Consider the following 57,671-nt stretch of genomic DNA (forward strand, 5'->3'; position numbering starts at 1 on the left):
CCAGGAGGTCACCGTCGAGGTGCTCGACGTCGACTTCGACCGCGAGCGTGTCTCCCTGTCGCTGAAGGCGACGCAGGAGGACCCGTGGCAGACCTTCGCCCGTACGCACGCCATCGGTCAGGTCGTGCCGGGTAAGGTCACCAAGCTGGTTCCGTTCGGCGCGTTCGTCCGCGTCGAGGACGGCATCGAGGGCCTGGTCCACATCTCGGAGCTGGCCGTGCGCCACGTCGAGCTGCCGGAGCAGGTCGTCACCGTCGGTGCCGAGGTGTTCGTCAAGGTCATCGACATCGACCTGGAGCGCCGCCGCATCTCGCTGTCGCTCAAGCAGGCCAACGAGGGCGTGGACCCGGAGTCCGAGGACTTCGACCCCGCGCTGTACGGCATGGCCGCCGAGTACGACGAGGCCGGGAACTACAAGTACCCGGAGGGCTTCGACCCGGAGACCAACGAGTGGCTCGAGGGCTTCGAGACCCAGCGCGAGTCGTGGGAGGCGGAGTACGCCAAGGCGCACGAGCGCTGGACCGCGCACCGCAAGCAGGTCGCCGAGGCGCTCACCGCGGACACCGAGGCGTCGTCCGAGGCCCCGGCCGCTCCGGCCGGTGGCGGCAGCACCAGCTACTCCTCGGCCCCGGCCGAGGAGGCCGGTGGCACGCTGGCTTCGGACGAGGCGCTCGCCGCGCTTCGCGAGAAGCTCACGGGCAACTGACCTGAGCTGAACGCCGACGGCCCGTCGCCCCTTCGGGGGCGGCGGGCCGTCGGCGTTCTCAGTCCCTGCTGTTTTCGGGATGCGGTGACCGCGGCGGCTCTTTCTCCGCCGAAATGGGCTCTGACCTGGGAAGTCGCCGGCCGCGGCGGTACGGCGGGTATCACAGCGCGCGCTGGTCAGGAGCGCGGCGGTGCTGTTGGATGACTGCCCATGAGCCGACCGGGACCCGACGACGCGCGGAGCCCGGGGCCACGGGACGCCGGGCCGGCCGCCCTGCTGGCGCCCGAGCGGGAGGTCGTGCCGTTCACCGGCCGCGGGCGCGAGCTCGCGGACCTGCGCTCGTGGGTGCGCTCCCGCGAGCCCGTCGCGCTCCGGCTGATGTGCGGGCGGGGCGGAGTCGGCAAGACGCGCCTGGCGCTCGAGCTCGGCCGCAGGCTGCGCCGCACCGGCTGGACCGTGGTGCACGTGCCGCCCGGCGAGGAGGTCGCCGCGGTCCGCGACGTCGCCGCCGTGCGGCGGGTCCTGCTCGTCGTGGACGACGCCGGGCACCGCCCGGGCCTGCCCGAGATGCTCGACGCCGTCGCGGCCACGCGGACCCGGGGCCGGCTGCGCGTCCTGTGCACCGCGCGCACGGGCGGCCAGTGGTGGCACCGTCAGCGGTGGACCAGCACGCTGTGGGCCGGGCATGCGCCGGCGGTCACCCAGATGGCGCTCGAGCCCGCCCTGGACCGGACGCCGGAGGTGGCCCCCGAGCCCGCGCTCGGGCTGGAGGTGGACCGGTCGGGCGACGACCGCGCCCTCGTGGACGCGGCGGCGGCCCGGTTCGCGCGCGTGCTGCGCCGGCCCGTCCCCGAGGTCACGTTCGAGCCCTCGCCGGACGACCGGCCCCGCGTGCTCGACCTCCAGGCCGCAGCCCTCGCGGCGGTCCTGCGCGGCGACGACGAGCGGCCGGCGGCCGACCCGGCCCGGGCGCTGGAGAGAGTGCTGGACCACGAGCGGGCGTCGTGGGCGGCTTCGGCCGCCGCGGCCGGGCTCGTGCCGGGCCCCGGCGGGTCGGCCGAGGCGGCCCTGGCCACGACGACGCTGGTGGGAGACACCTCCGAGGCCGGCGTGCGGGCCGCCCTGCGCCGCGCGGGCGTGCGGCCCGCCGACGGCCGGACGGCGGACGCCGTCGCCTGGGTCCGGGCCCACCTGCTGGGGGTGCCGCGCCTGGCAGAGCTGCTCGTGTCCCGGGTGCTCGCGGAGCAGGACGGGCTGATGGAGGCGTGCACACGCGACCTGGGTCCGGACGAGGCGTTCGGCGTGCTCGCCTTCGCCACGGGGATGGGGCTGGACCGCTCGGCGCCGACCGGGCCGGGTCCCGCCGAGCTGAACAGCCCGGCCGGCCTGGACACCGAGCAGGACGCCGGCGCGCCGGCCGTCGAGCGTGACGTCGCCGGGGAGCTCATCGCGGCCGCGGCGTCCGCCCTGCCGGACGAGGGGCCGGCGGACCTGGCCGGCTTGATGCGGGTGACGCGCCGCCTGCCGCGCTCGTCGGGCCCCCTCGCGGTGCCCGTGCTGGACCGGCTCACGCACCGCGTCGCGGAGCTCACCCGCGCGGTGGGCGACGAGGCCACGCGGGCCGAGGCGCTGAGCGACGTCGGCCTCGTGCTGGTCGCGGAGGGCGAACCCGACGCCGCCGTGTCCGTGCTGCAGGAGGCCGTGGGCCTGTGGCGCGGCCTCGCCTGGGCCGACGAGGACCGGTACCGGCCCCCGCTGTGCACGGCCCTGAACAACCTCGGCACGGGGTACTGGGCGGTCGGGCGGCACGCCGACGCCCTCGCCGTGCAGGAGGAGGTCATCGCCCTGTGCGGGCAGTTCCGGCCCGGCGACGCGCCGTGGGCCGACGCCGAGCACGCCCAGGCACTCCAGAACGCCGGGGTGTCCTACACGGAGCTGGGCCGCGTGGGGGAGATCGAGGCCGCGCAGCGTGCGGCGCTCGAGCTCTACCGCCGGCTCGCCGAGGGCGACCCCGTGCAGTACGAGCCGCGGGTCGCCGCGGTGCTCGGCAACTTCGAGGCCCTCACCGAGAACGGCCGCCCCGAGGACGCCCTGCCCGCGAACGCGGAGGCCGTGGCGATCCGCCGCCGCCTGGCCGCGCAGCGGCCGGAGCACCTGGGCGAGCTGGCCTGGTCCCTCGGCCAGCTCGGCACCACGCTGGAGGCCCTCGGGCGGTACGAGGAGGCCGACTCGGTGCTGGTCGAGGCGCTGCGGATCCAGCGGCGCCTCGCGGACCAGAACGCGCGCGGCACCCGGGCGGACCTCGCCGCCGCCCTGTCCGCGCTGGGCGCCCTGTACTCCACCACGGGCCGCGCCGACGAGGCCCTGCGGCTGGAGCGGGAGGCGCTGGAGATCCGGCGCGACCTGGCCCGCGAGCACCCGGAGCGGTACCTGCACTACCTCGCGCACTCGCTGTCCAACCTCGGCGTCACCTACGCCCGGCGCGGCCGGTTCGACGAGGCCGTGCTGCTCGAGGAGGAGGCGGTCGGCATCCGCCGGGGCCTGGCGCGCCGCAACGCCCGCTCGCTGAAGTACCTCGCGCAGTCGCTGTCCAACCTCGGCGTGCGGTACGCGGACCTCGGGCGCTTCGAGGAGGCGCTGCCGCCCACGCAGGAGGCCGTCGACATGCTGCGGCGGCTGGTCCGGGACCAGCCGGAGAAGTACCGCACCGGGCTCGCGGAGGCGCTCGCGAACCTGGGCGCGACGCTCCTCGACCTGGACAAGGCCACCGAGGCGCTGCTGCCCATGCGGGAGGCGGTCGCGCTGCGCCGCCAGCTCGCCGTGGAGAACCCGGACAAGCACCGCCCCGACCTGGCGCTCACGGTCTCCAACCTGGCCAGCGCGCTGAGCGCCGCGGGCGACAACGTCGCGGCCCTCTCCCTGGCCCGGGAGGCGGTGGAGATGCGCCGGCGGCTCGCCGCCGACCTGCCGGAGCGCTACCGTGCCGAGCTGGAACGGTCCCGCGCGGTGCTGGCGCGGATCGAGGCCGCGATCCGCAACCCGACCACCGTCCGGTAGCCCTGCGCCGCGGACGGCGGAGGGGCATCGCTCAGGCGTGCTGCGGGTGCTCGTGCGCCACGTGCGTGTGCGGCTCGACCTGGAACGTCGAGTGCTCCACCGCGATGTCGAAGTGCTTGGCCACGCACTCCTGGAGCTGGTCCAGGATGCGGGCCGCGTGCCCGTCGGTGAAGCAGTCGGTGCGCACCACGACGTGCGCGCTCAGCACGGGCAGGCCCGTGGCGATCAGGGACGCGTGCATGTCGTGCACGTCCTCCACGTGGTCCAGCTCCAGCAGGTGGGCGCGGACCTCGTCGAGGTCCAGCCCGGGCGGGGACGACTCCAGGAGCACCGAGACGGTCTCACGCAGCAGCCGGAGCGCCCGCGGGAGGATCAGCGCGCCGATCAGGAGCCCCGCCACGACGTCGGCCCGCTGCCAGCCCGTGAACGTGATGACCAGGGCCGCGACCACCACGGCGAGCGAGCCCAGGGCGTCGTTGACGACCTCCAGGAAGGCGGCGCGCAGGTTCAGGTTCGCCGTGCGGCGCCCGGCCAGCACCGCCAGCGCGGCGACGTTCCCGGCCAGGCCGACCACGCCGAAGAGGACGAGCTCGGGCCCGGGCACCTCGGGCGGCGCCACGAGCCGCAGCACGCCCTCCGCCAGCACGTACACGCCCACGACCAGGAGCACGCCGGCCTGGGCGAGCGCCACGATCACCTCGGCCCGGCGGTAGCCCCAGGTCCGGCGGGGCGACGGCGGCCGCAGGGCCAGGCGGGCGGCGAACAGCGCCATCGCGAGCCCCGCGGCGTCCGTGAGCAGGTGCACCGTGTCGACGATCAGCGCGAGGCTGCCCGTCACGACCGCGCCGACGACCTGCGCGACCAGCACCGCCGCCGTGATCGAGAAGGCGGCGGTCAGGCGGCCGCGGCCGCCGTCGGGCAGGTGCTGGTGGTCGTGGGGGTCCACGCCCTCCATCCTCCCAGCCCGGCCCCGTACGGACCCGTCAGGAGGCCTCGGCGAACTGCGTCCGGTACAGGTCGGCGTACAGGCCGCCCGCGGCGAGGAGCTCGGCGTGCGTCCCGGACTGGGCCACCCGCCCGTCGTCGAGCACCACGATGCGGTCGGCCGCGCGCACCGTGGACAGCCGGTGCGCGATGACCAGCGACGTCCGCCCGGCCAGCGCCTGGTCGAGCGCGACCTGCACGGCCGCCTCGGACTCCGAGTCGAGGTGCGCGGTGGCCTCGTCGAGCACCACGATGTCCGGCGCCCGCAGCAGCAGCCGCGCGATCGCCAGGCGCTGCCGCTCGCCGCCCGAGAGCCGGTAGCCGCGGTCGCCCACCACCGTCTCCAGTCCGTCCGGCAGCCGGTCGACGAGGTCCCAGATGCGCGCCTGGCGCAGTACCCGCTCCAGGTCGGCGTCGGTCGCCTCCGCGCGGACGAACCGCAGGTTCGCCGCGACCGTGTCGTGGAAGAGGTGCGCGTCCTGCGAGACGACGCCGACCGTGGACCGCAGCGATGCGAACGTCACGTCCCGCAGGTCCTGCCCGGCGATCCGCACCACGCCGGACGTCGGGTCGTACATGCGGCTGACGAGCTGCGAGACCGTCGTCTTGCCCGCCCCCGACGGGCCGACGAGCGCCACCATGGACCCCGCGGGCACCTCGAAGCTCACGTCGTGCAGCGTGTCCGTCGTCGGGTCCTTGCGCTGCGCGGCAACCGACTCCAGGGACGCGAGCGACACGTCCTCAGCCCGCGGGTAGCGGAACGTGACGCCGCTCAGCGAGATCGAGGCCCCCTCGGCGGCCACGGCCGCCCGCAGGTCGACGGCGTCCGGCCGCTCGGCCACCGACGGCTCCAGGTCCAGCACCTCCAGCACCCGCTCGAACGAGACCAGCGCCGTCATCACGTCCACCTGCACGTTCGCCATCGCCGTCAGCGGCCCGTACAGGCGCGTCAGGTACGTGGCCAGGGCCACGACCGTGCCGACGGTGAGCTCGCCCGCGATGGCCTGCAGGCCGCCGAACCCGTAGACGCCCGCCACGGCCAGCGACGCGATCGTGGCCAGCCCCACCCGGAACCACGTGCCGAACAGCGCGGTCCGCACCCCGATGTCGCGGCGCTCGCGGGCGGGGCCGGCGAACCGCTCGGACTCGGCGTCGGGGTCGCCGAACACCTTGACGAGGTGCGCCCCGGCCACGTTGAACCGCTCGTTCATCACCTGGCCCAGGTCGGCGTCGACCTCCATGCCCCGGCGGGTCAGCCCGGCCAGGCGGCGGCCGAACCAGCGCGCCGGGAGGACGAACAGCGGGACCAGCACCAGGGCGCCCAGCGTGAGCTCCCACGACATCGTGAACATCGCCCCGAGCGTGAACGCGATGGTCAGCGTGTTGGACACGACCGTCTGGAGGGTCGAGGTGAAGGCACGCTGCGCCCCGAGCACGTCGCCGTTGAGGCGCTGCACGAGCGCCCCGGTGCGTGCGCGGGAGAAGAACGCGAGCGGCATGCGCTGGACGTGGTCGAACACGGCGACCCGCAGATCGAGGATGAGCCCCTCGCCGACCTGGGACGACACGAGCCGGTCCGCCACGGACAGCCCCGCGGACACGATCGCGAGCACGGCGGCGGCGCCGGCCAGGAGCACCACCAGGCGGGTGTCACCCGCCGTGATGCCGTGGTCGATGAGCCGCTGGAACAGCAGCGGCGTGGCCGCGCCCGCGGCGGCCTCCAGGGCGAGGATCAGTACGAAGAGGGTGAGCCGGCCCCGGTAGGGGCGGGCGAAGGAGACGATCCGGCGCAGGGTGGGCCAGCCGAGGCGTTGCCGGGTGACGGACTCGTCCTGCGTGAACGACCGCAACGTGCGGCCGCCGCCCATGCTCCCACCGCCTCCGTGCATGCTCACCGTGGAATCGTCCCACGCGGCCGGGCCACCGGCGGCCACGGCCTCGTGCACGCGGACGGCGACGACCGTATCGGGGCCGGAGGGTGATCTGGACCACAGGTGTGTTACGCGTTCGGACTGGGTCGTGATAGAAACCCTCGATCGGGCGTCTATGCAGGTCGCCCCACGAATCGATGGATGAGTCCATGAATATCGACGGGTGGAGTGTCATGTCTGACCTGGAGCCGCAGCGTAGCGGGGAACGGCTGGCGCTGGTCGAGCTGACCGGTGCCGAGGACATGACCGCAGAGCTGCGCAAGCTGCAGGAGAAGTGGGGCCCGGTGGCCCCCGTGGACCTGGAGCCGGGCGTCCCCGGCTGGCTCGTGCTCGGGCACGCCGAGGTGATGGAGGTGATGCGCACCGAGAGCGTCTTCGCCCGGGACCCCCGGCACTGGAGCGAGCGGCTGCCCCAGAGCTCGTCGCTGAACGCGATCCTCTCCCCGGCCGGGCGGCGCGCCCTGTACTACGCCGACGGCGCCGAGCACCGGCGGCTGCGGCTCCCGGTGGACGAGGCCTTCGCCGGGATCGACGAGGCGCTGACGGCGGCCATGGTGCGCGGCGTCTGCAGCGGGCTCATCGACTCGTTCGCGGAGCGCGGCAACGCGGACCTGATCGGCGAGTACGCGGCCGCCGTGTCGTTCCTGGCCGTGTCGGGCATGTTCGGGTTCGACGAGCAGCAGGGCATCGCCCTCCTGCGTTGCGCGCACGGCGTGTTCGGGCACGGCGGCGACTCGGTCTCCGCGCTGGTCACCATGGACCAGATCGTGCTGGACCACGTGGTGGCGACCCGCGCGAACCCGGGGCCGAACCTGACCGCCAAGTTCGTGGCCCACCCCAACTTCGACGACGACACGGAGATCGTGCACTCGATGGTGGTGGCGATCTGCGCCGCCAACGAGATGCTCGTGACCTGGATCGCGGCCACGCTGCGCCGGATGCTCACCGACCCGCGGTACACGGGTCGCGTCACGGGCGTGCGGCGCGGGCTGGACGACGCGATGGACGAGACGCTGTGGGGCGAGCCGCCCGTCGCCAACCTGCCCGCGCGGTACGCCGTCACCGACTGCACGCTGGGCAACGCGCAGATCCGGGCCGGCGACGCGATCGTGATGGGTCTCGCCGCGGCGAACAACGATCCGCGGGTGCGCACGGAGGACGACCTGTTCGAGGCGGGCAACCGGTCGCACCTCTCGTTCGGCGTCGGGCCGCACGCGTGCCCCGCCCGCCGTCCGGGGCGGCTCGTGGTGAAGATCGCCGTCGAGAGCCTCATGGAACGCCTGGACCTGCGCCTGACCGACCCCGACGTCACGTGGGCGCCGTCGCCGTGGTCGCGCTACCCGGCCGTGCTGCCGGTGGCTTTCACCCCGGAGCGCAAGCCCGCGCGGATGCCCGCCCGGGTCTGAGCCGGCGCTCGCACGACGACGGGCGCGGCTACCCGGCGAGCGAGTCCACGAACTGCGTGCTCACGGACGAGATCTCGGCCCGGGCCTCGTCGTGGGTGGTCGTCGGGGTCCCGTCCCCGGGCTGTGGGCCGTAGTCGCCGAAGAACGCGTGGACAGCGCCCTCCACCACGGTGAACGTCGCGTCGGCGGGCAGGACGGCACGCGAGGCCTCGATCTCGGCCGGGGTGGCGAGCCCGTCCTGCGAGGCGGAGACCGACTCGACCGCGACCGTGAGCCCGCTGAGGTCCTCGGCCGGGTAGGAGGCGTACAGGAGCAGGCCGACGGCGGGCGCCATGTCGGACGCCTCCGCGCCTGCGGCGTCCGAGGACGCGACGACGCCGCCCAGCGAGTGCCCGCCCACGACCCAGCGGTCGGCCTGCGGGACCCGCTCGCGGGCGGCGTCGAACGCCCCGCCGGCGAGGAACGCGACGGCGAGCGGCTGCTTGGGGATCACCACGGTGTGCCCCGCCTCGGCGACCGGGCGCAGCACGGCGGCGTACGCCCGGGCCTCGACCTTGGCGCCGGGCCGGAAGAAGACGGCGGTCCCGTCGGCCCCGCGGGCGGGGGCGAGGGTGACGGCCGTGGTGGACTCGGTGACGGTCACGGAGTCGTCCGAGACCATCGCGTCCAGCGCCGGCTCGACGGCCGTGAACGGGCGCAGCCACGCCATCGCGGCGGCCCACACGATGCCGGCCACGACCAGTGCCAGGTCACCGGCCAGCCGCCACCCGCGGCGGGTCGGCCGGGGCCGCAGGCTCCGCCACAGCACCAGCACGGAGCCCAGGACGGTCAGGCCGAGCAGCACCGCGTACAGGGGGTGGCCGTGCACCACGGCGCCCCACGCCGTCAGACAGGCCCACGCCACGACGCCGATCCCGGCGGCCCCGACCACACGGACGGACCAGGTGAGCCACGCGGGCCGGCCGGCCTCGGTGCCCGTCGCTTCCTGCGGCCCGGGCGTCCCGCGGCTCACCGTGCCACCGCTGTCTCCGGCCTTGCCCACGTCCGTACCTCCTGGTCGCTGTGCTGCGGTGGTCCCGCAGGCTCATGCTCGCACCGCGCGCCCGCCTTCTCAGCGCGGAAGCTCGGGCCCCGACGCATGTCACACCTCCGGGGTGGTCCGGTATCCGGTCCGGGCGACCGGCCCGGTCCGGAGGTAGCCTGGGCGAACCCACCCGAAATCGGCTTTGAGGACCACATGTTCCGCATCGGACTCACCGGAGGGATCGCGGCCGGCAAGTCGGTCGCGGCGGCACGACTGGCCGAGCTCGGCGCCGTCGTCGTCGACCACGACGTGCTCGCGCGGGAGGCGGTTGCGCCCGGCTCCGTCGGCCTGGCAGAGATCGTCGAGGCGTTCGGCGAGGGCATCCTGGCGCCGGACGGCAGCCTCGGCCGCCCGGCCCTGGGCGCCCTGGTCTTCGCCGACGCCGCCGCCCGCGCCCGGCTCAACGAGATCGTGCACCCCGAGGTGCGCCGTCTCTCCGCCGAGCGCGAGGCCATGGCAGGCGCCGCGGACGCCGGGGCCGTCGTCGTGCACGACATCCCCCTGCTCGTGGAGACCGGGCAGGAGAGCCACTTCCACCTGCTCGTGGTGGTGCACACGCCCGCCGAGCAGCGGGTCGGCCGGCTCGTGGCGCGTCGGGGCCTCACGGAGGACGCGGCGCGCGCCCGCGTCGCGGCACAGGCCACCGACGAGGAGCGGCTCGCGGCGGCGGACGTGACCCTCGACGGTTCCGGCGACGAGGACGAACTACGCGCTCAGGTGGATATCCTGTGGCAGCGCGTGGCCGGAGAGGTCGCGCAGGAGGCGGAGGCAGACTCCGCGTGAACCGGCCCGGCCCGGGGGAGGAGCACCATGAAGGTCCTGGTCACGGGGTTCGAGCCGTTCGGCGGTGACGCCGTCAACGCGTCCGCGGAGGCCGTCACGGCGCTCGCGGGGCGCTGGGCGGGTCCGGAGGAGCTGGTCACCGCGATCCTGCCGGTCGAGTTCGGCGCGGTGCGGCGCGGGGACGGCCCGCTGCTGCGGCTGCTGGACGAGCACGCGCCCGACGTCGTCGTCGCGGTCGGCCTGGCCGGCGGGGTCAGCGAGGTGCGGGTCGAGCGCGTGGCGATCAACCTGATGGACGCGCGCATCCCCGACAACGGCGGCGCCCAGCCGGTCGACGCCCCCGTGGTCGACGGCGGCCCTGCCGCCCGGTTCACCACGCTGCCCGCCAAGGCGGCCGTCGCCGCCGTCCGCGAGGCGGGCATCCCGGCCGGGGTCACCTACAGCGCCGGGACGTACGTCTGCAACGCCACCTTCTACGCCCTGCAGCACGCGCTCGCCGAGCGCCCCGACGTGCTCTCGGGCTTCGTCCACGTGCCGCGCACCACGGAGGAGCTGGCGGCACGGGACTCCGAGTCCGCCCCGACCGACGGCGGCGAACCGCACCTCCCGGTCGACGCCCTGGCCAGAGCCCTGGAGATCGTCGTGCGCACGGCCCTGGGAGCGGCCCGCGGCGAGGTGAGCGAGCCGGCGGTGGCGGCGGGCACGCTGCACTGACGGGGGCTCGATCACCGGAGTGTCAGTGGTCCGCCGTACGGTAGTGGCATGCGACCCGTGACCGACCTGCAGCGCACGGTGGCCCCGTTCGAGGTCATCTCCGAGTACCAGCCCGCCGGCGACCAGCCGACGGCCATCGCCGAGCTCACCGAACGCGTCCAGGCGGGCGAGAAGGACGTGGTGCTGCTCGGCGCCACGGGTACGGGCAAGTCCGCGACCACGGCCTGGCTCGTCGAGAAGCTCCAGCGCCCGACCCTGGTGATGGCGCCGAACAAGACGCTCGCCGCGCAGCTCGCCACGGAGTTCCGTGAGCTGCTGCCCAACAACGCGGTCGAGTACTTCGTCTCGTACTACGACTACTACCAGCCCGAGGCGTACATCGCGCAGACGGACACCTACATCGAGAAGGACTCCTCGATCAACGACGAGGTGGAGCGGCTGCGCCACTCCGCGACCTCGTCGCTGCTGACGCGGCGCGACGTCGTCGTGGTCGCCTCGGTGTCCTGCATCTACGGCCTCGGCACGCCGCAGGAGTACGTGGACCGCATGGTCCGGCTCGACGTCGGCGACGTGGTCGACCGGGACCAGCTGCTGCGCCAGTTCGTGACGATGCAGTACACGCGCAACGACATGTCGTTCACGCGCGGCACGTTCCGGGTGCGCGGCGACACGGTCGAGATCATCCCCGTGTACGAGGAGCTGGCGATCCGGATCGAGATGTTCGGCGACGAGATCGAGTCGATCCAGACCCTGCACCCGCTCACGGGCGACGTCGTCCGCGACGAGAAGTCGATCTACGTGTTCCCGGCCACGCACTACGTCGCCGGCCCGGAGCGCATGGAGCGTGCCATCGGCGGCATCGAGAAGGAGCTGGAGGAGCGGCTGGCCGAGCTGGAGAAGCAGGGCAAGCTGCTGGAGGCGCAGCGGCTGCGCATGCGCACCACCTACGACATCGAGATGATGCGCTCGATCGGCACCTGCGCCGGCATCGAGAACTACTCGATGCACATCGACGGCCGCGAGCCGGGCACCGCGCCCAACACGCTGCTCGACTACTTCCCCGAGGACTTCCTGCTCGTCATCGACGAGTCGCACCAGACAGTGCCGCAGATCGGGGCCATGTTCGAGGGCGACGCCTCGCGCAAGCGCGCACTGGTGGACCACGGGTTCCGCCTGCCCAGCGCCATGGACAACCGCCCCCTGAAGTGGGAGGAGTTCACCGAGCGGATCGGCCAGACGGTATACCTGTCGGCCACGCCCGGCGACTACGAGCGCTCGCTGTCCGACGGCGTCGTGGAGCAGGTCATCCGCCCCACCGGCCTGGTGGATCCCGAGGTGGTCATCAAGCCGACGACGGGGCAGATCGACGACCTGCTCGGCGAGATCCGCGACCGGGTGGACCGCGACGAGCGCGTGCTGGTGACCACGCTGACCAAGAAGATGGCCGAGGACCTCACGGACTACTTCCTGGAGCGCAACGTCCGGGTGCGCTACCTGCACTCCGACGTGGACACGCTCCGCCGCGTGGAGCTGCTGCGCGAGCTGCGGCTCGGCGAGTACGACGTGCTGGTGGGCATCAACCTGCTGCGTGAGGGCCTCGACCTGCCCGAGGTGTCGCTGGTCGCGATCCTCGACGCCGACAAGGAGGGCTTCCTGCGGTCCGGGCGCTCGCTGATCCAGACGATCGGCCGTGCCGCCCGTAACGTCTCGGGCCAGGTGCACATGTACGCCGACAAGATCACGCCGGCCATGCAGATGGCACTGGACGAGACCAACCGGCGCCGCGAGAAGCAGATCGCGTACAACACCGAGCGCGGGCTGGACCCCCAGCCGCTGCGCAAGAAGATCGCCGACGTCACCGACATGCTCGCCCGCGAGGACCTCGACACCGCCGAGCTGCTGGCCGGTGGGTACCGCAACAGCCGCAAGGCGAAGGGCGAGGGCCGGGCGCCCGTGCCCGGTTCGCCCAAGGAGGCCGCGTCGAGCGGCAACCGGCTGGCCGGTGCCGCCGCGAGCGAGCTGGCGGAGCTCATCCAGGAGCTCGCCGACCAGATGCACGCCGCGGCCGCGGAGCTGCAGTTCGAGGTGGCGGCGCGCCTGCGCGACGAGATCTCGGGCCTCAAGAAGGAGCTGCGGCAGATGCAGGCCGCGACCGCCTGAGCGCGGCCCGGGGCAGCGGCCACTGACACCTACCACCGACACGAGGAGCCCCACGATGGCGCTGACGTTCCAGGTGACCTTCGACGCGGCAGACCCCCGCGCGCTCGGTGACTTCTGGTGCCGGGTGCTGGGCTACGTGCGGGAGGAGCCGCCCGGGGGCTTCGTCACGTGGGAGGAGGCGCTGACGGCCTGGGGCCTGCCCGAGGAGCGCTGGAACGACAAGAACGCCGTACGCGACCCTGACGGCGCCGGCCCGCGCATCTTCATCCAGAAGGTGCCCGAGCCCAAGGCCGCGAAGAACCGCATGCACCTCGACGTCAACGTGAGCGACGGCCTGAGCGGCGCCGAGCGCATCGCGCAGGTCCGGGCCGAGGCGGAGCGTGTCGTCGCCCTCGGGGCGAGCGTCGTCGGCGAGATGACCGAGCTCGGCGAGTTCTGGATCGTGCTGCGCGACCCGGAGGGCAACGAGTTCTGCCTGCAGTGACGGCCCGAGTTCATCCTTGACCCGTTTGCCCGGCCCGGTGGACCCTGATCGCGCAGGGGGCAGCGCACGTCCGGGCGAGCGGGGCCAGGAGGCCGAATGCGGGCACTGACGCAGGACAGGTACGGCTGGGAACACCTCAGGGTCGGCGAGGTGCCCGACCCGGAGCCCGGCCAGGGGCAGGTGCTGGTCAAGGTCCGCGCGGCCGGCGTCAACCCCTACGACTGGCACTACGCCACCGGGCAGCCGCTCGTCGCGCGCGCGATGATGGGCACCTTCACCGGCCCCCGCCCGCTGGTCCGCGGCGCCGACCTGTCGGGCGTCGTGGTGGCCGCCGGTCCCGGGGTCACGCAGTACGCGCCAGGCGACGAGGTGTTCGGTTTCGGCACCGGCGGAACGTTCGCGGAGCTGGCGCTCGCGGAGGTGGGCAGCATCGCCCGCCGGCCGGTCGACCTGACGCACGTCGAGGCCGCCGCGATGCCGATGGCCGCCGTCACGGCGCTCCAGTACCTGCGGGCCGCCGAGCTGCGGGCCGGGCAGCACATCGCCATCACCGGCGCGGGCGGCGGGATCGGGCACTTCGCGGTGCAGATCGCCGCGGCCTGGGGCGCCGAGGTGACGGGGGTGTGCGGCCCGCGCAACGCCGCGATGGTCCGGGAGCTCGGGGCGTCCGAGGTGATCGACTACACGAAGGACGACGTCACCGCGGGGGAGCGGCGCTTCGACGTCGTCTTCACCAACGCGGGCCGGTACTCCCTGCGGGCGCTCGGCCGCGTCGTCGTGCCCGGCGGGCTGGTGCTGGCCAACGACGGCAGCCGGGAGGGCCTGCTCGGCCCCATGCCGGAGCTGATGACGGCACCCCTGGTCTCGCGGATGCGCCCGTACCGGATCCTGAACGTCTCGGCGACCACCAGCGGCGAGGACCTCGGCGTCCTGGAGGGCCTCGTGGCCGACGGCGTGCTGCTGCCCATCGTCAGCGCGACGTACCCGCTGGAGCGGGCCGTGGATGCGATCCGGCAGGTCGCCGGGCACGGGCACGCGCGCGGCAAGCTGGTCGTCACGATCAGCTGATCCTCCGCCGACCGGCCGCCCGGACGGGCCCGCGCAGCACCCGGAGAGTGCCCAAGATCACGTTCGGGAACAAACCTGGCGTCCCGTATGCTTTCCCTCCGTTGGAGGGGAGTACCTCGTAACGGTCAGGTCGTCATCACAGCTGCCAGTGACGCCAGCTCGGCCCGGCCGGCCCGTGGTGCATCGTCGCCTGGTTTCGTCCAGGCTGGTGCACGGGCGGGCGAGGAAGACCTCCGGTGCCCTGCTGTGCTCACCGGAGGCTAGATGCGATCACGCGTTCCTCCCTTTCCCGGAAGGAAGCAATGGTCCACGAACTGCCCGTGACCTTCGAACTGATCTCCCTCGGTGCGATGGTCCTGCTGCTCGTCGCCGATCTCCTCATCGTCGGACGGCGCCCCCATGTCCCGACCATGAAGGAGAGCGCCATCTGGGTGAGCTTCTACGTGGGCCTCGCCGTCGTCTACGGTCTCGTCGTCTGGGCCGTCGGCGGGCTCACCCCGGCGGCGGAGTTCTACGCCGGGTGGCTCATGGAGTACTCCCTGAGCGTCGACAACCTCTTCGTCTTCGTCATCATCATGGCGCGGTTCGCCGTGCCGCGGGACCAGCAGCAGCAGGTGCTCATGGTGGGCATCATCATGGCGCTGATCTTCCGGGCCGCGTTCATCCTCGCGGGTGCCGCCCTGCTCGAGCAGTTCACCTGGCTCTTCTACATCTTCGGCGCGTTCCTCCTCTACACGGCCGTGCAGCAGGCGATCCCGGAGAAGGAGGAGGAGCAGGACGACTTCAAGGAGAACGCCCTCATCCGGGTCATGCGGCGCGTGCTGCCGCTGCACCACCAGTACAACGGCTCCAGCCTCCGGACCACGGTCGACGGCCGCCGGCTCTTCACGCCGCTGATCATCGTGTTCCTGGCGATCGGCTCGACCGACGTGCTGTTCGCGCTCGACTCGATCCCGGCGATCTTCGGCATCACGCGGGACCCGTTCATCGTGTTCGCCACCAACCTGTTCGCGCTGATGGGTCTGCGCCAGCTCTACTTCCTGCTGGGCGGCCTGCTCGACCGGCTGGTGTACCTGCCCTACGCGCTCTCGGCGATCCTCGGCTTCATCGGGATCAAGCTGGTCCTCGAGGCCCTGCACACCAACTCGATCTCGTGGATCAACGGCGGCGAGGGCTTCCACTGGGCGCCCGAGATCCCGATCTGGCTGTCGCTCACGGTGATCGTGGCGTCCCTGGCGGTCGGAACGGTGGCCAGTCTCGCCAAGTCGGCGTACGACGCGCGGGTCGAGGCCGCCCGGCCCGCCCCCGAGCCGGCGTCGGAGGACGTCTCCCAGTGACGCGCTGACGGCCCCCGGCTGCGCAGCAGCACAGGGCCGGAGCGGCACATCCGTACCGCAGCAGGCCGGAGGCCGCGTCCCCGAACAGGGGGCGCGGCCTCCGGCCGTGCGCGATCGGCGCGCGCTCAGACCACCGTGTAGTCCACGTCGATCGAGAAGATCTCGCGGTCCCCGGACCGGATGGTCCCGGTGAACGCCTGGGGGTGCGCGTCGGGCTCGGCCGGCGCCGAGGGCTCGACGTCCACCGTGCAGGTCTCCCCGGCCGTGGCCAGGTTGTCCGCCCGGAGCCGGAACATCCCCGGCTGCCAGCGGGCGCCGGGGCCCGCCGCCTTCTCCAGCACGTGGTCGAAGAGCGCGAACGCCGCGTACCCGGCCACGGACACCGGCAGCGCCGGGAAGCCGTCGAAGTGCCCGCGGCACATCGCCGCCTCCACGGCGAGCTTCGCCGTGGCGCTGTGCGCGTCGGCGGCGACATCGACGAGCGGGGCCGGTGCGGCGTACGGGTTGGCCGGCTCCGTCGCGTCGGGGGCCCGGGCCGGGCCCATCATCCGCCGGAACACCGGCACCGACATGACCAGGTACTCCACGTCCATCTGTGCCACGAGGTTGCCCTGGGGGTCCCGGAGCTCGGTCTGGGCCTCCGCCCGGTTACGGCCGGTCATCTGGGCGCTCGCCGTCCCGATGAGCCTGGTCGCTGGGTCCACGCGCGGGAACATGCGGCCGACACCGCGGTGCGCGAGGTAGTAGTGCCGCTTGGTGCTGGGGTTGGTCGTGGCCGCGGCGCACAGGCCGAGGATGGCGAGATGCCGGCCCGCCTCCGCGATCCCGACGACGGGGGCCTGTCGTCCCGTGGGGGACTGGACAGGGACCGTGGCGCTCGTCAGCCCTGGTTCCGGGCTGAGCAGGTCGCCAAGTGCGTAGTAGGGCGGCGTCACGCAGATGCGCGGGCCGATCTCACCGTAGCCAACCGTGCTGTCGACAGAGGTCATGCGGTGCCTCCCCGAACGTAACCAGCAGAGTCCGAACAGGCATCATGTGCACCAACGAGCGCGCCACGCCATGGTTCGAACGTGACTATTAGGTAAAAACCTCTGCATGAATTGTAATGGGGTGAAGTTTCACGACTTGTCTAGTCCGCGAAACCGCCGATCACGACGTTCCACAGCTGCACGCCACGCTCACCGATGACGCCCGCGTGCGCGAACGGGTCCGCGTCCAGGGCGGCCAGCGCGGCCTCGGCGGAGTCCGCCTCCACGACCAGCAGGGCCCGGGACCCGTCGTCGAGGGGGCCCGAGGCGCGAACGACGCCGTCCGCGTTCAGCCGCCGCAGGAAGTCCCGGTGACTGGGCCGGACCTCGTCCCGGGTCGCCACGTCGTCGGTGTAGGTGTAGCTCACGGCGTAGGTGCTCATGGGCGCAGCCTGCCATCCGGTTCGGCGAGCCGGTTAATTCTTGATGAAGACGCTCGTCACGGACCCGCCCGCCCCCCACACTCTGAGCATGGACGCACGTGAGAACCACTTCGACCTCGTCGTGATCGGCTCCGGCCCCGGCGGCCAGAAGGCCGCGATCGGTGCCGCCAAGCTCGGCAGGCGCGTGGCGGTGGTGGAACGGCGGGACCAGGTCGGCGGGGTGAGCCTGCACACCGGGACCATCCCGTCCAAGACGCTGCGCGAGGCCGTGCTGTACCTGACGGGCCTGCAGATGCGCGACGTCTACGGCTCCAGCTACCGGCTCAAGGAGCACATCACGGTGCCTGACCTCCTGGCCCGGCTGCAGCACGTCATCGGGCGCGAGATCGAGGTGGTGCGCAACCAGCTCGCCCGCAACCACGTCGAGACCGTCGTGGGCACCGCCCGGTTCACCGGACCGCACGACATCGAGGTGGCCGACGCCGAGGGTGACGTCGTGCGACGGCTGACCGCGGACAAGGTCGTCGTCGCGGTCGGCACCGCCCCCGCGCGCCCCGCGAACATCGCGTTCGACAGCGTCCGCGTGGTCGACTCCGACGGCATCCTCGACGTCAGCGAGGTGCCCCGGACCATGGTCGTGGTCGGCGCCGGCGTGATCGGCATCGAGTACGCCTCCCTCTTCGCCGCGCTCGGCACCCGGGTCACCGTGGTCGAGGCACGCGACAAGATCCTCGACTTCTGCGACTCGGAGGTCGTCGAGGCGCTCAAGTTCCAGCTGCGCGACCTGTCCGTCACGTTCCGGCTGGGGGAGAAGGTCGAGTCGGTCACCGCGGGCGAGAACGGCACCGTCACCACGCTCGCGTCCGGCAAGCGGGTCCCCGCCGACTGCGTGCTCTACTCCGCCGGCAGGCAGGGGTGCACCGACGGCCTCGACCTCGCTGCCGCCGGGCTGGAGGCCGACCACCGCGGCCGGCTCCAGGTGGACAAGCAGTTCCGGACCGACGTCGAGCACATCTACGCCGTCGGCGACGTCATCGGGTTCCCGGCGCTCGCGGCGACGTCGCAGGAGCAGGGGCGCCTCGCGGCGTACCACGCGTTCGGCGAGCCCGTCTCCTCCGTGCTGGAGCTGCAGCCCATCGGCATCTACACGATCCCGGAGATCTCCTACTGCGGGGACACCGAGGACCAGCTCACCACCGCGGGCGTGCCGTACGAGGTGGGGGTGGCGCGCTACCGCGAGCTGGCACGCGGGCAGATCGTGGGCGACTCCTACGGGATGCTCAAGCTGCTGGTCTCGACCGAGGACCGCCGCGTGCTGGGCGTGCACGTGTTCGGGACCGGCGCCACGGAGATCATCCACATCGGGCAGGCGATCATGACCACGGGCGGCACCGTGGACCACCTGGTCGACACGGTCTTCAACTACCCGACGCTGGCAGAGGCGTACAAGGTCGCGGCGCTGGACGCGACGAACAAGATGCGCGACGTGGAGCGGTTCGGGCTCTGACCCGGCCGCCGGCGCGGGTTCCGGCCCGACGCACGAGGGCGCCCGCCCACCGCGCGGTGGACGGGCGCCCTCGTGCGTGACCTGCGCGGCGGGTGCTACTTGTCGCCGGCGATGGCGGGCACCTCGGCGTCCGCGAGGGTCACGAGCGCCTGGGCGTGCACGGCGTGCTGCCAGTTGCCCAGGTCCGCGACCGTCTTGATCTTCAGCTCGGCGAGCATCTCGTCGTGCTTCGGCGTGAGGCCGAGCAGCGCCGACGGCGGCGCCGCGAGGATCGCGGCGATGCTCTGGTCCTTGTAGGCCTTGTCGACGAGCTTGTTCAGGTTCAGGCTCACGTGCCTGCCTTTCGTCCGTGCGGTCGTGGAACGGCCGGGTTCTCACCCGGCCGAGGGAAGGATGTCGCGATCGAGGGCGGTATGCAACTTTTGCCCGCATTGTCGGACTGGCTCCGATCTGTCCTCACGCGCTTCGTGACCGGGGCGGCCGAGTCTGCTCCCACCTCTTGCAGACCTGGACGTTCGTCCGGTTGACTTGCTCATCGTGGTGGTCTCGGACGTCTCGACCAGGCTGGCTGCCGCGGTCCGAGCCGCCCGATCGGCGGTGGGCCGTGGCTCGCTCCCGGCTGCGGTCCAGACCGTCCCGGGCGACGGCGCCCGGTGGCCGGCCGTGCTGCTCGACCCGGCCCGCGCGGTCGTCCCGTTCATGGGCCGCGAGCAGGAGCTCGACGAACTCGGCCGGTGGGCCGACACCGACGCACCGGTCAGGCTGCGCCTCGTCGTCGCCCCCGCCGGTTTCGGCAAGACGCGGCTCGCGAGCGAGTTCGGCGACCGGCTCGCCGACGGCGGCTGGACCGTCGTCCCGGTGCCGATCGGCCGCGAGGTCGCCACGGTCCGCGCGCGCCCGCAGGGCGACGTCCTGTTCGTGATCGACGACGCCGCCACGCGACTCGGCCTGGGCGCGACGCTCGACGTCCTGGCCCGTCCGGCCCGTGGCCGCACCCGAGTGCTCCTGCTCGCCCGCGTCGCCGGGGAGTGGCTGCGCCGGCTGCGCTGGGGCTCCACGCTGTGGGCGCAGCTCGAACCCGGCGACGCCACCCAGACGGCGCTGGACCTGCCGCTGTCCCACGACCTGCCGGACGCCGCCGTGCTGGAGGCCGCGCTCGCCGCGTTCGCCGGGCACCTCGGCGTCCAGGACCCGGGCCCCGGCGTCGTGCCCGCCCAGGAACCGGACCGCGGCAACCGCGTGGTCGACCTGCATGCTGCCGCGGCGCTCGCCGCGCTCGCGGCGACGGGCGTGCCGGTCCCGGCGGACGAGCCGAGCCCGGTGCGCGGGCTCCTGACGGCGGCCGCTGACTCGTGGGTCAGGTCGGCCCGGGAGGCGGGCCTGGAGCTGAGCCGGGACGAGGTGCAGGACGTCGTCGCGGCGGCCTGCCTGCTGGGGGTGGACGACGCCGCGGGCGCGCGGGACGTGCTGCGCCGGGTGGTGCCCGGCGTGCCCGCCCGCGTGGGCGCGCGCTGGCTGCTCGGCCTGCCCGCCGTCGTGGCCGAGCTCGGGCCGAGCCCCGCCGGACCGGACCGGCTCGGCGACCTGCTCCTCACCGACCGGCTCGGCCGCTCGGTCTCCCTCGTCGGCTCGTGCACGTGGGGCCTGTCGCGCAAGAGCGCCCTGCGGGTGGTGCGCGTCGCCCGGCGGCTGGAGGTCGAGCTGTCCGAGGTGCCGGCCGCCACCGCGCTGGCCGGCGAGCTCCTGCGCCGTGCGACCGACTCCTCCGGGGACGACCCGCGCACCCTGCGGGCCGCGTTCCTGCTCAAGCGGCGCGCCGTGGTCGACGCCTCGGTCGACGACGTGCACCGGGGCGGGCGGCTGGTCGAGGTGGCCCGGGACGCCGTCGGCCGTGCGGAGGCCCTGGTCGACCTCGGTACCGCGCTGCGGGACGTCGCGCGGGTGACCGAGTCGCTGGACGTGCTGGACGCTGGCGTCGAGGCCTGGCGGCGCATCGCCGCCGGCGACCCCGACCGCTATCGCACCGCGCTGGTCTCGGCGATCAACGCCATGGGCAGCGCGCGCTGGCGGGCCGGACACACCCAGGCCGCCCTGGCCGCGCACCGCGAGGCGCTCGACCTGGTCCGGGCCGCCCCCGAGCGCGACCGGTCGTGGTGCGAGGCCGAGATGGCGCGCGTGCTGATCAGCCTCAACGTGGTGCAGAACGACGCGGGCACGCTCCAGGAGGAGGACGACACCTTCGCCGAGCTGCTCCCGATCCTGCGCAACCTGGTCGAGCGCGACCCCCGGCAGTGGGCGGTGTTCCTGACCACCGCGCTGTCCAACCGGTCGGTGACGCTCACCGAGAGCCGGCCGCAGCAGGCGGTACCGGTCGCCCTGGAGGCTGTCGAGCTCAGCCGCAGGATGATGCTGGAGGCACCACAGCGGCACCGCAACGAGCTCGGGTTCGCGCTGACCAACCTGGCCAACGCCTACGCGGCGCTGGGCCGGGACCGGGAGGCCGTGGCCCCGCTCACCGAGGCCGCCGCCGTCCGGCGCGAGCTGGTCCGCGAGAACCCCGCCACGCACACCTGGACGCTGGCCTACACGCTCGCCTCGCTCGGCGCGGTCAAGTCGCGCCTGGGCGACCTGGACGAGGCCGTCTCGCTCGAGCGAGAGGCCGTGCTGCTGCGTCGCCGCCTCGCCCGCGAGCACCCGGCGCGGTACCGCCGGATGCTCGCGGCGTCCCTCTCCAACCTCGCGGTCACGCACTCACGGGCCGGCGAGCCGGAGGAGGCGCTGCCGCTGGAGCAGGAGGCCGTGGCGATCCGGCGCGGCCTCGCGGAGGAGGGGCAGCCGGGCGAGGAGCACCTGGCGCACTCGCTGTCCAACCTGGGCGTGCTCTACGCCGAGCTCGGCCGGGCCGCCGACGCCGTGGCGCCCACCAAGGAGGCCGTCGAGCGCCTCCGGCGGCTCGCGGGGGAGGACCCCGGCCGCTTCGAGCCCGCTCTCGCCAACGCGCTGCTCAACCTCGGCGCGGCCCTCATCGACGCCGGGCGCCTGCAGGAGGGCGTGGAGCCGACGACGGAGGCCGTGCGCCTGCGCCGCGAGCTCTCCCGGCGCAGCCCGGACGTGCACCTGCCCGGTCTCGCGGCCGCGCTGACCAACCTCGTCTCCGTGTACCTCGACCTCGGGATGACGGACCCGGCGGCCGACCACGCGCAGGAGGTCGTCGCGGTCCGCCGGCGGCTCGTCGACGGCTCCTACGCCCACGAGCAGGACCTCCTGCGAGCCCTGGACCTGCAGGCTCGCGTGCGCCGGTCGGGCCCCGTCGAGGGCCGCGCGATCCGCTGAACGGCGCGGGTGTGACGAGTCTGCCAGTGTGATCCATAGAACAGGCGTGCGAATGTCGGTGGCGCGCCCTAGGATGCCTCTGTGAGCAATCGTCTCGTCGTCTCCGGTGCCCGTGAGCACAACCTCAAGAACGTCGATCTGGACCTCCCCAGGGACCGTCTGATCGTCTTCACCGGGCTGTCGGGTTCGGGTAAGTCGTCGCTCGCGTTCGACACGATCTTCGCCGAGGGTCAGCGCCGGTACGTCGAGTCACTGTCTGCCTACGCCCGCCAGTTCCTGGGCCAGATGGACAAGCCTGACGTCGACTTCATCGAGGGCCTGTCGCCCGCGGTGTCGATCGACCAGAAGTCGACCAACCGCAACCCGCGTTCCACGGTGGGCACCATCACCGAGGTCTACGACTACCTGCGCCTGCTGTACGCCCGTGCGGGCACGCAGTTCTGCCCGGTGTGCGGGGAGAAGGTCCAGTCGCAGACGCCGCAGCAGATCGTGGACCAGATCCTGGAGCTGCCCGAGGGCACCCGCTACCAGGTGCTGGCGCCCGTCGTGCGCGGCCGCAAGGGCGAGTACGCGGACCTGTTCAAGGAGCTGCAGGCCAAGGGCTTCTCGCGCGCCCGGGTCGACGGCGAGGTCGTGCAGCTGACCGACCCGCCCACGCTGGAGAAGAAGCTGAAGCACGACATCGAGGTGGTCGTGGACCGGCTCGTGGCGCGTGAGGGCGTGCAGCGCCGGCTGACCGACTCGGTGGAGACCGCGCTCGCCCTGGCGAACGGCCTGGTCATGATCGAGCTGGTCGACGCAGACATGGACGACCTGGGCCGGACCCGCAAGTTCTCCGAGAAGCGGGCGTGCCCCAACGAGCACCCCCTGGCACTCGACGAGATCGAGCCGCGGACCTTCTCGTTCAACGCGCCCTACGGCGCGTGCCCCGAGTGCACCGGCATCGGCTTCCGCCTGGAGGTCGACCCCGACCTGATCGTGCCGGACGACGAGCAGACGCTGCGCGGCGGCGCGGTGGCCCCGTGGGCGCAGACGTCGTCGGAGTACTTCGAGCGGGTGCTCTCCGCGCTCGCCGAGGAGATGAAGTTCTCCATGGACGTGCCGTGGCGCGCCCTGCCCGCGCGGGCCCGGGAGGCGATCCTGCACGGGCGCGACCACAAGGTGCACGTCAAGTACAAGAACCGGTGGGGCCGCGAGCGGCAGTACTCGACCGGGTTCGAGGGCGCCGTGACGTTCCTGGAGCGGCGGCACCGCGAGACGGACTCCGACTGGTCCAAGGAGAAGTACGAGGCCTACATGCGTGAGGTCCCGTGCCCGACCTGCGGCGGCGCGCGCCTCAAGCCCGAGGTGCTCGCGGTCAAGGTGGACGGCCTGTCCATCGCCGACGTCTGCCGGCTTCCGGTGGGCGAGGCCGCCGAGTTCCTCAAGGGCATCGAGCTCGGCGTCCGCGAGGCGCAGATCGCCACCGAGGTGCTCAAGGAGATCCACGCGCGCCTGGGCTTCCTGCTCGATGTCGGGCTGCACTACCTGACGCTGGAGCGGCCGGCGGGCACGCTGTCCGGCGGCGAGGCGCAGCGCATCCGGCTCGCGACGCAGATCGGCTCCGGCCTGGTGGGCGTGCTGTACGTGCTGGACGAGCCGTCGATCGGCCTGCACCAGCGCGACAACCGCCGGCTGATCGACACGCTCACCCGCCTGCGGGACCTGGGCAACACGCTCATCGTGGTCGAGCACGACGAGGACACGATCCGCGCGGCCGACTGGATCGTCGACATCGGCCCGGGCGCGGGCGAGCACGGCGGCGTCGTCATCCACTCGGGCGACTACGCCGGGCTGCTGGAGCAGCAGGACTCGCTCACGGGCGCGTACCTCGCCGGGCGCCGCTCGATCCCCGTGCCGGCCGAGCGCCGGCCCGTCGACCCCAAGCGGCAGGTCACGGTCGTGGGCGCGCACGAGAACAACCTGCGCGACGTCGACGTGTCGTTCCCGCTGGGCGTGCTGACCGTGGTGTCGGGTGTCTCGGGCTCGGGCAAGTCGACGCTCGTGAACTCGATCCTGTACACGGTCATGGCCAACCAGCTCAACGGCGCCCGCCGGGTGGCCGGGCGGCACAAGCGCGTGACGGGCCTGGACCAGCTCGACAAGGTGGTCCACGTGGACCAGGGGCCGATCGGCCGCACACCGCGGTCCAACCCGGCCACCTACACCGGCGTCTGGGACCGGATCCGCAAGATCTTCGCGGAGACCGAGGAGGCCAAGGTGCGCGGCTACGGGCCCGGCCGCTTCTCGTTCAACGTCAAGGGCGGGCGCTGCGAGGCGTGCGCGGGCGACGGCACGATCAAGATCGAGATGAACTTCCTGCCCGACGTGTACGTGCCGTGCGAGGTGTGCCACGGCGCGCGGTACAACCGCGAGACGCTCGAGGTGCACTTCAAGGGCAAGACGGTCGCCGACGTGCTCGACATGCCGATCGAGGAGGCCGCGGAGTTCTTCAAGGCGTTCCCGGCCATCTCGCGGCACCTGTCCACGCTGGTCGACGTCGGCCTCGGCTACGTGCGTCTCGGCCAGCCCGCGCCCACCCTGTCCGGCGGCGAGGCGCAGCGCGTCAAGCTGGCGGCGGAGCTGCAGAAGAGGTCGTCGGGCCGGTCGGCCTACGTGCTGGACGAGCCGACGACGGGCCTGCACTTCGAGGACGTCCGCCGGCTGCTCGGTGTGCTCCAGTCGCTGGCCGACAAGGGCAACACGGTCATCGTGATCGAGCACAACCTCGACGTCATCAAGAACGCCGACTGGGTCATCGACATGGGCCCGGAGGGCGGCAGCGGCGGCGGCAACGTCGTGGCGCAGGGCACCCCTGAGGTCGTCGCGGAGGTGCCGGAGAGCCACACGGGCACCTACCTCGCGGAGATCCTGGACGGCCACGCGCGGGCGGGCGAGGTGCCTGTGCTGCCGCCGACCAACGGGGCGGCCAAGCGCAAGACCGCGGCCCGGAAGACCAGCCGGGCCAAGGCGGCCGCCTCGGCCTGAGACTCACGGCGTGTCGTGCGGGGCGAAGTGATGGCCTGCGGGCCGGGCGCACCCTAGGGTGAGTCCATGAGCGGAGCCACGCATGACTACGCCGTGACGGTGCGGTGGACCGGCGCGGGGGACACGGGTACGTCCTCGTACACCGCGTACTCGCGCGACCACGAGATCGACCTGGCCCACAAGCCGCCCCTGCTGGGCTCGGCGGACCCGGCGTTCCGGGGCGACCCGGGCCGGTACAACCCCGAGGAGCTGTTCGTCGTCAGCCTGAGCCAGTGCCACATGCTCTGGTTCCTGCACCTGGCGGCGGAGTCCGGCCTGATCGTGCGGGAGTACACCGACGCGGCGACCGGCACCATGCGCGTGGAGTCGCGGGGCGAGGGCGCGTTCACCGACGTGACCCTCCACCCGCGCGTCGCGGTGGACGCCGGCGAGCTCGCCACCGACGAGCACGTCGCGGCCCTGCACCACAAGGCGCACGCGATGTGCTTCATCTCGCGGTCGGTGAACTTCCCGGTGCACGTGGCGCCGGTGCCGCTCGCCGTCGGCGCGGCCTGACCGGTCCTGCCCGACGGGGCCGACCGGTCCGCCCTGTCCGGGGCAACGGTCCCGGGCGCCCGCGCGTCACAGGTCATGACGGGCGCCGCTGGGGTGCCCGGACGAGGAGCAGCCATGCGTACGACACGGATGTCCCGGCTGGCGGCGGCAGTGGTGGTGGGTGCCGCGCTGGCCACGACGGCGGCCTGCCAGGCCGACCCGCTGCAGGAGGCGGAGACCAGCGCGCCGGCCTCCCCGGGCACGGAGCCGACCGGCCATGCGACGCCGTCGGACGAGCCTGCCACGGGCGAGTCCGGGTCGGGCGGCGAGCCCACCGACGACGGCGGGTCCGGCGGTGCGGAGGCGCCCTACGAGGACGGCTACCAGCCGCCCTGGTTCGAGGGGACGGACTGGTCGTGCGGCATGCCCGCCGCGGACCTGGCGTCGACCGGCGACGGCTGGACGCTCGAGGTCGCGGGAGGGCTGACCGACACCTCCGGCGGTGAGCCGTCGCACAACGGCGACCGGTTCCTGCCCGTGACGCTGACCGGGCCCGCGGGCGCGGTGCACGTCAGCCCGCCGGCGACGGTCTGGACGCAGGGCGACGTCGTGGTCGAGCTGCCGGCCCTGGCCGACGCCGCGCCCGTCCAGACGGCGGGCGGCGAACGGCTGGACGCGGTGGCCGGCCTCCTGTCGCACTGCGTGCCGGGCCCCGAGGCCGGGGGTATGACGACGTACGAGACCGAGCTGCCGGAGGGCGACTACGAGCTGCGGGCGTTCGTGGAGGTCGACCCGGGGGACAACCCGCGCCGGCTCGTGCTGAGCGACCCGGTCGCCGTCGCCGTCACCGCGGACGGCATCGTCGAGCGGTGAGCGCGCCGAACCGCGCGCGGGCGATGACCGACGTCGCCCGCGCGCTCCGCGTTGTCAGTGGCAGCGCATAGGTTTGTGCCATGGCGGATCCAGCAACCTACAGGCCCAAGCCGGGAGAGGTCCCGACGTCGCCCGGTGTCTACCGGTTCCGCGACGAGCACGGCCGGGTCATCTACGTCGGCAAGGCGAAGAACCTGCGCCAGCGCCTGGCCAACTACTTCCAGGACGTCGCGCACCTGCACGAGCGCACGCAGCGGATGGTGACCACCGCGGCGTCGGTGGAGTGGACGGTGGTGGGCACCGAGGTCGAGGCGCTCGCCCTGGAGTTCACCTGGATCCAGCAGTACGACCCGCGGTTCAACGTGAAGTACCGGGACGACAAGTCCTACCCGTACCTCGCCGTCACCCTGGGCGAGGAGGTGCCGCGCGCCCAGGTGCTGCGCGGCGCCAAGCGCAAGGGCACCCGGTACTTCGGGCCGTACGGGCACGCCTGGGCCATCCGGGAGACCCTCGACCTGCTGCTGCGGGTGTTCCCGATCCGCACCTGCTCGGCCGGCGTCTACAAGCGCGCGGGCCAGTCGGGGCGGCCGTGCCTGCTCGGGTACATCGACAAGTGCTCCGCGCCGTGCGTCGGCCGCATCAGCGTGGAGGACCACCGCGCCCTGGTGCTGGACTTCTGCGACTTCATGGCGGGCGACACCGCCAAGTTCGAGCGCCGGCTGACCAAGCGCATGCAGGAGGCCGCCGCGGAGATGGAGTACGAGCAGGCCGCCCGCCTGCGCGACGACATCGAGGCCCTGCGCCGCGCCACGGAGAAGAACGCCGTGGTGCTGGGCGACGCCACCGACGCCGACGTGTTCGCGCTGGTGGGCGACGAGCTGGAGGCCGCCGTCCAGGTGTTCCACGTGCGCGGCGGCCGCATCCGCGGCCAGCGCGGCTGGGTGGTCGAGAAGGTCGAGGACATCAGCGACGGCGAGCTCGTGGAACACCTGCTGCAGCAGGTCTATGGCTCCGCGGAGGAGGCCACCGGCCCTGAGGCGCGCGACGCCGTGCCCCGCGAGGTGCTGGTACCCGTGCTGCCGCCCGACCTGGACCAGGTCGGCGCCTGGCTCACCGGTCTGCGCGGCTCCCGCGTGGACGTGCGCGTGCCGCAGCGCGGCGACAAGAAGGAGCTCGCCGAGACGGTCCGCAAGAACGCCGAGCACGCGCTGATGCTGCACCGCACCCGCCGCGCGGGCGACCTCACCACCCGCAGCCAGGCGCTGCGCGAGATCCAGGAGGCGCTGGACCTGGACTCGGCGCCCCTGCGCATCGAGTGCTACGACATCTCGCACACCCAGGGCACCTTCCAGTCGGCGTCCATGGTGGTCTTCGAGGACGGCCTGGCCCGCAAGAGCGAGTACCGCTCGTTCAGCATCCGCGGCTCGGAGGGCGACGGCGCCCGCGACGACACCGAGGCGATGCACGAGGTCATCACGCGCCGGTTCAAGCGCTACCTCGCCGACCGGCTCAAGTCGAACGACGTCGAGATCTCCGCGGGCGAGGACCCGGCCGGCGCCGACCTGCCCGGACCGTTGCCGGGCGGCGAGGTCGCGGCCGACGCCCCCGAGGAGAAGGCACGGTTCGCCTACCCGCCCAGCCTCGTGGTGGTCGACGGCGGCCCGCCCCAGGTCGCAGCCGCCCAGCGCGCCCTGGACGAGCTCGGTATCACCGACGTCGCCCTGTGCGGCCTGGCCAAGCGCCTGGAGGAGGTGTGGCTGCCGGGCGAGGACTACCCCGTCATCCTGCAGCGCTCCAGCGAGGGCCTGTACCTGCTGCAGCGCGTCCGCGACGAGGCGCACCGGTTCGCCATCACGCAGCATCGCAGGCGGCGCAGCAAGGGCATGACCGCCTCCGTGCTCGACGACGTCCCCGGGCTCGGCCCGGCGCGCAAGAAGGTGCTGCTGACCCACTTCGGCTCGCTCAAGCGGCTCAAGGCGGCCAGCGTCGAGGAGATCGCCAGCGTGCGGGGGATGGGGACGACGACGGCCGCGGCCGTCGTGGCCGCCCTGAAGGCCTGACGCTGGCATGCTTGGTGCCATGAGCAACACCGAGCCGTCGCCCACCACGGCCCCCGAGGGAATCGCCGCGGTCGAGGCCGCCACGCACACCCCCGAGCGCAGCGAACCGCAGGTCCTGGTGATCACCGGCATGTCCGGCGCCGGCCGGTCCCGCGCCGCCGCCGTGCTGGAGGACCTCGACTGGTACGTCGTCGACAACCTGCCGCCGATGATGCTCGTGCCCCTGGTCGACCTCATGGCCAAGGGCTCGAGCATCGAGCGCGTCGCCGTGGTCGTGGACGTGCGCGGCCGGGAGTTCTTCTCGGAGCTCGACAAGGTGCTCGTGCACATGTCGGAGGCCGGGGTGGCCTACCGGATCCTGTTCCTGGACGCGACCGACGAGGTGCTGGTGCGTCGCTTCGAGCAGGTGCGCCGCCCGCACCCGCTGCAGGGCGACGGCCGGATCCTGGACGGCATCGCCGAGGAGCGCTCCCTGGTGGCGACCCTGGCCGAGCGCGCCGACCTGCGGATCGACACCTCCGACCTGTCCGTGCACGACCTGGCGCGGGAGATCCGGGCCTGGCTCGCGCACGACGCCACCGAGCAGCTCCGCATCAACGTGATCTCGTTCGGGTTCAAGTACGGCATCCCCCTGGACGCCGACCACGTGGTGGACGTACGGTTCCTGGCCAACCCCTACTGGATCACCGAGCTGCGGCACCTGACCGGGCGTGACCAGCCAGTTCGCGACTACGTGCTCGCCCGCCCGGGCGCCGTGGAGTTCGTGGACCGGTACGTCGACGCCCTGGCCCCGGTGCTCGCCGGCTATCTCAACGAGGAGAAGCGTTACGTGACCATCGCCGTCGGCTGCACGGGTGGCAAGCACCGGTCCGTCGCCATGTCGGACGCCATCGCCGAGCGCCTGCGCGCCCGGGGGCAGCTCGTCTCCGTCTCGGCAAGGGACCTGGGCCGCGAATGATCCCGCACGCCCCGGGGGTGCCCGACGTCCCGGCACCGGAGTGGAGCAAGAACCCGTCGGTCGTCGCCCTCGGCGGCGGCCACGGCCTGTCCGCGAGCCTGTCCGCGCTGCGCCTCATGTCCGACCGCCTCACGGCCGTCGTGACGGTGGCCGACGACGGCGGCTCGTCCGGCCGGCTGCGCGACGAGCTCGACGTGCTGCCCCCGGGCGACCTGCGGATGGCGCTCGCTGCCCTGTGCGACGACTCCGAGTGGGGTCGCACGTGGAGCGCGATGCTGCAGCACCGCTTCTCGTCGTCGGGCGAGCTGGACAACCACGCCATGGGCAACCTGCTCATCGTGGCACTGTGGGAGCTGCTCGGCGACGCGGTCGAGGGCCTGGACTGGGTGGGCCGCCTGCTCGGCGCCCGCGGCCGCGTGCTGCCGATGGCCTCGGTGCCGCTCGTGGTCGAGGCCGACGTGCGGCACGCCTCCGCGCCCGGCGAGCCGGAGGCATCCCTGGAGACGGTGATCGGGCAGAGCAAGGTCGCCGTGACCGAGGGCCGTATCGAGCAGCTGCGGCTGCTCCCCGCCGACCCGCCGGCCTCGCCCGAGGCCGTCCAGGCCGTGCTCGACGCCGACTGGGTGGTCCTGGGCCCGGGGTCCTGGTACTCGTCCGTGCTGGTGCACCTGCTGGTGCCCGCGCTCGCGGACGCCCTGCACGTCACCAAGGCGCGGCGCTGCGTCACCCTCAACCTGTCCGCGGAGAACGGCGAGACGGAGGGCCTGACCGCCGTCGACCACCTGGAGGCGCTGCACAAGCACGCGCCCGGCCTGCGGATCGACGCGGTGCTGGCCGACCCGTCCGCCGTCGAGGACGTCGCCGCCCTGGAGGCCGCGGCCGCGTCCATGGGGGCGCGCGTGATCATGCGGCAGGTGCGCCGCGGCGACGACACCGCCCGGCACGACGGGCTGCGCCTGGCCGCGGCCTACCGCGACGTGTTCGAGGGCGTCTACGGCGACGTCTGACTGGTCTGGCGACCGCACGCCGGACCGTGCGGGCTCGGCGGTGCTGCTCGTCACGTGGGGCCCGGCCGTGTCCGTACCGGCAAAAATAATGTGCCAAGCGCGTGGCGTGGTACTGCACGACGACGTCCGGCTCGCGAGCCGGCGCGGGACGGCGCGGGAGCCGCTCTGGTGGGCAGCCACGAAGAGGTCGTCGGCCTGGTCGCGGAGTACCACGACGCGGGCCTCGACGGGCTCGTGCTGTCCGGGCACCCGCACCCGGGGGAGGCCTACTGGTTCGCCGAGGGCGTACGCCCGATCCTGGACGCCCGGGTGATCACGCCGCAGGCCGCCCAGGACCCGCGGCCCGGGGCCGCATCGGGCGCCGTCGGACCCACCTCATGATGCGACACGCCGGGACAATTCGCCCGAGTTTCCGCGATTCCACCGGGTTAACTCGTACATGACCATGGCAGGATGACGCCATGGCGCTCACGGGACAGGTCAAGGAGGAGCTCGCGCGGGTGCGGGTGGCGAAGACGTCCTGCCGAAAGGCAGAGGTCTCCGCGACGCTGCGCTTCTCGGGTGGTCTCCACATCATCTCCGGTCGGGTCGTGATCGAGGCGGAGCTCGACACCGAGTCGGCCGCGACGCGCCTGAGGCACGCCATCCACGACCTGTACGGGCACACCAGCGAGCTCATCGTCGTGCAGGCCGGCGGCCTGCGCAAGAGCTCCCGGTTCGTGGTGCGCGTGGTGCGCGAGGGCGAGTCCCTGGCCCGCCAGACCGGCCTGCTCGACGCCCGTGGCCGCCCCGTGCGCGGCCTCGCCCCCGAGGTCGTCTCCGCCGGCGTGCCGGAGGCCGAGGCCGTGTGGCGTGGCGCGTTCCTGGCCCACGGCTCCCTGACCGAGCCCGGACGCTCCATGGCGCTCGAGGTGACCAGCCCCGGGCCGGAGGCCGCCCTCGCGCTCGTCGGGGCGGCCCGCCGCCTGGGCGTGGCCGCCAAGTCCCGTGAGGTGCGCGGCATCGACCGCGTGGTGATCCGCGACGGCGACTCCATCGGCCGCATGCTGGAGCGCATCGGCGCACCCGAGACCCTGAAGGTCTGGGAGGAGCGGCGCGAGCGCCGCGAGGTGCGCGGCACCGCCAACCGCCTGGCCAACTTCGACGACGCCAACCTGCGCCGCTCCGCCCGGGCGGCCGTGGCCGCCGGCGCGCGCGTGCAGCGGGCCTTCGAGATCCTGGGCGACGAGCTGCCCGAGCACCTGCGCCAGGCCGGTGAGCTGCGCCTGGCCCACAAGCAGGCCTCGCTCGAGGAGCTGGGCCGCCTGGCCGAGCCGCAGCTGTCCAAGGACGCGGTGGCGGGCCGGATCCGCCGTCTGCTGTCGACGGCGGACAAGCGCGCCCTCGAGCTGGGCATCCCGGACACCGAGGCAGGGCTGTCCGCCGACCTGCTCGATCTGTGACCGGTTTCCGTGGGATCCGTTTTTGTGGGAAAGGACAGAACCTGGAGTTCCAGGCTGTCCGGCTCGGGTCACGGATCGGCACGGTTCGGGTATAGGCTCGAAATCGTCAGGTGACGACGCCGTGACCATCGCGTTTCCCCTTCGGGTCGTCGCGGGGTCGCGGTGCCCGGAAACCCCCTGGCAACGCACTGGTCCGTCGGGCATCGACGGCAGTGGCGTCAGATACAAGGAAACGTGTGCGCCGGGACGGCCGGCGCCCCTGAGGAGGGCATTGTGACCATCCGCGTCGGCATCAACGGCTTCGGCCGTATCGGCAGGAACTTCTACCGGGCTCTCGTGGAGTCGGGTGCGGACATCGAGGTCGTGGGCGTGAACGACCTCACCGACAACAAGACGCTCGCGCACCTGCTCAAGTACGACACGACGCTGGGCCGCTTCGGCAAGTCGGTCGACTTCGACGACGAGAACATCATCGTGGACGGCAAGAAGATCCGTGCGCTCGCCGAGCGCAACCCCGCCGACCTCCCCTGGGGCGAGCTGGGTGCGGACATCGTCATCGAGTCCACGGGCTTCTTCACGGACGCCACCAAGGCGAAGGCGCACATCGACGCCGGTGCCAAGAAGGTCATCATCTCGGCCCCGGCCAAGAACGAGGACGCGACGTTCGTCATGGGCGTCAACCACGAGCTGTACGACCCGGCCGCGCACAACATCATCTCGAACGCGTCGTGCACCACGAACTGCCTCGCGCCGCTGGCCAAGGCCCTGAACGACTCGGTCGGCATCGAGCGTGGCCTCATGACCACGATCCACGCCTACACGGGTGACCAGAACCTGCAGGACGGCCCGCACAGCGACCTCCGTCGTGCCCGCGCCGCCGCGCAGAACATCGTCCCGACCACCACGGGTGCCGCCAAGGCCGTCGCCCTGGTGCTGCCGGAGCTGAAGGGCAAGCTGGACGGCTACGCCCTGCGCGTGCCGGTCATCACCGGCTCGGCCACGGACCTCACCTTCGAGGCGTCGCGCGAGGTGACCATCGACGAGGTCAACGCCGCCGTCAAGGCCGCCTCCGAGGGCCCGCTCAAGGGCATCCTGGAGTACGTCGAGGACGACATCGTCTCCTCGGACATCGTGACCAACCCGCACCAGAGCATCTACGACGCGAAGCTCACCAAGGTGATCGGCAACCAGGTCAAGGTCGTCTCCTGGTACGACAACGAGTGGGGCTACTCGAACAGCCTCGTGAACCTCACCGTGTTCGTCGGCGAGAAGCTCTGACAGCTCTCTCGGAAGCGTGAACTCCGACGTCCGCGTGCGCATCGGCCTGCCGGCGCACGCGGACGTCGTCATGTACGGAACCTCGACCGGCCTCTCCTGGCGGCCGGTCCCCGACCTGGAGTGCTCATGAAGACCATCGACTCCCTCGGCGACCTGCGCGGCAAGCGCGTCCTGGTCCGCTCCGACTTCAACGTGCCCCTCGACGGCACGACGATCACCGACGACGGCCGTATCCGCGCCGCGCTGCCCACGCTGACGCGCCTGGCCGACGCCGGCGCCCGCGTCGTCGTGCTGGCCCACCTGGGCCGCCCCAAGGGCGCGCCGGACCCCCAGTACTCCCTGGCCCCCGTCGCCGCCCGCCTGGGCGAGCTGCTCGGCCAGGACGTCCCCCTCGCGCAGGACCTCGTGGGCCCGTCCGCGAAGGCCACGGTCGACGCCCTGGCCGACGGCCAGGTCGCCCTCCTGGAGAACGTCCGGTTCGACGCCCGCGAGACCTCGAAGGTCGATGCCGAGCGTGCCGAGCTCGCCGGTGAGCTGGCGCAGTTCGCCGACGCGTTCGTGTCGGACGGCTTCGGTGTGGTGCACCGCAAGCAGGCCTCGGTGTACGACATCGCCCAGGTGCTGCCCGCCGCGGCCGGCGACCTGGTCCTGAACGAGGTCGAGTCGCTCTCGAAGGCGACCGGTGACCCGGAGCGTCCCTACGCCGTCGTGCTCGGCGGCTCCAAGGTCTCGGACAAGCTCGGCGTCATCGCGAACCTGCTGACCAAGGCGGACCGCCTGCTCATCGGCGGCGGCATGGTCTTCACGTTCCTGGCCGCCAAGGGCCTGTCGGTGGGCAACAGCCTGCTGGAGAACGACCAGATCGAGACCGTCAAGGGCTACCTGGCCACGGCCGAGTCGAACGGCGTCGAGATCGTGCTGCCGGTCGACATCGTCGCCGCCGACTCGTTCGCCGCCGACGCCGCGCACCGCGTGGTCGCGGCCGACGCGATCCCGGACGGCACCATGGGCCTCGACATCGGCCCGGAGTCCGGCAAGCTGTTCGCCGGCAAGCTGGCCGACGCGAAGACCATCGCCTGGAACGGCCCCATGGGCGTGTTCGAGTTCGAGGCGTTCGCCGACGGCACCAAGGCCGTGGCCCAGGGCATCATCGAGGCGACGACGGCCGGCGGGTTCTCCATCGTGGGCGGCGGCGACTCGGCCGCGGCCGTGCGGGTCCTCGGCTTCGACGAGGCCGGGTTCAGCCACATCTCGACCGGTGGCGGCGCGAGCCTGGAGCTGCTCGAGGGCAAGGAGCTCCCCGGCCTCACGGTGCTCGCCGACTGAGCCGAAGGTGCAGCGACGGCGGAGCGCCGAGGAACGAGGCGCACCGCCGGGAGCAAACCGCAGACTCAGGCGGAGACAAGCACTGCCTGAGTCCCACCCGCTGACCTGACGTACCTCCGAACAGAAAGAAGAAGCACGTGGCTACCACCCGCACGCCGCTGATGGCGGGCAACTGGAAGATGAACCTGGACCACCAGCAGGCGATCAGCACGGTCCAGAAGCTGTCCTGGACCCTGAAGGACGCCAAGCACGACTACGCCGCGGTGGAGGTGGCGGTCATCCCGCCGTTCACCGACCTGCGCTCGGTGCAGACGCTGGTCGACGCCGACAAGCTGGAGATCGTCTACGGCGCCCAGGACCTGTCCCGGCACGAGTCCGGCGCCTACACGGGCGAGATCTCGGGCACGATGCTGAACAAGCTCGGCTGCACCTACGTGGTCATCGGCCACTCGGAGCGCCGTGAGTACCACGCCGAGTCGGACGACGTCGTCAACGCCAAGGTGCGCGCCGCGTTCGCGCACGGCCTGACCCCGATCCTGTGCGTCGGCGAGGGCCTGGAGGTCCGCAAGGCGGGCAACCAGGTCTCGCACACCCTCGCGCAGGTCGAGGCCGCGCTGGCCGACGTGCCGAGCGAGCAGATCGCCAAGATCGTCATCGCCTACGAGCCCGTCTGGGCCATCGGCACCGGCGAGGTCGCCACGCCGGACGACGCGCAGGAGGTCTGCGGCGCGATCCGCCGCGTGCTGGGCGAGCTGTGCGACGAGGGCGCCGCGGCCGGCGTCCGCGTGCTGTACGGCGGCTCGGTCAAGTCGGGCAACGTCGCGCAGATCATGGCGCAGCCCGACGTCGACGGCGCCCTGGTGGGCGGCGCGAGCCTGGACCCCGAGGAGTTCGCGAAGATCGCGCGCTACCAGTCCCACGTCGTCGCCTGAGACCAGAGCGCAGCGCAGGGTGAGGGCTGAGGTACGAGGCACTCGCCCGGAGCGGAGCGGCGGTCTCAGGCGACAGAAAGCAGAGTCTGAGACCTGACCGCAGCGCAGGGTGAGGGCTGAGGTACGAGGCACTCGCCCGGAGCGGAGCGGCGGTCTCAGGCGACAGAAAGCAGAGTCTGAGACCTGACCGCACCGCCTACCCCGCGCACATGTCAGACCCACAGGTCACGGGAGTGATCTGTGGGTCTGACACGTTCGGTCGTGAGACCGTCCCGCAACCTGCCTGAGGTACCCTCACTCGGGCGCGATGTTCCGCGTGCGACGTCTGATCCGGGTCCCATAAACCCCTGATCAGGGGGTTCGCACTGTGAGGTACGTCTCGCTTACTCTTGACCCGAATCCGCCGCCGGGAGAACGCCCGGCACATCTACAACCGAGGACGTGAACCGTGGACGCGCTCCGCATCATCCTGGAAGTCCTGCTGGTCCTGACCAGCGGCTTTCTCACCATGCTCATCCTGCTCCACAAGGGCAAGGGTGGCGGTCTGTCCGACATGTTCGGTGGCGGTATCTCGATGGGCGCCGGTTCGTCCGGCGTGGCCGAGCGGAACCTCAATCGCATCACAATCGCCTTCGCCCTCGTGTGGGCCGTGGTGATCGTCCTGCTCGGACTCATCCAGAAGGTCAGCTGACCCGGTCGCCAAGCGCCTAGCAGCTGACGGCCACACACAGAGGGGACGACAGACGTGGCATCAGGCGGTCATGCGATTCGGGGGAGCCGGGTAGGCGCCGGCCCTCTCGGAGAGACGGAGCGGGGCGACACCGCCCCGCGTGTCCGAGTTTCTTACTGGTGTGCCAACGGGCACGAGACAGCACCGAGCTTCTCGGTGGGCGAGGACGTCGAGGCCCCTGCGCAGTGGGACTGCCCGCGGTGCGGCTTCCCCGCAGGCATGGACCCGGTGAACCCGCCGAGTCCGGTACGGAACGAGCCGTACAAGACGCACCTCGCCTACGTGAAGGAGCGCAGGTCCGACGAGGACGGCGCCGCCCTTCTCGAGGAGGCGCTGGAGGCGCTTCGCGTCCGCCGTGGCGGCCGCGTAGCACGCTAAGAGATTTACACGCGGCGAACTAGCACCGTAGCGAAATGGAACGGGAGCGGGACAAGAACCCTGATCAGGGTCTTCGTCCCGCTCCCGTTCCACGTCGCCCTGGTTCTACTCCGGCGAGGTGGCGCCGGCGGCGTCCAGGTCCAGGAGCCAGAGGGTCCGGGCCTGCCCGACGGCGCCCGCCGCGGGCACCTCGGTGACCGGGTCGCCCGCCAGCGCCGCCGCCACGCGGTCTGCCTTCTCGGCGCCGGCCGCGACGACCCACACCTCGCGGGCCGCCCGGATGGCGTCGAACGTGAGGGAGACCCGCTCCGGTGGGGGCTTGGGCGAGCCGTGCACGCCCGTGGTCGTGCCCTGCGCCGTGAGGCCCTCGTGGCCGGGGAACAGGGACGCGACATGCCCGTCGGGGCCCATGCCGAGCAGCAGCACGTCGAACGCCGGGACGGCCGGGGCCGCTCCCTGCGCGTGCTCGGCGAGCAGCGCGGCGTAGGCCGCGGCGCCCTCCTCCGGCGTCGCGACCGACGTCGGACCCGGCATGGGGTGGACGTTGGCCGCGGGGAGCCCGTGCTCGGCGACCAGGCCGTCGAGCAGCGCCTCGCGCGCCTGCGTCTCGTTGCGGTCGGGGTCGCCGTCCGGCAGGAACCGTTCGTCGCCCCACCACAGGTGCACTCCCGACCAGTCCACGGCCGGCACCAGCGGGCTCGCGGCGACTGCCGCGAGCGTCGCGATGCCGACCGTGCCGCCCGTGAGGACGACATGGACGGGGGAGCGGACCGACTGCACGTCCAGGACGCGCGTCAGCAGCCGCGCGGCGGCGGCCTGCGCCAGCACCTCCTTGTCGGGGTGCACGACGACGAGCCGCACGCCGGGCGCCTCCGTCATCAGGCCGCCGTCCGGTTGGTGACGTGCCCCAGACCCCGCGTGAGGACCTCCTCGAAGACCTCGTCCGGGTCGAGCCGGCGCAGCTCCTCGATCAGGGCCTCGTTGAGCGCGCGGATCGGCAGCGCGATCCGCCGCGCGGGCTTGCCCGGCTGCGTGATCGTGACGGTCCGGCCGTCCGGGCGGTCCAGCACGATGGGCCCGCTCCTGCGCTCCAGGACCACGCGCGTGATGGCGTCGTCGCTGGCGGTGCGCACCACCTCGGCCGGGCAGTTCAGCCGGGCACCCAGCCAGGCCGCGAGCAGGTCGAGCGACGTGTGCCGCTTCTGCCCCTCGACCGTGACGGACAGCACCGGCTCGAACGGCGGCTGCTCGACGGCGGCCGCGATGAGCGCCCGCCACAGCGTGACGCGCGCCCACGCGAGGTCGGTGTCCCCGGGGGCGTACGTCCCGGCGAGGTTGCCCAGCATCTCCTGCGGGTGCTTCGCCGTGGTGCTGTCGATGATCCGGCGGGTCGCCATGGCGCCCACCGGGTCCTGCGACGGCACCTCGGGTGCCTCGCGCGGCCACCAGGCCACGATCGGCGCGTCGGGCAGCAGGAGCGGCATCACCAGCGTGTCGGCCCGCGCCAGGAGCGGCTTGGAGGCACGCAGCACCACCACCTCGGAGGCGCCGGCGTCACCGCCCACGCGGATCTGCGCGTCCAGGTGCGTGCTGCTGCCCTCGGCCGCCGGGGCGACGACGATGACGCGGCACGGGTGCTCGCGGCTCGCGTCGTTGGCGGCCTCGACCGACTCCTCGATGTCGCCCTCGTCGGCCAGGACCACGAGGGTCAGCACGCGGCCCAGGGCCACCGCGCCGCCCTCGTCGCGCAGGCGCACCAGACGCTTGTTGACCTGGTTGGTCGTGGTGTCCGGCATGTCGATGATCACGGTCGCCTCCAGACCCTGCCGTCGCGCTCCATCATGGCGTCGGCCGACGGCGGACCCCAGGTGCCGGAAGCGTAGGGCTCCGGCTGACCCTTGCGCGCCCAGTAGGACGTGATCGGGTCGAGGATCTTCCAGGAGAGCTCGACCTCCTCGCGCGTCGGGAAGAGCGGCGGGTCGCCGAGCAGCACGTCCAGGATGAGGCGCTCGTAGGCCTCGGGGGAGGACTCGGTGAACGAGTGGCCGTACCCGAAGTCCATCGTCACGTCACGCACCTGCATCGCCGTGCCCGGCACCTTGGCCCCGAACCGCATGGTGACGCCCTCGTCGGGCTGCACACGGATGACCAGGGCGTTGTTGCCGAGCTCGGACGTCAGCGACGTCTCGAAGGGCAGGTGAGGCGCCTTCTTGAACACCACGGCCACCTCGGTGACGCGGCGGCCCAGGCGCTTGCCGTGCCGCAGGTAGAACGGGACGCCCGCCCAACGGCGGTTGTCGACGTCCACCCGGATGGCGGCGAAGGTCTCCGTGGTGGAGTCCTTCGCGATGCCGTCCTCCTCGAGGAAGCCGGGCACCTCCTCGCCACCCTGCCAGCCGGCCTCGTACTGGCCGCGGGCCGTGTGCTTGCCGAGGTCGTGGGGCAGCCGCACCGACGAGAGCACCTTGATCTTCTCGGCCCGCAGCTCGGCGGCGTCGAAGTTGCGGGGCTCCTCCATGGCCACCAGCGCCAGGAGCTGGATCAGGTGGTTCTGGATGACGTCGCGCGCGGCGCCGATCCCGTCGTAGTACCCGGCGCGGCCACCGATGCCGATGTCCTCGGCCATGGTGATCTGGACGTGGTCCACGTAGTTCGAGTTCCACAGGGGCTCGAACATGGTGTTCGCGAAGCGCAGCGCCAGGAGGTTCTGGACCGTCTCCTTGCCCAGGTAGTGGTCGATGCGGAACACCGAGTCCGGGTCGAAGACCTTGGACACGACCGCGTCGAGCTCCTTGGCGCTGGCCAGGTCGTGCCCGAACGGCTTCTCGATGACGACGCGCCGCCAGGCGTGCACGCCGTCGCCGTCCGCGTCGTCGTCGGGCCGCGACAGCCCGTGCTTGGAGAGCTGCTCGCACACCACGGGGAACGCCGACGGCGGCACCGACAGGTAGAACGCGTGGTTGCCGCCCGTGCCGCGCTCCTTGTCGAGCGTCTCGACGGTCTCACGCAGGCGCTCGAACGCGTCGTCGTCGTCGAAGGAGCCCTGGACGAACCGGATGCCCTCGGCGAGCTGGCGCCACGTGGCCTCGCGGAAGGGGGTACGGGCGTACTCCTTGACGGCGTCGTGCACCACCTGCGCGAAGTCCTGGTCCTCCCAGTCGCGCCGCGCGAAGCCCGTCAGGGCGAAGCCCGGCGGCAGGAGGCCGCGGTTGGCGAGGTCGTAGACGGCGGGCATGAGCTTCTTGCGCGACAGGTCGCCCGTCACGCCGAAGATCACGAGCCCGCTCGGCCCCGCGATGCGCGGGAGCCGCAGGTCGAGGGGGTCGCGCAGGGGGTTGACCCCCTGCGCGATCTTGGCCGGCCTCACCGCTCGCCGCCCCCTGCCCCGGCCCCGTCGAGGCCGGTCTTGGTGGTCGTCAGGAGCTCGTCCCAGCTGACCTCGAACTTCGTCACGCCCTCGTCCTCCAGCTGTGCGGTCACCTCGTCCATGGAGATGCCCTGCGCCTCGACGGCCGCGATGGTCGCGGCCGCCTGCTCGCCGGAGCCGGTCACGGTGTCCGCGAGCACGATGCCATGGTCGGCGAACGCGTCGAGCGTCTTCTCGGGCATCGTGTTCACGACGCCGGCCACCACGAGCTCGTCCACGTACATCGTGTCGCGGTAGGCCGGGTCCTTCACGCCGGTCGACGCCCACAGCGGCCGCTGCGGCTGCGCGCCGGCCGCCGCGAGGGCGGCCCAGCGCTCACCGGAGAAGACCTCCTCGTAGGCGGCGAAGGCCAGGCGGGCGTTCGCGATGGCGGCCTGGCCGCGCAGCGCGAGCGCCTCGTCGGTGCCGACGGCGGTCAGCCGCTTGTCGACCTCGGAGTCCACGCGGGACACGAAGAACGACGCGACCGAGCCGATCACGGACAGGTCGTGACCCGCCTCCTTGGCCTGCTCCAGGCCGGCCAGGAAGGCGTCCATGACGGCCCGGTACCGCTCGATCGAGAAGATCAGCGTGACGTTGACGCTGATGCCCTTGGCGAGGGTCGACGTGATGGCCGGCAGGCCCTCCACCGTGGCGGGGATCTTGATCATCACGTTGGGCCGCGCGACGGTCTCCCACAGCCGTACGGCCGTGGTCTCCGTCGCCGCGGTGTCGCGGGCCAGCCGGGGGTCCACCTCGATGGACACGCGGCCGTCCACGGCGCCGGTGGCGTCGTAGACGGGGCGCAGCAGGTCCGCGGCGTCGCGCACGTCGTCCGTGGTGATGCGCTCGACCGCGGACTCGACGTCGGACCCGGCGAGCTCGCTCAGCGTGCCCGCGTAGGCGTCGCCGTGCGCGAGCGCGGCGGCGAAGATCGTCGGGTTGGTCGTCACGCCCACGACGTTCCTGCTGGTCATGAGCTCGGCGAGGTTGCCGGTGCGCAGCCGCTCACGGGACAGGTCGTCGAGCCAGATGGCGACACCCGCCTCGGACAGCCGCTCGGTGGGGCTGACGTTCTCGCTGCTGTCGCTGGTGCTGTCAGTCATCGTGCCCTTCCTCTCTCGTGTCCAGGTGTTCCGGCGCGGTTCAGGACGCCGCCTCGATCGACTCCTTGGCGGCCTGGGCGACCGCCTCGGAGGTGATGCCGTACTCGGCGTAGAGCGTCTTGTAGTCCGCCGAGGCGCCGTAGTGCTCGAGCGAGACGATGCGGCCGGCGTCGCCGACGACCTCGCGCCAGCCCTGCGCCACGCCGGCCTCGACCGAGACGCGGGCCTTCACACCGGACGGGATGACCGACTCGCGGTAGGCCTCGTCCTGCTGGTCGAACCACTCGCGCGAGGGCATGGAGACCACGCGGGCCTGGATGCCGTCGGCGGCGAGGATCGCGCGCGCCTCGACGGCGAGCTGCACCTCGGACCCGGTGCCCACGAGGACGACGTCGGGCGTGCCGTCGGTGTCCAGGAGGACGTAGCCGCCCTTGAGGGTGCCCTCGGCGCCGGCGAAGCCGTCGGTGCCGCGCGGGTACGTGGGCACGTTCTGCCGGGTCAGCACGATGCCGGCCGGGTTCTTCGTGTTCTCGAGGATCCCGCGCCACGCCCAGGCGGTCTCGTTCGCGTCGGCCGGGCGGACGACGTCGAGGTTCGGGATGGCGCGCAGCGCCGCGAGGTGCTCGACCGGCTGGTGGGTCGGGCCGTCCTCGCCGAGGCCGATCGAGTCGTGCGTCCAGACGAAGGTGGTCGGGATGCTCATCAGCGCGGCCAGGCGCACCGAGGCACGCATGTAGTCGGCGAACTGCAGGAACGTACCGCCGTAGGGGCGGGTCAGGCCGTGCAGCACGATGCCGTTCAGGATCGAGCCCATGGCGTGCTCGCGGATGCCGAAGTGCAGGGTGCGGCCGTAGGGGTCGCCCGGGAACTTCTTGGTCGCGTGCTCGGTCGGCACGAACGACGGCACGCCGTCCATGGTCGTGTTGTTCGAGCCGGCGAGGTCGGCGGAGCCGCCCCACAGCTCGGGCAGCACGTCCTTGAGCGCGGTCAGCACCTTGCCCGACGCCGCACGGGTCGCGACGCCCTTCTCGCTCGCCTCGAACTCGGGCAGCGACTCGGCCCAGCCCTCGGGCAGCTCGTGGGCACGCAGGCGCTTCAGGAGCGCGGCCTGCTCCGGGTTGGCCTCGGACCAGGCGGTGAAGGCCGCCTCCCAGGCCTCACGCTCGGTGGCCTGGCGCTGGGCGACGGAGCGCGTGTACGCGAGCACCTCGTCGTCGATCGCGAACGTGGCCTCGGGGTCCAGACCGAGCGCGGACTTGAGGCCCTTGACCTCGTCGGCGCCCATGGCCGAGCCGTGGATGCCGCCCGTGTTCTGCTTGGTGGGCGACGGCCAGCCGATGATGGTGCGCAGCGCGATGATCGACGGCTTGCCGGTCTCGGCCTTGGCGGCGTCCAGCGCCGCGGCCAGCGCGTCGGTGTCCTCCGCGTAGCCGGCGCCGCCCGAGGTCCAGTCCACGCGCTGGGTGTGCCAGCCGTAGGCCTCGTAGCGCTTCAGCACGTCCTCGGTGAAGGCGATGTTGGTGTCGTCCTCGATCGAGATCTTGTTGTCGTCCCAGATCACGATCAGGTTGCCGAGCTGCTGGTGACCGGCCAGCGACGAGGCCTCGGAGGTCACGCCCTCCTGCAGGTCGCCGTCGGAGGCGATGACGTACACGTGGTGGTCGAACGGGGACTCGCCGGGGGCGGCGGCCGGGTCGAGCAGACCCCGCTCGCGGCGCGAGGCGAACGCCATGCCGACGGAGGAGGCGAGGCCCTGGCCCAGCGGGCCCGTCGTGATCTCGACGCCGGCGGTGTGGCCGAGCTCGGGGTGGCCCGGGGTCTTGGAGCCCCAGGTACGCAGAGCCCCGAGGTCCTCCATCTCCAGGCCGTAGCCCGCGAGGAAGAGCTGCAGGTAGATCGTCAGCGACGAGTGTCCGGCGCTCAGCACGAAGCGGTCGCGGCCGATCCAGTCGGGGTCCGACGGGTCGTGGCGCATGGCCTTCTGGAAGAGGAGGTACGCGGCCGGCGCGAGCGAGATCGCGGTTCCGGGGTGTCCGTTGCCCACCTTCTCGACGGCGTCCGCAGCCAGCGCCTTGATGGCCTTGACCGCTCGCTCGTCGAGCTCCGACCACTCAAGGGGCTTCAGCACGGGGTCGAAAGCGTTCACGAGTCCTCTTTCTCTCCGCCGGCGGCACTCGTCCTGGTCCGGAGAGCGGACGCGCTGGAGAGCCGCGCAGCGTGCGTGCGGCGGCGGCGGGATGCCTGCCGCCCTTCGTTCGATGGCGTCAACAACCCTATACGCGCGCGTAATCCGTTGCGCAGGGCTGTCCACGGACTGTTCGTCCCGGGCTGCGGCGGACAAATCTCACAGGGCCGGACGGGAATGCGGTGCGCGACCCGGTCACCCCGCGACGTACCATGGGCACGCACCCGACCGGCAACAGCGCCGACCAGGTGCGTTACCGACTTCCAGGACCCTCCCGAACGGAACTGCGACGCGCGTGAGAACGAGCCACCCGACGACCGGCCAGACCGCGCGTCCCCAGACGTCCGGGCACGACGCACCGGACGCCGCCGTCGAGCAGCGTCCCGGGGGCTGGTTCATGCGCCGCGCCGGCGCCTACGTCGCCCTGACCAAGCCCCGCGTCATCGAGCTGCTGCTCGTCACGACGGTGCCTACCATGATCCTGGCCGCCGACGGCCTGCCCAGCTTCTGGCTGATCGTCGCCACGCTGATCGGCGGCGCCGGCGCCGCCGGCAGCGCCAACGCGTTCAACATGTGGTGGGACCGGGACATCGACCAGGTGATGAACCGCACCAAGAAGCGCCCGCTGGCCACGGGCGAGATCACGCCGCGCGCCGGCCTGGTGTTCGCCTCGATCCTCGGCCTGCTGTCGCTCGCGTGGTTCGCGCTGGTGATCAACTGGGCCGCGATGTGGCTCACGCTGGGCGCCATCGCGATCTACGTCGTGGGCTACACGATGATCCTCAAGCGCCGCACCCCGCAGAACATCGTGTGGGGCGGCATCGCGGGCTGCATGCCGGTGTTCATCGGCTGGGCCTCGGTCACCGGCGGGCTGAGCTGGGCGGCGCTGGCGCTGTTCGGCATCATCTTCTTCTGGACGCCGCCGCACTACTGGCCGCTGTCGATCAAGTTCAAGAAGGACTACGCGAACGCCAACGTGCCGATGCTCCCCGTGGTCAGCGACGACAAGCGCGTCGCGGCCGAGATGGTGGGCTACACGATCGCGATGATCGCCTGCTCGCTGGCGCTCACCCCGCTCGCGGGCATGTCCTGGGTGTACACCGTGGTGGCCGCGGTGCTGGGCGGCTGGTTCCTCTGGTCCACGATCGCCATGCTGCGCCGGGCGCAGGGCAAGGCCAGCGGCAAGCTGGGCGCCATGAAGGTGTTCCACGGCTCGATCACGTACCTGTCGCTGCTCTTCGTCGCGGTCGCGGTCGACGTCTTCCTGCCCTTCTGATCACCCGTCCTGGGGCCCGGACCAGACCTCTGCATAGCGGGGGTCATGATTCGGCCAGGCCACTTGTCGCCGCCTAGGCTGGGCGCGTGACCGAGACCCCTGCCGACCGAACCACCGAAACCGCAGACCAGCCCACCGCGCAGTCCGCGGGCTACTCGTCGGGCCTGCCGACGGCGTCCGCCGTCGTCCCCGAGAGCGACCTCGCGCCCCGTCGCGCCGCGCGCGAGAAGTCGCGCGTCGCCCCCGACTACGCGCGGGCCTGGCTCCTGCTGTCCGCCATGCGCACCGAGCTCTTCGACAAGGCGCAGCTCTCCCGGGCGGACCAGGTCATCCTCGACTGCGAGGACGCGATCGACGACTCGCTCAAGGACGAGGCGCGCGAGAACGTCATCCGGTGGATCAAGAACGGCGGCAGCGCCTGGGTCCGGATCAACGACCGCACCGCACCCTCCTGGGCCGACGACGTGGCCTACCTGCGCGGGCTCGAGGGCCTCAACGGTGTGATGCTCGCCAAGACGGAGAGCGCGGACGACGTCGTCGACACCGCGCAGCGGCTCGGCGGCGACGTGCCCGTGATCCCGCTGGTGGAGTCGGCCCTCGGCATCGAGGAGGCCGTGCACATCGCCCGGGCGCGCGGCGCGTTCCGGCTCGCGTTCGGCTCGGGCGACTACCGCCGCGACACCGGCGCCGCCAACGAGCCGATGGCCATGGCGTACCCGCGCACGCGCCTCGTGGTCGCCAGCCGCATCGGCGGCCTGCCCGGCCCCGTGGACGGTCCCACGGTCGGCTCCTCGCACGCGCTGCTGCGCGAGCAGTCGGCCGACGCCGTGGGCCTCGGCATGACCGGCAAGCTCTGCCTCGACTTCGAGCAGTCGGCCGTCATCAACGAGTCGTTCGCGCCGACGTCGTCCGACGTCGCCTGGGCGGTCGACTTCTTCGCCGAGTTCGAGGCGGCCGGCTCCGTGATCCGCGACGGCAGCGACAAGCCGCGCCTCGCGCGTGCCCAGGTGATCCGCTCGCGGGCCGAGCTGTTCGGGATCAACCCCTCCTGACCACCGGTGGGTGCCGCCTCCGGCGCGCCCCGCCCGCTTCACCCGCCCCCGCTCGGCATGATGGGCCGGTGTCCTCAGCACTGGCCCATCCGTCGTTCCGTGAGAACCACCCCGGCCCGCCGCCCACCGCGGTCGAGACCGGTCGGCTCGACCGTGCGCTGCGGGACTACCTCGCGCACCTGAGCGTGGAGCGCGGCCTCTCGGCCAACACCGTCGCCGCCTACCGGCGCGACCTCGTGCGCTACGTGGCCTACCTGGACACGGCCGGCCGCAGCGGCCTGTCGGGCGTGACGGAGTCCGACGTCACCGCCTTCGTCGAGTCGGTGCGTCAGGGGACCGACGGCGGCCGGCCGCTGTCGCCGTCGTCCACCGCCAGGGCGCTGGCCGCCGTGCGCGGCTGGCACCGGTTCGCGCAGGCCGAGGGCCTCGCCGTGGACGACCCGTCCGCCGAGGTGCGCGCCCCGACCCAGATGCGGCGGCTGCCGCACGCCCTGTCCGTCGACGACGTCGCCGGACTGCTCGACGCCGCGGGCACCGGCGACGGGCCGCTGCCGCTGCGGGACCGGGCGCTGCTGGAGCTGCTGTACGCCACGGGCGCACGGATCTCCGAGATCGTGGGGCTCGACGTCGACGGCGTGGGGGACAGCACCGCCGTCCGGCTGCTCGGCAAGGGGTCCAAGGAGCGGGTGGTGCCCGTGGGCTCGTTCGCCCGCGACGCCCTGGAGGCCTACCTGGTGCGGGCCCGTCCCGCGCTGGCCGCGGCCGGCCGGGGCACGCCCGCCCTGTTCCTCAACACGCGCGGCGCGCGCATGTCGCGGCAGACCGCCTGGGCCGCGCTGCAGGCCTCCGCCGCGCGGGCCGGGCTCACAAAGCACGTCTCGCCGCACACCCTGCGGCACTCGTTCGCGACCCACCTGCTGTCCGGCGGGGCCGACGTCCGCGTGGTGCAGGAGCTGCTGGGACATGCCTCGGTCACCACCACGCAGATCTACACGATGGTCACCCCCGACGCCCTGCGCGAGGTGTACGCCGCCGCCCACCCCCGGGCGCGCTAGCCGAACGACGCCACGCCGGGGCTTCGAGCCGGGCAGCGCCCACACTCTGGTATAGCGTGGCGGGCGTGAGCGAGGCACCCAGCCCGGAGGGAGCGAGCACGATGACCGACATTCTTCTCGGCAAGACGGTCGTCGGCGCTCCCGACGACTCGGAGATCGTGCGCGACGTCGTGGGGCGGGTCATGCCGGACCTGCCCGAGCCGGCGCCCCTGGCGAGCCACGGCCCGGCGCGCATCATCGCGATGTGCAACCAGAAGGGCGGCGTGGGCAAGACCACGACGACGATCAATCTCGGCGCGTGCCTGGCGGAGTACGGGCGCAAGGTGCTGCTGGTCGACTTCGACCCGCAGGGCGCCGCGTCGGTCGGCATCGGCGTCAACCCGCACGAGCTCGACCTGACGGTCTACAACCTGCTCATGGAGCGGGGCGTGGAGGTCGGCGACGTCGTGCTGCCGTCGGGCATCGAGAACCTCGACGTGCTGCCCGCGAACATCGACCTGTCGGCCGCGGAGGTGCAGCTCGTGGGCGAGGTCGCCCGGGAGTCGGTGCTGGCCCGCGCCCTGCGCCCGGTGATCGACGACTACGACGTGATCCTCATCGACTGCCAGCCGAGTCTCGGGCTGCTCACCGTGAACGCTCTGACGGCGGCGCACGGCGTGCTGATCCCGCTGGAGTGCGAGTTCTTCGCGCTGCGCGGCGTCGCGCTGCTGGTCGAGACCATCGAGAAGGTGCGGGACCGGCTCAACCCGGCCCTCGAGATCGACGGTATCCTCCCGACCATGTACGACTCGCGCACCCTCCACTCCCGGGAGGTCGTGGCCCGGGTGCACGAGGCCTTCGGCGACACTCTGCTGCACTCGATCATCGGGCGCACGGTCAAGTTCCCTGACGCCACGGTCGCAGCCGAGCCCATCACCGCGTACGCCCCGGGGCACCCCGGCGCCGCCGCGTACCGTCAGCTCGCCCGGGAGCTCGTGGCCCGTGGCGACGCTGCCTGAGGCGGAGGTGGCGCAGAGGGCCGACGTCGTGCAGGTGACGGCGGAGCCTGAGGTGGCGCAGCCGGCCGACGTCGTCGAGGCGCAGCCCGCCGAGCGGTCGTCGTCGCGCATGTTCCAGGTGCGGCTGCACAACTTCGAGGGCCCGTTCGACCTGCTGCTCTCGCTCATCGCCAAGCACCAGATGGATGTCACCGAGGTGGCGCTCGCGGTGGTGACCGACGAGTTCGTGGCGCACATCCGCGAGGCGGAGCGGGCCTCCCGCGAGGCCGCCGAGCGCGGTGAGGTGCACGAGTCGTGGGACCTCGGCGTGGCCAGCGAGTTCCTGGTGATCGCCGCGACCCTGCTGGACCTCAAGGCCGCGCGCCTGCTGCCCGGCGTCGTCGACGAGGACGCCGAGGACCTGGAGCTGCTGGAGGCCCGCGACCTGCTGTTCGCCCGGCTGCTGCAGTACCGCGCGTACAAGGAGGTTTCCAAGGTCCTCGCGGACCAGATGGCGTCGACCGGACGGCGCGTGCCGCGTCTCGCGCCGCTGGAGCCGCACCTGGCCGCGATCCTGCCGGAGCTGGTCTGGGACACGACGCCGGAGCGGCTGGCCGAGCTCGCCGCGAAGGTGCTCGCGCCCAAGCCGCCGCCCGTGGTCGGGCTGGCGCACCTGCACGGCTCCGCGGTCAGCGTGCGCGAGGAGGCCGGCGTCATCGTCAAACGGCTGCGGGCCGAGCGCTCGGTGACGTTCCGCTCGCTCACGGCCGGGACGGAGCGCCTGGTGACCGTGGCCCGGTTCCTGGCGCTGCTGGAGCTGTTCCGCGACGCCCTGGTCGGGTTCGAGCAGGTCAGCCCGCTGGGCGAGCTGACGGTCCGGTGGACCGCCGGGCCCGACGACGGCGGCAAGTACCTCGACCCCGCGGCCGGCCCGAGCGAGTTCGACGAGGACGACGCCCCGGCGCCCGCGGAACCGGCGACCGCCACCACGGCAGCCGAGGACACCACAGCAGCCGAGGACACCACAGCAGACGCGACAGCGGCGCACGCGGACCTCGCGGGGCCCGGAACGGAGGCGACGGCATGACCGTCGAGGAACAGGCACCGCAGTCCGAGCTGGACGCCGGGACCGCCGCCGTCGCGACCCCCGCACCCGAGGAGCCGGTGCTCGTCGACGTGCACACCCTCCCGGGCGGCGCGCACGCAGCGGTCGAGGCCGTGCTCATGGTGGCGGACGCGCCGATCGGCGCCGACCGGATCGCGGCCGCGCTGAACCTGACGCAGGACGAGACCGACGACATCCTGCACGAGCTGGCCGACGAGTACGCCGGCCACCTCGGCTCGCGCCCGCGTGGGTTCGAGCTGCGCCGCACGGTCGACGGCTGGCGCATCTACTCCTCGACCGCGCACGCCGACCCCGTGGGGCGCTTCGTGCTGGACGGCCAGTCGGCCAAGCTGAGCCAGGCCGCGCTGGAGACGCTCGCCGTGATCGCGTACCGTCAGCCGGTGACGCGTGGCCAGATGAGCGCAGTGCGTGGCGTGAGCGTCGACGGCGTGGTGCGCACCCTGCTGACCCGCGGGCTGATCGCCGAGATCGGCCAGGATCCCAGCACGGGTGCGGTTCTGTTCGGAACCACGGGATACTTCTTGGAGCGGATGGACTTCTCGTCGCTCGACGAGCTGCCCCCGCTGGCGCCGCACCTGCCGGACCTGGACATGATCGACGGCCTCGACGGGCTGGACTCCTAGTCCTGCCCGAGGCCCCCACGCCGGCCACGCGCGCCCTTTCCTGTAGATCTTCCCCCGTACCGAGAGACGAATCATGAGTAACGAACGCCGCGGCGGGAGCCGCCGCGAGTCCGGTGACGGCCAGCAGCCGCGCCGTCCTGCCCGTTCCGGCAAGCCGGGCGGCAAGCAGGGCGGTCAGAACTTCCGTGGGGGCAGCTCCGCGAAGAGCCGCGCCCAGGCCAACGCGCCGCGCCGTCGGCCCGCCAAGCCCACCGAACCGGCCCGTGACGTCCACGTCGAGGACGGTGTGCGCCTGCAGAAGGTGCTCGCGCAGGCAGGGCTGGGCTCGCGCCGCGCGTCGGAGGAGCTGATCGCGAACGGGCACGTCGAGGTGGACGGGCAGATCGTCACCGAGCTGGGCGTGCGGGTGGACCCCGCCACGGCCGTCATCCACGTGGACGGGCTGCGCATCCAGCTCGACCAGGACAAGGTGACGATCGCGCTGAACAAGCCGCTCGGCGTCGTCTCCACGATGGACGACCCCAAGGGCCGCCCGACGGTCGCGGACCTGATCAAGAACCGCGAGGAGCGCCTGTTCCACGTGGGCCGGCTCGACGCCGACAGCGAGGGTCTGCTCCTGCTGACGAACGACGGCGAGCTCGCCAACCGCCTGTCGCACCCCAAGTACCAGATCGCCAAGACCTACCTGGTCACGGTCGAGGGCGAGGTCTACCCGCGCGTGGGCCGCGAGCTGCTGAAGGGGGTCGAGCTGGAGGACGGCGTCGCGAAGATGGACGCCGTGCACGTGCTCCAGCAGATCGACGGCCTGGCGATGCTCGAGGTCGTGCTGCACGAGGGGCGCAACCGCATCGTGCGCCGCATGTTCGACGCCGTCGGGCACCCGGTCAAGCGCCTGGTGCGCACGCGGATCGGTCCCATCCCGCTGGGCGACCTGAAGGCAGGCCGCACCCGCGTGCTGGGCCGGACCGAGCTCGGCACCCTCATGGGTGCGGTAGACCTGTAACCTCTCCCGCTGAGTGCTGGCTATTTGCGCCTGACGAGCACTCCGAAGCACAGATACCCAGCACTCAACGGAAATGAGCGAACCTGTGACCAGCCCCGTAGTGATCGCCATCGACGGGCCGTCGGGCTCCGGCAAGTCGAGCGTGTCGAAGGCGGTCGCGGCGCGGCTCGGCCTGGCCTACCTCGACACGGGGGCCATGTACCGGGCGGCCACGGTGTGGAGCATGGAGACGGCGGACCTGGCCGACGCCGCGGCGGTCACCGCCGCGGTGGGCGTGATGCCGCTGGTCATGGGGCTGGACCCGGAGGCGCCGGGCGTGGAGCTGGACGGCCGCGACGTGGCCGAGGTCATCCGCACCACCGAGGTCACGACCAACGTGTCGAAGGTGGCGTCCAACCTGGACGTGCGTGCCGAGCTCAAGCGGCTCCAGCGCGCCATCATCGACCAGGAGTCGGGTCCGGCGGCCGTGCAGTCGGGCGGCCGCGGGATCGTGGCCGAGGGCCGCGACATCACGACGGTCGTGGCGCCCGACGCCGACGTCCGCGTGCTGCTCATCGCCTCGGAGGAGGCGCGCCTGCGGCGCCGGTCCCTGGAGGTGCACGGCGCGGCGGACGCGAGCGCGGTGGAGGCAACGAAGGACCAGGTGCTGCGCCGCGACCAGGACGATGCCAAGGTGACGCAGTTCCTGGTCGCCGCGGACGGCGTGGTGACCGTCGACTCCAGCGACCTCGACTTCGAGCAGACGGTCGACGCCGTGCTGGCCGTCGTCGCGCAGGTGACGGGTCGCGAGGTCGCGCCGTCCGCGTGAGCCGGAGCTGAGCCGCGGCGACCCGGGACTACTCCCGGGTCGCCGCGCGGGCTCCCGCCACGCCGGCCGCGACCAGCACGACGGCACAGGCCGCGACGATGCCCGCGAACGGCAGCCACGGGATCGTCAGCGGTGCGGCCGGCACCTCGCGCACCACGGCCTGGCGGACGAGCCATCCGACGAAGCCGGTGATCGAGCCACCCACGAGCAGGGCCGCGACGCCGGTGAAGCTGGTCTCCCAGACCGCCGCACGGCGCACCTGCGCGGGCGTCGCGCCCAGGAGGCGGGCGGTGCCGAGCTGGCGGCGTCGCTGCGCGGAACCGATGAGGATCGCGTTGACCGCGGCGATGGCGGCGTAGACGCCGGCGGGTCCGAGCATGACCCACAGCACGAGTGCGTTCATCGCCCGGGCCTCGCCGGCCACCCGGCCCACCCACTCGTCGGCAGTCTCCACGCCGGCCCCCGTCTCGCGCAGCGCGGCGGCCACCGCGGCGCCGTCGGCGCCGTCGCGGATGACCACGAACACGGTGCCGGTGGGACGCGCGGCACCGGCGACGCCCGGCAGGTCCGCCGGTACCAGCACGTCCGTCCACAGGTCGGGGGCATCGGGCACGACGGCGGCGACGGTCACCTTCGTGCTCGTGTCCCCGACACGCAGGGTCCGGACGTCGCCGATCCCCACGCCGAGGTCGGTCACGTAGGACTCGGTCACCGCGATGGCCGCACCGTGCAGGTCGTCGAGCGAACCCCGCACGGCGCGGAGGCTGCGGGTCTCGGCCGCGGTGTTGACGTCCAGGACCTCGGCCTCGGTGTCACCGTCGCGCCCGAGCCGGATCTGCGCGGTGTGCCGGACGTCGGCCGTCGCGACCCCCGGAGCCGTGGCGACAGCGTGGGCATCGCCCGGAACCTCGGCCACGAGAGGGGCCCTCAGCGCGGCCCGGTCGGCACCCTCGGTCCAGTCCGCCGTGAAGCTCACGGCCAGGAGCAGCGAACCGGCCATGGCGGAGATCGCCACGACCGGCGCGGCCACCGCCGTGGTCATGCGCAGCGACGACCGGGCGTGGTCCCGGGCCAGGCGTGCCGCGGGGTCACGGTCCGCCACGACCCCTCCGACCCACCCTGCCAGGGGCGGGTAGACCAGCCGGCCCACGCCGTTGATCCCGACCACGGCGACGACCGGCAGGAGCATCCCCGCCAGCAGCGCGAAGAGCAGCTCCATCTCGGGCGCGAGGACGGCCGCCCCGACCAGCGCCGCCAGTGCGGAGAGCGCGGCGAGCGCCTCGAGCACGCCGGGTCGCCGTCGCTCCAGCACCGCCTCGCGGAACGCCTCGGCGGGCTGTGTGCGACCGGCACGTCCGCCCGCCCGCCACGCACCGACCAGCGCGACGCCGGCGCCGAGGGGCGCCGCGGCCGACCAGGCCGCGCCCGGCCCCGGCGCCGTCAGGTGGACCGGCGTCAGCCCGGTCAGGTGCAGGAGGCCGAACGCCGGCGGTGTGACCACCGTCGCCAGGACGACACCGAGCACCGTTCCGGCGACAGCCACCACCGCCGCCTCGCCGAGCAGGAGGAGCCGCACCTGCCGGGGTGTGGCACCGATCAGCCGGAGCAGGCCCAGCTCACGGCGCCGGGTCGCCACGACGAACCCGAAGGTGCTCGCCACCACGAACAGCGCCATGAACAGCGAGACACCCGCCATGAAGCCGAAGAGTGACCCGAGGTCGTCCAGCTGCTTGCGGGCCTGGGCCGTGAGCTCCGCGTGGCCGGACGTCGTGTCGAGAGATCCCAGCAGGTTCACGGCCAGACCGATCAGACCGGTGCCGCCGGCGAGGGCCACCATCGCGCCGGCGTACGCCCGCCACGAGTCGCGGGACGTCTTGAGGCTGTGGGTGAGGATCATCGCTCCAGCTCCGTCATCCGTGCCGCGATCTGCGTGGGGTCGCCGCGCCGCATCTGCCCCACCACCAGGCCGTCCGCGAGAAACAGCACGGCGTCGGCGTAGGACGCGGCCAGCGGGTCGTGGGTGACCATCACGACGGTCTGGCCCGAGTCGGCGAGCCCTCGCAGCAGCGCCAGCACGTCGCGGCCCGTGGACCGGTCCAGTGCCCCGGTCGGTTCGTCCGCGAACAGCACGGCGGGGCGGGAGTGCAGGGCGCGGGCGATGGCGACGCGCTGCTGCTGACCACCGGACATCTCGGGCGGACGACGCCGGGCCAGGTCGCGCAGCCCCACCCCGTCCAGGGCGTCGAGCACCGCGGTGCGGTCGACGCGCAGCCCGGCGAGCCGGGCGGGGAGTACGACGTTGTCGAAGGCGGTCAGGGCGTCGAGCAGGTTGTACTGCTGGAACACGAAGCCCATCGTGGTCCGGCGCAGCTTCGTCAGCCGCGTCTTGTCCAGGCCTTTCAGCGGTGTACCGGCGATCGTGACGCCGCCCCTGCTGGGGCGGTCCAGGCCTGCGGCGATCTGCATGAGCGTGGACTTGCCCGAGCCGGAGGGGCCCATGACGGCCGTGAACGTCCCGGCCGGGAAGACGTGGGTGACGCCGCGCAGGGCGTCGACAGTCCCGGACCGGGACCGGTAGGTGCGGGTGATGCCGTCGAGGACGACTGCCGTGTCGGTGGCGGTGCCGTTGGTCATGCCATGAGCGAATCGCAGTCCCGCGGGTGGTACCCGGGCTCGCACGCCACTGATGGGTAGCGTGTGCGCTACCCCGCGGGGCACTCCGGTGTGTCTAGGGTCGTCCCGTGACCTCGCGACCCGACGTGTGGACCGCTCTGCGCGGGCGCCCCTGGCGCTTCCTCGGCTCATCCTGGCCGTGGCGGGCGCTGGCCTACCTGGTGAGCACCGTGCCGGTGGGGCTGGCTGTCGCGACGGCGCTCTTCGTGACAGTCGGTGTGGGCGTGCTGACCGCCGTGCTCGTGGTCGGGGTGTTCGTGCTGGCCGCGCTTCCGCTGATCGCGTCGGTGGTCGCAGACGTCGAACGACGCCGGATGCGGCTCCTGCTGGGCCGGCGGGCGCCGTCGGACGGTGTGCCGTGGCTCACGAGGTTGCGGGCGTCGCGCATCATGCCCGTCGCCTGGCCGGAGGTCGGCTACACGGTGCTGCTGGCCGCCGTGCTCTGGGTCGTCGACGCCGTGGCGCTGAACCTGCTCGTCGTCTTCCCCGGGATCCTGCTGTCCGCTCCGGTCCTGGTCACCTCCGGCGACCCGGTCGACCTGGGCCCGTGGCAGGCGGACACCACGGGTGAGGCGTGGCTCGCGGTCGGGCCGGGCCTGGTGCTCCTGGCGGCCGGCCTGTACGGGGTGACCCTGCTGGCCGCCGCCCAGGCGAGCCTGGCCCGGCTGCTCCTCGACCCGACGCACGCGCGCCTCACCGAGGCCGTCGCCGAGCTGCGGCGTTCACGGGTCGGTCTCGTCGACGCCTTCGAGACCGAGCGGCGCCGCATCGAGCGTGACCTGCACGACGGCGCGCAGCAGCGTCTCGTGGCCCTGACGATGACACTCGGACGGGCCGAGCTGGAGATCTCCGAGGGTGCGGGGCTGAACCTGGTCCGTGAGGCGCACGGACAGGCCGAGGCAGCGCTGGAGGAGCTGCGCAGCACGGTGCGCGGGATCCACCCGCGGGTGCTGGTGGACCATGGCGTGGAGGCGGCGGTGCACGACGTCGCTGATGCGGCCGAGGTCCCTGTCACCGTGGACGTCCGGCTGCCCGGGCGACTGCCGGGACCGGTCGAGGCGGCGGCCTACTTCGTGGTGAGCGAGGCGCTGACGAACGTGGTCCGGCACGCCGCGGCGCGGTCGGTGCGGGTGCACGGCCGTCTCGCGGGCGGCTCCCTCGTGCTGACGGTGCTGGACGACGGCGTCGGCGGCGCGACCGTGCGGTCCGGCGGCGGTCTGGCAGGCCTCGCCCTGCGTGTCGAAGCGCTCGACGGTGAGCTGTCCGTGACCAGCCCGCCCGGCGGCCCGACGGAGGTGCGAGCGACATGGCCGGTTCCCTGAGGATCGTGTTGGCCGAGGACGCCGCCCTGCTTCGCGAAGGCCTGCTGGCGATCCTGGAACGGGCGGGTCACGAGGTGGTCGCCGCGGTCGAGGACGCCGAGGCGCTGCTCGCGTTCGCCGGGCGAGTCCTTCCGGACGTCGTCATCACCGACATCCGGATGCCGCCGACGCACACCGACGAGGGCCTGCGGGCCGCCGTCGAGCTGCGCCGCCGCCATCCGGACCTGGCGGTGCTGGTGCTGTCCGCGTACGTCGCCGACGCCTACGTCGCCGAGCTCCTCGACTCCGCGCCCGGCGGCGGTATCGGCTACCTGCTCAAGGACCGGGTCGGGCACGTGCGCGAGTTCCTGGACAGCCTGGCCCGGGTGTCCGCGGGCGAGATGGTGGTCGACTCGCAGGTGGTGCGCAAGCTCCTCGGTCGGCGGCGGGACGACGGCCCGCTCGCCTCCCTCACGGAGCGCGAGCGGGCGGTCCTCGCCCTCATGGCCGAGGGGCGGACCAACGGTTCGATCGCCGCCGAGCTGTTCGTGTCGGAGGCCGCGGTGCGCAAGCATGTGGGGAACATCTTCGCCAAGCTGCCTCTCGACCCGACGTCGGACCGGCGCGTCTCGGCCGTGCTCGCCTACCTGCGCGACGGCTGAGCTCCGGAGCGACGCAGGTCATATGCGCGCGAGTCGGCCTGAGCGGGTCGGGCCTGCGACAATGGGCGCATGACCCACGACTCCTCTGCATCCGAGGCTGCCCAGAACGCGGTGGCCGGAGACGATGCTGCCCTGGACGCTGCCGCTCCGGTCGCACCCGACCTCGACCTCACCGAGACCGAGGACGACGTCGCGCGCGAGCGCGCCCTGCGTGTCGGCCTCGAGGAGTTCGAGCTCGACGAGGAGGACCAGGCGCTCCTGGACTCCGAGTGGTCCGACGAGGAATCCGAGGCAGAGCAGATCCTGCCGGTGCTCGCGATCATCGGCCGCCCGAACGTCGGCAAGTCGACGCTGGTGAACCGCATCCTCGGCCGCCGCGAGGCGGTCGTGGAGGACAAGCCGGGCGTGACCCGCGACCGCGTGTCCTACCCGGCCGAGTGGGCCGGCCGCCGGTTCATGCTCGTGGACACGGGCGGCTGGGAGGTCGACGTCGCGGGCATCGAGTCCAAGGTGGCCGAGCAGGCCGAGGTCGCGATCTCCCTGGCGGACGCCGTGGTCTTCGTGGTCGACGCCGCCGTGGGCGCCACCGCGACGGACGAGCGCGTCGTGGAGCTGCTGCGCCGCTCCGGCAAGCCGGTCGTGCTGTGCGCCAACAAGGTGGACGGCGCCTCGGGCGAGGCGGACGCGGCGTACCTGTGGGCCCTGGGCCTGGGGGAGCCGTTCCCGGTCTCGGCCCTGCACGGTCGTGGCACGGGCGACCTGCTCGACGCCGCCGTCAAGGCGCTGCCCACGAAGTCGGCGCACGGCACGCTGCGGCCCTCGGGCCCGCGCCGTGTGGCGCTCGTCGGCCGGCCGAACGTCGGCAAGTCGTCGCTGCTGAACAAGATCGCCGGCTCGGAGCGCGTCGTCGTGGACGAGGTCGCGGGCACCACGCGCGACCCGGTCGACGAGCTCATCGAGCTGCGCGGCATCCCGTACTGGTTCGTCGACACCGCGGGCATCCGCCGTCGGGTGCACCAGACCAAGGGCGCCGACTTCTACGCGTCGCTGCGCACCGCCGCCGCCATCGACAAGGCGGAGGTGGGCGTGGTGCTGGTCGACGCTTCCGCCCCGCTGACCGAGCAGGACATCCGCGTGATCCAGCAGGTCGTCGACTCCGGCCGTGCCCTGGTCATCGCGTACAACAAGTGGGACCTCATGGACGAGGACCGCCGCCCTTACCTCGAGCGCGAGATCGAGAAGGAGCTGGTGCAGATCCAGTGGGCGCCGCGGGTGAACCTGTCGGCGCGCACCGGCTGGCACAGCGAGCGCCTGGTCCCGGCGATCGAGCGGTCGCTGGCGTCCTGGGACCGGCGCATCCCCACGGGCAAGCTCAACTCGTTCCTGGGCGAGCTCGTGGCCGCGCACCCGCACCCGCTGCGGGGTGGCAAGCAGTCGCGCATCCTGTTCGCGACGCAGGCCTCGACGCGCCCGCCGCGGTTCGTCATCTTCGCCACGGGATTCATCGAGGCCGGCTACCGCCGGTTCATCGAGCGTCGCCTGCGCGAGACGTTCGGCTTCGAGGGCACGCCGATCGAGATCTCGGTGCGGGTGCGGGAGAAGCGCCGCCGCTGACGGCGCTCCGGCGGCCCGGCACGCCGGGCCGATGCCCACATCGGGGCCGGATCGCGGTACCTTCGGGTCGTGCTTCCGGCCAGTATCCCCAGCCCTGACCCGGTGTGGTCCCAGTTCAGCCTGGGCCCCCTCACCATCCACACCTACGCCCTGTGTCTGCTGGCGGGCATCGTCGCCGCCGCGTGGATCACGGACCGGCGGCTCCGCGCGCGCGGAGCCGCCCCCGGGATCGCGATCGACATCGCGATGTGGGCGGTGCCGATCGGCATCGTCGGCGCCCGGATCTACCACGTG

The 57,671-nt window shown here is 72.7% G+C and carries 49 protein-coding genes (2 of these 49 only partly in view); 36 read left to right on the forward strand and 13 right to left on the reverse strand.

Annotated elements, in window-relative coordinates:
- Together rpsA and ACH47X_RS17275 are read left to right on the forward strand one after the other, a co-directional pair.
- Positions 1-706: the final stretch of a 30S ribosomal protein S1 gene (rpsA, locus tag ACH47X_RS17270; protein ID WP_020014760.1), read on the forward strand. The gene continues 770 nt to the left of window position 1, outside the view; 706 of the gene's 1,476 nt are visible here — the last part of the coding sequence; the start codon falls outside the window, past its left edge; it ends in the stop codon at positions 704-706.
- A 210-nt stretch (positions 707-916) separates the two neighbouring features.
- The gene (locus ACH47X_RS17275) at positions 917-3,763 is read left to right on the forward strand and encodes a tetratricopeptide repeat protein (protein ID WP_397405773.1); all 2,847 of its coding nucleotides are present in this window, start codon (positions 917-919) and stop codon (positions 3,761-3,763) included.
- 31 nt (positions 3,764-3,794) lie between these two features.
- Here ACH47X_RS17275 and ACH47X_RS17280 read toward each other — a convergent pair whose 3' ends face one another.
- Positions 3,795-4,718, reverse strand: a complete 924-nt coding sequence (locus ACH47X_RS17280) for a cation diffusion facilitator family transporter (protein WP_397405774.1) — start codon at positions 4,716-4,718, stop codon at positions 3,795-3,797.
- A gap of 28 nt (positions 4,719-4,746) precedes the next feature.
- A complete protein-coding gene (locus tag ACH47X_RS17285) occupies positions 4,747-6,636 on the reverse strand; it encodes an ABC transporter ATP-binding protein (protein WP_397405857.1) in 1,890 nt (629 codons plus the stop codon).
- 215 nt (positions 6,637-6,851) lie between these two features.
- Here ACH47X_RS17285 and ACH47X_RS17290 point away from each other — a divergent pair, with 215 nt between their 5' ends.
- Positions 6,852-8,084 carry a cytochrome P450 gene (locus ACH47X_RS17290; RefSeq protein ID WP_397405775.1) on the forward strand — a complete coding sequence of 411 codons (1,233 nt, stop codon included), beginning with the start codon at positions 6,852-6,854 and terminating at the stop codon, positions 8,082-8,084.
- Positions 8,085-8,112: 28 nt separating this feature from the next.
- On the opposite strand, the gene ACH47X_RS17295 is transcribed toward ACH47X_RS17290, so the two are convergent.
- Positions 8,113-9,126, reverse strand: coding sequence for an alpha/beta hydrolase (locus tag ACH47X_RS17295; RefSeq protein WP_397405776.1), 1,014 nt, complete (start codon positions 9,124-9,126; stop codon positions 8,113-8,115).
- A gap of 195 nt (positions 9,127-9,321) precedes the next feature.
- On the opposite strand from ACH47X_RS17295, the gene coaE reads away from it, so the two are divergent.
- The 6 genes from coaE to ACH47X_RS17325 all read left to right on the forward strand — a co-directional run bounded on the left by coaE (position 9,322) and on the right by ACH47X_RS17325 (position 15,714).
- Positions 9,322-9,951, forward strand: a complete 630-nt coding sequence (gene coaE, locus ACH47X_RS17300; RefSeq protein WP_397405777.1) for a dephospho-CoA kinase — start codon at positions 9,322-9,324, stop codon at positions 9,949-9,951.
- 27 nt (positions 9,952-9,978) lie between these two features.
- Positions 9,979-10,665 carry a pyroglutamyl-peptidase I gene (pcp, locus tag ACH47X_RS17305; protein ID WP_397405778.1) on the forward strand — a complete coding sequence of 229 codons (687 nt, stop codon included), beginning with the start codon at positions 9,979-9,981 and terminating at the stop codon, positions 10,663-10,665.
- Positions 10,666-10,713: 48 nt separating this feature from the next.
- Entirely contained in the window at positions 10,714-12,825 is a 2,112-nt protein-coding gene (uvrB, locus tag ACH47X_RS17310; RefSeq protein ID WP_036963006.1) for an excinuclease ABC subunit UvrB, read from the forward strand.
- Between the two features lie 55 nt (positions 12,826-12,880).
- Positions 12,881-13,309: a VOC family protein gene (locus ACH47X_RS17315; protein ID WP_397405779.1), complete on the forward strand. Its 429-nt coding sequence runs from the start codon at positions 12,881-12,883 to the stop codon at positions 13,307-13,309.
- A gap of 96 nt (positions 13,310-13,405) precedes the next feature.
- Positions 13,406-14,377 (forward strand): NAD(P)-dependent alcohol dehydrogenase, encoded by a 972-nt coding sequence (locus ACH47X_RS17320; protein WP_397405780.1) that lies wholly within the window; start codon positions 13,406-13,408, stop codon positions 14,375-14,377.
- A gap of 302 nt (positions 14,378-14,679) precedes the next feature.
- Positions 14,680-15,714 (forward strand): TerC family protein, encoded by a 1,035-nt coding sequence (locus ACH47X_RS17325; RefSeq protein WP_397405781.1) that lies wholly within the window; start codon positions 14,680-14,682, stop codon positions 15,712-15,714.
- A gap of 125 nt (positions 15,715-15,839) precedes the next feature.
- Here the strand turns inward: ACH47X_RS17325 and ACH47X_RS17330 are convergent, their stop codons facing one another.
- Both ACH47X_RS17330 and ACH47X_RS17335 read right to left on the reverse strand, forming a co-directional pair.
- Entirely contained in the window at positions 15,840-16,703 is an 864-nt protein-coding gene (locus ACH47X_RS17330; protein ID WP_397405782.1) for a hypothetical protein, read from the reverse strand.
- Between the two features lie 140 nt (positions 16,704-16,843).
- A complete protein-coding gene (locus ACH47X_RS17335; protein WP_397405783.1) occupies positions 16,844-17,125 on the reverse strand; it encodes a YciI family protein in 282 nt (93 codons plus the stop codon).
- Between the two features lie 88 nt (positions 17,126-17,213).
- Between ACH47X_RS17335 and sthA the strand changes: the two genes are divergently transcribed.
- On the forward strand, positions 17,214-18,632 hold the full coding sequence (gene sthA / locus ACH47X_RS17340) for a Si-specific NAD(P)(+) transhydrogenase (RefSeq protein WP_397405784.1): 1,419 nt from the start codon (positions 17,214-17,216) through the stop codon (positions 18,630-18,632).
- A 95-nt stretch (positions 18,633-18,727) separates the two neighbouring features.
- On the opposite strand, the gene ACH47X_RS17345 is transcribed toward sthA, so the two are convergent.
- Positions 18,728-18,964, reverse strand: coding sequence for a hypothetical protein (locus ACH47X_RS17345; protein WP_020014780.1), 237 nt, complete (start codon positions 18,962-18,964; stop codon positions 18,728-18,730).
- A 205-nt stretch (positions 18,965-19,169) separates the two neighbouring features.
- On the opposite strand from ACH47X_RS17345, the gene ACH47X_RS17350 reads away from it, so the two are divergent.
- From ACH47X_RS17350 to ACH47X_RS17415, 14 genes are all read left to right on the forward strand, one after another.
- Entirely contained in the window at positions 19,170-21,965 is a 2,796-nt protein-coding gene (locus tag ACH47X_RS17350) for a tetratricopeptide repeat protein (protein ID WP_397405785.1), read from the forward strand.
- A gap of 81 nt (positions 21,966-22,046) precedes the next feature.
- The gene (gene uvrA, locus ACH47X_RS17355; RefSeq protein WP_397405786.1) at positions 22,047-24,992 is read left to right on the forward strand and encodes an excinuclease ABC subunit UvrA; all 2,946 of its coding nucleotides are present in this window, start codon (positions 22,047-22,049) and stop codon (positions 24,990-24,992) included.
- Positions 24,993-25,058: 66 nt separating this feature from the next.
- Positions 25,059-25,547, forward strand: coding sequence for an OsmC family protein (locus tag ACH47X_RS17360; RefSeq protein WP_397405787.1), 489 nt, complete (start codon positions 25,059-25,061; stop codon positions 25,545-25,547).
- Positions 25,548-25,661: 114 nt separating this feature from the next.
- Positions 25,662-26,399, forward strand: coding sequence for a hypothetical protein (locus ACH47X_RS17365; protein WP_397405788.1), 738 nt, complete (start codon positions 25,662-25,664; stop codon positions 26,397-26,399).
- Between the two features lie 80 nt (positions 26,400-26,479).
- Positions 26,480-28,459: an excinuclease ABC subunit UvrC gene (gene uvrC, locus ACH47X_RS17370; protein ID WP_397405789.1), complete on the forward strand. Its 1,980-nt coding sequence runs from the start codon at positions 26,480-26,482 to the stop codon at positions 28,457-28,459.
- A gap of 19 nt (positions 28,460-28,478) precedes the next feature.
- Positions 28,479-29,417, forward strand: a complete 939-nt coding sequence (rapZ, locus tag ACH47X_RS17375; protein ID WP_397405790.1) for an RNase adapter RapZ — start codon at positions 28,479-28,481, stop codon at positions 29,415-29,417.
- Positions 29,414-30,424 (forward strand): uridine diphosphate-N-acetylglucosamine-binding protein YvcK, encoded by a 1,011-nt coding sequence (locus tag ACH47X_RS17380; RefSeq protein WP_397405791.1) that lies wholly within the window; start codon positions 29,414-29,416, stop codon positions 30,422-30,424. The genes rapZ and ACH47X_RS17380 overlap by 4 nt, the downstream gene beginning before the upstream one ends.
- Before the next feature lie 168 nt (positions 30,425-30,592).
- Positions 30,593-30,805, forward strand: a complete 213-nt coding sequence (locus tag ACH47X_RS17385) for a hypothetical protein (RefSeq protein WP_397405792.1) — start codon at positions 30,593-30,595, stop codon at positions 30,803-30,805.
- An 80-nt stretch (positions 30,806-30,885) separates the two neighbouring features.
- Positions 30,886-31,866: a DNA-binding protein WhiA gene (gene whiA / locus ACH47X_RS17390; RefSeq protein ID WP_285102297.1), complete on the forward strand. Its 981-nt coding sequence runs from the start codon at positions 30,886-30,888 to the stop codon at positions 31,864-31,866.
- A gap of 273 nt (positions 31,867-32,139) precedes the next feature.
- The gene (gene gap, locus ACH47X_RS17395; protein ID WP_020014802.1) at positions 32,140-33,144 is read left to right on the forward strand and encodes a type I glyceraldehyde-3-phosphate dehydrogenase; all 1,005 of its coding nucleotides are present in this window, start codon (positions 32,140-32,142) and stop codon (positions 33,142-33,144) included.
- Positions 33,145-33,270: 126 nt separating this feature from the next.
- The gene (locus tag ACH47X_RS17400) at positions 33,271-34,470 is read left to right on the forward strand and encodes a phosphoglycerate kinase (protein WP_397405793.1); all 1,200 of its coding nucleotides are present in this window, start codon (positions 33,271-33,273) and stop codon (positions 34,468-34,470) included.
- Positions 34,471-34,631: 161 nt separating this feature from the next.
- Complete coding sequence (gene tpiA / locus ACH47X_RS17405) at positions 34,632-35,402, forward strand: triose-phosphate isomerase (protein ID WP_397405858.1); 771 nt, start codon at positions 34,632-34,634, stop codon at positions 35,400-35,402.
- A gap of 448 nt (positions 35,403-35,850) precedes the next feature.
- Positions 35,851-36,093, forward strand: coding sequence for a preprotein translocase subunit SecG (gene secG, locus ACH47X_RS17410; protein WP_020014806.1), 243 nt, complete (start codon positions 35,851-35,853; stop codon positions 36,091-36,093).
- Between the two features lie 54 nt (positions 36,094-36,147).
- The gene (locus ACH47X_RS17415) at positions 36,148-36,510 is read left to right on the forward strand and encodes an RNA polymerase-binding protein RbpA (RefSeq protein ID WP_051109404.1); all 363 of its coding nucleotides are present in this window, start codon (positions 36,148-36,150) and stop codon (positions 36,508-36,510) included.
- Positions 36,511-36,615: 105 nt separating this feature from the next.
- Here the strand turns inward: ACH47X_RS17415 and pgl are convergent, their stop codons facing one another.
- Genes pgl through tkt form a run of 5 tightly spaced genes read right to left on the reverse strand, consistent with a single transcriptional unit; the run spans position 36,616 to position 43,168 of the window.
- Entirely contained in the window at positions 36,616-37,389 is a 774-nt protein-coding gene (gene pgl / locus ACH47X_RS17420; protein WP_397405794.1) for a 6-phosphogluconolactonase, read from the reverse strand.
- A complete protein-coding gene (opcA, locus tag ACH47X_RS17425) occupies positions 37,389-38,318 on the reverse strand; it encodes a glucose-6-phosphate dehydrogenase assembly protein OpcA (RefSeq protein WP_142036153.1) in 930 nt (309 codons plus the stop codon). The genes pgl and opcA overlap by 1 nt, the downstream gene beginning before the upstream one ends.
- Entirely contained in the window at positions 38,315-39,877 is a 1,563-nt protein-coding gene (gene zwf / locus ACH47X_RS17430) for a glucose-6-phosphate dehydrogenase (RefSeq protein WP_036970903.1), read from the reverse strand. Before zwf ends, opcA begins: the two co-directional genes overlap by 4 nt.
- Positions 39,874-41,022, reverse strand: coding sequence for a transaldolase (gene tal / locus ACH47X_RS17435; protein ID WP_397405795.1), 1,149 nt, complete (start codon positions 41,020-41,022; stop codon positions 39,874-39,876). Before tal ends, zwf begins: the two co-directional genes overlap by 4 nt.
- A gap of 40 nt (positions 41,023-41,062) precedes the next feature.
- On the reverse strand, positions 41,063-43,168 hold the full coding sequence (tkt, locus tag ACH47X_RS17440; RefSeq protein ID WP_397405796.1) for a transketolase: 2,106 nt from the start codon (positions 43,166-43,168) through the stop codon (positions 41,063-41,065).
- Positions 43,169-43,502: 334 nt separating this feature from the next.
- Here tkt and ACH47X_RS17445 point away from each other — a divergent pair, with 334 nt between their 5' ends.
- The 8 genes from ACH47X_RS17445 (at position 43,503) to cmk (ending at position 51,127) form a co-directional block, all read left to right on the forward strand.
- Positions 43,503-44,483, forward strand: coding sequence for a heme o synthase (locus ACH47X_RS17445; protein WP_084800755.1), 981 nt, complete (start codon positions 43,503-43,505; stop codon positions 44,481-44,483).
- A gap of 266 nt (positions 44,484-44,749) precedes the next feature.
- Positions 44,750-45,535: an HpcH/HpaI aldolase/citrate lyase family protein gene (locus ACH47X_RS17450; RefSeq protein WP_245606014.1), complete on the forward strand. Its 786-nt coding sequence runs from the start codon at positions 44,750-44,752 to the stop codon at positions 45,533-45,535.
- 68 nt (positions 45,536-45,603) lie between these two features.
- On the forward strand, positions 45,604-46,590 hold the full coding sequence (gene xerD, locus ACH47X_RS17455) for a site-specific tyrosine recombinase XerD (protein WP_397405797.1): 987 nt from the start codon (positions 45,604-45,606) through the stop codon (positions 46,588-46,590).
- Positions 46,591-46,691: 101 nt separating this feature from the next.
- Positions 46,692-47,588, forward strand: coding sequence for a ParA family protein (locus ACH47X_RS17460; protein ID WP_051433472.1), 897 nt, complete (start codon positions 46,692-46,694; stop codon positions 47,586-47,588).
- Positions 47,572-48,654 carry a segregation and condensation protein A gene (locus ACH47X_RS17465; RefSeq protein WP_397405798.1) on the forward strand — a complete coding sequence of 361 codons (1,083 nt, stop codon included), beginning with the start codon at positions 47,572-47,574 and terminating at the stop codon, positions 48,652-48,654. Before ACH47X_RS17460 ends, ACH47X_RS17465 begins: the two co-directional genes overlap by 17 nt.
- Entirely contained in the window at positions 48,651-49,316 is a 666-nt protein-coding gene (scpB, locus tag ACH47X_RS17470; RefSeq protein WP_397405799.1) for an SMC-Scp complex subunit ScpB, read from the forward strand. The genes ACH47X_RS17465 and scpB overlap by 4 nt, the downstream gene beginning before the upstream one ends.
- 73 nt (positions 49,317-49,389) lie before the next feature.
- A complete protein-coding gene (locus tag ACH47X_RS17475; protein ID WP_397405800.1) occupies positions 49,390-50,319 on the forward strand; it encodes a pseudouridine synthase in 930 nt (309 codons plus the stop codon).
- A gap of 73 nt (positions 50,320-50,392) precedes the next feature.
- Positions 50,393-51,127 carry a (d)CMP kinase gene (gene cmk, locus ACH47X_RS17480; RefSeq protein WP_397405801.1) on the forward strand — a complete coding sequence of 245 codons (735 nt, stop codon included), beginning with the start codon at positions 50,393-50,395 and terminating at the stop codon, positions 51,125-51,127.
- 28 nt (positions 51,128-51,155) lie between these two features.
- On the opposite strand, the gene ACH47X_RS17485 is transcribed toward cmk, so the two are convergent.
- Complete coding sequence (locus tag ACH47X_RS17485; RefSeq protein WP_397405802.1) at positions 51,156-53,024, reverse strand: FtsX-like permease family protein; 1,869 nt, start codon at positions 53,022-53,024, stop codon at positions 51,156-51,158.
- Complete coding sequence (locus ACH47X_RS17490; protein ID WP_397405803.1) at positions 53,021-53,761, reverse strand: ABC transporter ATP-binding protein; 741 nt, start codon at positions 53,759-53,761, stop codon at positions 53,021-53,023. Before ACH47X_RS17490 ends, ACH47X_RS17485 begins: the two co-directional genes overlap by 4 nt.
- A 107-nt stretch (positions 53,762-53,868) precedes the next feature.
- Between ACH47X_RS17490 and ACH47X_RS17495 the strand changes: the two genes are divergently transcribed.
- The 4 genes from ACH47X_RS17495 to lgt all read left to right on the forward strand — a co-directional run.
- Complete coding sequence (locus tag ACH47X_RS17495) at positions 53,869-55,122, forward strand: sensor histidine kinase (RefSeq protein WP_397405804.1); 1,254 nt, start codon at positions 53,869-53,871, stop codon at positions 55,120-55,122.
- Entirely contained in the window at positions 55,107-55,763 is a 657-nt protein-coding gene (locus ACH47X_RS17500; protein WP_449582160.1) for a response regulator, read from the forward strand. Before ACH47X_RS17495 ends, ACH47X_RS17500 begins: the two co-directional genes overlap by 16 nt.
- Positions 55,764-55,832: 69 nt before the next feature.
- Positions 55,833-57,377: a ribosome biogenesis GTPase Der gene (gene der, locus ACH47X_RS17505; RefSeq protein WP_397405805.1), complete on the forward strand. Its 1,545-nt coding sequence runs from the start codon at positions 55,833-55,835 to the stop codon at positions 57,375-57,377.
- Positions 57,378-57,446: 69 nt separating this feature from the next.
- Positions 57,447-57,671 carry the start of a prolipoprotein diacylglyceryl transferase gene (gene lgt, locus ACH47X_RS17510; protein WP_397405806.1) on the forward strand. 807 nt of this gene lie beyond the right edge of the window, so 225 of the gene's 1,032 nt are visible here — the first part of the coding sequence; it begins with the start codon at positions 57,447-57,449; the stop codon falls past the right edge of the window.

It is taken from the genome of Promicromonospora kroppenstedtii (genome assembly GCF_044389675.1).
Lineage (GTDB): Bacteria > Actinomycetota > Actinomycetes > Actinomycetales > Cellulomonadaceae > Promicromonospora > Promicromonospora kroppenstedtii.

What these genes read in the sequence shown, in the direction of transcription:
- ACH47X_RS17275 (WP_397405773.1), top strand. Translation starts at nt 917, where the DNA reads ATGAGCCGACCGGGACCCGACGACGCGCGGAGCCCGGGGCCACGGGAC.
- ACH47X_RS17280 (WP_397405774.1), bottom strand. Translation starts at nt 4,718, where the DNA reads ATGGAGGGCGTGGACCCCCACGACCACCAGCACCTGCCCGACGGCGGC.
- ACH47X_RS17285 (WP_397405857.1), bottom strand. Translation starts at nt 6,636, where the DNA reads ATGCACGGAGGCGGTGGGAGCATGGGCGGCGGCCGCACGTTGCGGTCG.
- ACH47X_RS17290 (WP_397405775.1), top strand. Translation starts at nt 6,852, where the DNA reads ATGTCTGACCTGGAGCCGCAGCGTAGCGGGGAACGGCTGGCGCTGGTC.
- coaE (WP_397405777.1), top strand. Translation starts at nt 9,322, where the DNA reads ATGTTCCGCATCGGACTCACCGGAGGGATCGCGGCCGGCAAGTCGGTC.
- pcp (WP_397405778.1), top strand. Translation starts at nt 9,979, where the DNA reads ATGAAGGTCCTGGTCACGGGGTTCGAGCCGTTCGGCGGTGACGCCGTC.
- uvrB (WP_036963006.1), top strand. Translation starts at nt 10,714, where the DNA reads ATGCGACCCGTGACCGACCTGCAGCGCACGGTGGCCCCGTTCGAGGTC.
- ACH47X_RS17315 (WP_397405779.1), top strand. Translation starts at nt 12,881, where the DNA reads ATGGCGCTGACGTTCCAGGTGACCTTCGACGCGGCAGACCCCCGCGCG.
- ACH47X_RS17320 (WP_397405780.1), top strand. Translation starts at nt 13,406, where the DNA reads ATGCGGGCACTGACGCAGGACAGGTACGGCTGGGAACACCTCAGGGTC.
- ACH47X_RS17325 (WP_397405781.1), top strand. Translation starts at nt 14,680, where the DNA reads ATGGTCCACGAACTGCCCGTGACCTTCGAACTGATCTCCCTCGGTGCG.
- ACH47X_RS17330 (WP_397405782.1), bottom strand. Translation starts at nt 16,703, where the DNA reads ATGACCTCTGTCGACAGCACGGTTGGCTACGGTGAGATCGGCCCGCGC.
- ACH47X_RS17335 (WP_397405783.1), bottom strand. Translation starts at nt 17,125, where the DNA reads ATGAGCACCTACGCCGTGAGCTACACCTACACCGACGACGTGGCGACC.
- sthA (WP_397405784.1), top strand. Translation starts at nt 17,214, where the DNA reads ATGGACGCACGTGAGAACCACTTCGACCTCGTCGTGATCGGCTCCGGC.
- ACH47X_RS17360 (WP_397405787.1), top strand. Translation starts at nt 25,059, where the DNA reads ATGAGCGGAGCCACGCATGACTACGCCGTGACGGTGCGGTGGACCGGC.
- ACH47X_RS17365 (WP_397405788.1), top strand. Translation starts at nt 25,662, where the DNA reads ATGCGTACGACACGGATGTCCCGGCTGGCGGCGGCAGTGGTGGTGGGT.
- uvrC (WP_397405789.1), top strand. Translation starts at nt 26,480, where the DNA reads ATGGCGGATCCAGCAACCTACAGGCCCAAGCCGGGAGAGGTCCCGACG.
- rapZ (WP_397405790.1), top strand. Translation starts at nt 28,479, where the DNA reads ATGAGCAACACCGAGCCGTCGCCCACCACGGCCCCCGAGGGAATCGCC.
- ACH47X_RS17380 (WP_397405791.1), top strand. Translation starts at nt 29,414, where the DNA reads ATGATCCCGCACGCCCCGGGGGTGCCCGACGTCCCGGCACCGGAGTGG.
- whiA (WP_285102297.1), top strand. Translation starts at nt 30,886, where the DNA reads ATGGCGCTCACGGGACAGGTCAAGGAGGAGCTCGCGCGGGTGCGGGTG.
- ACH47X_RS17400 (WP_397405793.1), top strand. Translation starts at nt 33,271, where the DNA reads ATGAAGACCATCGACTCCCTCGGCGACCTGCGCGGCAAGCGCGTCCTG.
- tpiA (WP_397405858.1), top strand. Translation starts at nt 34,632, where the DNA reads ATGGCGGGCAACTGGAAGATGAACCTGGACCACCAGCAGGCGATCAGC.
- pgl (WP_397405794.1), bottom strand. Translation starts at nt 37,389, where the DNA reads ATGACGGAGGCGCCCGGCGTGCGGCTCGTCGTCGTGCACCCCGACAAG.
- tal (WP_397405795.1), bottom strand. Translation starts at nt 41,022, where the DNA reads ATGACTGACAGCACCAGCGACAGCAGCGAGAACGTCAGCCCCACCGAG.
- ACH47X_RS17460 (WP_051433472.1), top strand. Translation starts at nt 46,692, where the DNA reads ATGACCGACATTCTTCTCGGCAAGACGGTCGTCGGCGCTCCCGACGAC.
- scpB (WP_397405799.1), top strand. Translation starts at nt 48,651, where the DNA reads ATGACCGTCGAGGAACAGGCACCGCAGTCCGAGCTGGACGCCGGGACC.
- ACH47X_RS17475 (WP_397405800.1), top strand. Translation starts at nt 49,390, where the DNA reads ATGAGTAACGAACGCCGCGGCGGGAGCCGCCGCGAGTCCGGTGACGGC.
- cmk (WP_397405801.1), top strand. Translation starts at nt 50,393, where the DNA reads ATGAGCGAACCTGTGACCAGCCCCGTAGTGATCGCCATCGACGGGCCG.
- ACH47X_RS17485 (WP_397405802.1), bottom strand. Translation starts at nt 53,024, where the DNA reads ATGATCCTCACCCACAGCCTCAAGACGTCCCGCGACTCGTGGCGGGCG.
- ACH47X_RS17490 (WP_397405803.1), bottom strand. Translation starts at nt 53,761, where the DNA reads ATGACCAACGGCACCGCCACCGACACGGCAGTCGTCCTCGACGGCATC.
- ACH47X_RS17500 (WP_449582160.1), top strand. Translation starts at nt 55,107, where the DNA reads ATGGCCGGTTCCCTGAGGATCGTGTTGGCCGAGGACGCCGCCCTGCTT.
- der (WP_397405805.1), top strand. Translation starts at nt 55,833, where the DNA reads ATGACCCACGACTCCTCTGCATCCGAGGCTGCCCAGAACGCGGTGGCC.